Raw genomic sequence first — 56938 nt, forward strand, 5'->3', positions numbered from 1 at the left:
CTACGCCGAGACGGTCGTCGTCTACGGCAAGGACGATCAGAAGCAGGACGCTCAGGAGATCGTCGACCTGCTGGGCAAGGGCCGCATCGTCAAGAACAACAACGAGTACATCTACAGCAGCGACTTCCTGGTGGTCATCGGGAAGGATTGGGTGCAGTAAGGCCGGCGCCCGCCTCCCGGCGGGGTGTGCGTTAAGACGATAGACGGAGGGGGCGCCACGGCGCCCCCTCTTCGCGGAAGGAGCCCTGATGAGGATAACTGTCGTGGCGGTGGGCAAGCTGAAGGAGCGCTTCTGGGCCGACGCCTGCGCCGAGTACCTCAAGCGCCTCAAGGCCTACGCCCGCGTGACGGTAACGGAGGTGGCCGACGTCGATCCCGGTCGGGCTGGCGGCGTGGCGGCGGCCCGCGCGAAGGAGGGCGAGGCCATCCTGGCCGCCCTGCCTGAGGCGGCGCACGTGGTGCTCATGGCCATCGAGGGAAAGCAGCGTTCGAGCGAGGGGCTCTCCCGGCGCTTGGACGAGCTGGCGCTCTCCGGTCGCAGCGACATCGCCTTCGTTATCGGCGGCAGCGACGGGGTGAGCCGTGCCGTCTACGACCGGGCCGATGAGACGCTCTCGTTCGGGCCCGTCACGCTGCCCCACAACCTGGCGCGTGTAGTCCTGCTCGAGCAGGTCTATCGCGCCTTCAAGATATCCCGCGGCGAGCCCTACCATAAGTAGGTTCGCAAGCGGTGGAGGCGATGGAGGAGGGTGTCGTCCCCGAAAAGGCGAGCCGCGATTGCAAATTCGAACGGTTTTGCACCGAGGAGGGACGCAAACCGGATCGAATGACCGCCGCAAGCGGGCAAAACCCCAGGTGGGCGCTTGCCGCCAAACGGCTTTGGCGCGAAAACGGCCTCCGAAGGAGTGCAAAACCGTTCGAATTTGCATCGTGACGCTCGTTTGGGAAGTTCGGGGCCGCTGCAGGAGGCCGGCCGGCCCTCTGGTACGCTTAGGGCGAGCAAGCAGAAAGGAGCTGCCATGCGCCTCATATCGTGGAACGTCAACGGCCTGCGGGCTGCGCTGAAGAAGGACTTCAGGGAGTCCTTTGACCTGCTGGACGCCGACGTGTTCGCCCTGCAGGAGACCAAGCTGCAGCCGGGTCAGGTCGATCTCGAGCTGCCGGGCTACTGCCAGTTCTGGAGCTACGCGCAGAAGAAGGGCTACTCCGGTACCGCCGTGTTCTGCAAGGCGCGTCCGCGCCAGGTGCTTCACGGCCTGGGCGACGGATACCTGGACGCCGAGGGTCGCATCGTGGCCGTGGAGTTCGAGCAGTTCTGGTTCGTGGACGTCTACACGCCCAACGCCCAGGATCAGCTGGCGCGCATCGACCACCGCATGCAGTGGGATGACGCCTTCCGCGATTTCTGCAAGGGACTTGAGGAAGGGGTGCTGCCGGCGGGCGTGCCGGTGGAGCGCGACGGCGACGAGGGCTTCGGCGTGGGGCATGCCGCCGAGGACCTGCCGCTCACCCAGCCCGGCGAGGCGGCCGACCCCAAGCCGGTGGTGATGTGCGGTGACTTCAACGTGGCGCACGAGGAGATAGACCTGAAGAACCCAGGCCCCAACCGGGGCAACGCCGGATTCTCGGACGAGGAGCGCGGCAAGTTCACCGAGCTGGTGGAAGCCGGGTTCATCGACACGTTCCGCCTGCTGCACCCCGATCTGCCGGGCGCGTACTCCTGGTGGAGCTACCGCTTCAAGGCACGTCAGAACAACGCAGGGTGGCGCATCGACTACTTCCTGGTGAGCGATGCGCTGCGTGGCGCGGTGACGGGCGCTTCCATCTACAGCGAGGTGATGGGCAGCGACCACTGCCCTGTAGGCCTCGAGCTCGACTTGGATTAGAAAGGAATGTTGACGTTGGATACCCAGAAGATCGAAGAGGGCGTGCGCCTCATACTCGAGGGCGTGGGAGAAGATCCTGACCGCGAGGGGCTGCTGGAGACTCCGGCTCGCGTGGCGCGCATGTACGAGGAGATTTTCGCCGGCCTGACCGAAGATCCGGCGCGCCACTTCGAGACCACCTTCGACGAGCACCATGACGGCATGGTGCTCGTGCGTGACATCCCCTTCTACTCCCTGTGCGAGCACCACCTGGTGCCCTTCTTCGGGAAGGCGCACGTGGCCTACATCCCCGGCCCCGACGGGCGCGTGTGCGGGTTGTCCAAGCTGGCGCGCCTGGTGGACGCCTACGCCAAGCGCCCGCAGGTGCAGGAGCGGCTGACCACCCAGGTGGCCGACACGCTCGTGGCCGAGCTGAACCCGCAGGGCGTCATCGTGGTGATCGAGGCCGAGCACATGTGCATGTCGATGCGCGGGGTGCGCAAGCCGGGCGCTAAGACCACCACGAGCGTCATGCGCGGCGTGTTCGAGAACGCCGCCACGCGCGCCGAGGCGATGTCCCTCATCCTGCGGGGGTAGCGCCGACGTGGCGCGCGCTCGGCTCCGGCGGCCGCGTTAGCTGTGGGGCTGGGACGCGTGGGCCTCGTAGTAGGCGCGGAAGCGGGCGACGTCGCGCTCATAGGTGACCAGGTCGGCCTGGGGCTCCTCTAGGTAGAAGGGCACGCCAGCGAGCGCGGGGTGCACGGTCAGGGCTGCTAGCGCCTCGAAGCCGATTTGGCCCTCGCCGATGGGTGCGTGTCGGTCGGCATGGGCGCCTCGGCCTTCGCGGATGTCGTTGAGGTGAACGGCCTTGAGGCGGTTCAAACCGATGACCTGGTCGAACGCGTTCAGCACGCCGTCCAGGTCGTTCTTGAGGTCGTATCCGGCGGCGAAGGCAGCCGACGCGTCCAGGAGCACGCCGACGGGCGCGTCCGCGCCGATTCCGTCGAGGATGGCGGCCAGCTCTTCGAAGGTCGCCCCGATCTGCGAGCCCTCGGCGGGCATGTTCGCCAGCAGCAGCGGCACGTCGCTGTGCGCGTCTAGTACCTGGTGCAGCGTGGCCGCGGCATTGGCCAGTCCCTCTTCTACGGGAATGCTGCCGATGGAGCCGGGGCGCACGAGGTAGCGCGAGCCGGGCATGAGCTCCAGCCGCTCCAGATCCTCCGTCATCACCAGGTGCGCGAAGTCTTGCTTGGCCTGGTCGGCTTCGCCGGGGGCCAGGTCGTAGGGCGCGTATCCCATGAAGTCGTGCAGCCCGTGATCGGCTGCGTAGGCGTTGAACGCGTCGACGTCCTTGCGGTCGAGGGCGCGCCGGGCGCCGCCGCGGGGATTGCGGGTGAAGTACTGGAAGGTGGCGGCGCCGATAGAGACGGACTCCTCGGCCATGCGGAGGTACCCGTAGCGTGTGGAGAGATGGCTGCCGATGGTGAGCATGATGGCTCCTTCGATTTGGGTGCGGGCGTCGCGCGGGCCGCGCGGGCGGCAGGCAGGGTGCGGGCGGTGGCGAGCGTCCGCCTTGGTTGCACCGCGAGGCCGAGCCCGGGGCAGCGAGCCCGGCCTGCGGACGAAACCATCCTAGGCACGCCGGAAAGCGCCATCCGGGGCACGCGCCCATCTGTGGCCGATCCGTTGAGCTAGAATTACCCTCGTAACCGACCGATGCCCGACGGCGCCCGGCGCGCAAGGCCCGCGGCGGCGCGGAGACCCAAGGAGAGCCCCATGAAGTGCGTTATCTCGGTACTCGGCAAGGATCGCAGCGGCATCGTGGCCGCCGTCGCCACCACCTTGGCGGAGTGCAGCGCCAACATCGATGACATCAGCCAGACCATCCTCGGCCAGGGCGAGATCTTCTCGATGACCATGCTCACCACGCTGGCCCCCGAGGCCTGCGACTTCAACACCGTCCAGGAGAAGCTGGAGAAGGTGGGCGAGGACCTCGGTGTCCAGATCATCATCCAGCGTGAGGACGTCTTTCAGTTCATGTACAAGATTTAGCGTGACGCTGCTGTCGACGTAGCGATGACGAAGCGCCCGGCCAAGGCTGAGCGCTTCTGTTTCGTGGACTCCCGTTGCCGGGCGCCTTGGGCGTCGTGTGCGCGAGATGCGGAGGGGCGACCGGGGTCTTCGGGACGCCAAAATGGTGCGGGATTCCGGAAAGGTGGCCAAAAGCTATGCGCTTTACGCACGCGGAGCGCCGTTTTTCATCCCTTGGACATTTGCGACCTGGGGAAACGCGCGGGCGGTTGCGTTGGTAATGCCGGGATTGGCGTAAATCGCGCTGTTTTTGGCCAAATTTTCGGAATCCCGCGTGAAGGGTCGCGGAATCGGGTGCCGGCGAGTTTTGGGCCGTGTGCCGCCGGGGCGCGGGGCTGTGGGCCGTGTGCCGCCGGGGCGCGGGGCTGCAGGTTGAGGGTCGCGGGCCGCGGGGCTGCAGAACGGCGGGTCGCGGGACTGCGGGGCTGCAGGCCGCGGGGCGGTTCCTCCCATCCGCGAGACCGTTTGGAAACTTCTGGAAAACGTGCCACAGGCTGCCCATATGTTGTGCTAGTATGTGCAAACCTCAACAAGATGTGGTGTCATTTGTGGGAATCCGCAGATGGCGCGCTGGGAGATAGGAGCCATCTATGGACAACATGACGACCGTCGACGGCGTGAAGGTGCAGGTCAACTACGCTCATGAGAGCGACGCGCCTATGACCGAGCCTGAGGTGCAGGCCTACATCCAGCGCGCCTACGAGAAGTATCCCCATGGCAAGCTGGAGTCGCTCGTCCTGGACGTGGACGGCGAGGACGTGGGCATCCACTACGGCCTGGCTCCCGAGAAGTTCGACCGCATCCGCCGCATCACCGGCTATCTGGTGGGCACGCTCGACCGCTTCAACGACGCCAAGCGCGCCGAGGAGCACGACCGCGTGAAGCACCAGGTGGGCTGCTGCTAGTCCACGTTGGCCAAAACAAGCAGCGGGGCCTTCTCACGACGAGAAGGCCCCGTTTTTTTGTGCGAGCGTGGCCGGGAGGGGCGACGGTGGGTCGCGGCGCGTTTCTGCACAGTTTCGTCGACTTTGTGACAGGCTCACTGGCGCGTGCGATCGTCTGCTTGGCGTTTCCCCAGGTCGCGTGCTTTATAGCGCGGCGAACCACCGCGAGGAGCGCGATTTTGCGCGTCCGATCCGGGGTTTCTGTCACAAAGTCGAAGAAACTGTGCAGAAACGGACGGGTCTGGTGAATGCGCGACCGCCGGCGGGGCGGCGGGGCGGCGGGCGCGCGACTCCCTGCCGGGAGAGAGCGTAGGGCAGGGGCGCGCGGGGAGGATGAGCGCGTGGTCTTCCGGCGGCGAATGCGAGACCGGCGGCGGGGGGCTGCCTGCCGACAAGCATGCAGCAGGGCGCCCATCAGCAGGCGCGACGAGCGTGTGGCGGCTCGCCGGCAGGCCTGCCGATGGGCGAGCCGCCACACGCTCGTGTATCCGGCGAACGTGCGGTCGCCGGCGGGGCGGCTACGCGACCGGGGTGCAGGTGGGCTCGGCGGGAGCGGGGAGCTCGGCGGCGCAGTGGGGGCAGCGCGTGGCGCCCGGGCGCACCTCCTCCAGGCAGTAGGGGCACTCCGGGGCCTTTTCCTCCACGCACTCGCCGTTCTTCTTGCACACGCGGGAGCCGGCGTCCTTCATCTTGTTGAACGCCTTCACGATGAGGAACACCACCCACGCCACGATGAGGAAGTTGATGACGGCGCTGATGAACGCGCCGAAGTCGATGCCGTTCTCGGTGCCGGCGACGGGGATGGTGAGCCCGGCCACCTCGGTGCCGTTGCCGCCGGTGATGAGCTTGATGAACGGATTGATGATGTCGCTGGTCAGCGATGTGACGATGGCGGTGAAGGCGGCTCCGATGATGACGCCGACGGCCATGTCCATCACGTTGCCGCGGTTGATAAACTCGCGGAACTCGCTGATGAGGTTCTTCATGGGCGCTCCTTGGGTGCTTCGGTCGGGGACGGCGGGCCGCGGGGGCCGCTGGTACGAAAAGCAGTATAGGGCCGTGCTAGAATGCACGACGAGCAGTGCCGCATTTGATGATTATCCGATTACTTCGAGTTCCCCGAGGGTGCCATGACCAAGATATATTCGTTCACCGTCCCTGTGGAGGCGGACATCGTCGACGCGTTCTGCCTGATGCAGAAGGGGTTCACCGATCAGTTCGCATACTACGCGAAGGAACGGCCGGTTCGCTGCCTGGGGCTGGGCCGCTGCGTGGCGCTGCCGTCGCTTGAGGATGCGGAATGCGCCTACGAGGGACCCGTGCGCGAGGCGGCGGTGTTCTTCTCGTTCAACCGCTTCGACGCGGAGAACCCGGCGCCGGCTGACGAGCTGTTCAGCTCGTTTCCCCAGCTGCGCTTCATGCTGCCCGAAATTGTGCTGCTTGAGAATGAGCGCGGCCGGTTTCTGCAGGTCAACTCGCTGGGTCCGGTGTACCCCGGGCGGGTGGAGCGATTCTTGCGGCTGTGCGCCGATGCGCCGGCCCGCACGCGCGTGACGGTGCCCTACCGACTGGAGGACGACTCGCGCGAGGAGTGGCGTCGTGCCATGGCGAGCGCGTCGGCGGCCATCGAGGCCGGGCGCGTGCAGAAGGTGGTGCTCTCGCGGCGTAAGCGCCTGGTGGCGGAGCATCCGTTCTCGTCGAAGGATCTGCTTGTGAACCTCATCGACGGCGATGCGCGGGGGACGGTGATCCTCTACCGCTACGCCGACGTGTTCTTCTGCGGCTGCACGCCTGAGCTGCTCGTGCGCAAGCGCGGCCAGCAGGTTGAGAGCATGTGCCTGGCGGGAACGTGTCCGGCCGGCGCTGACGAGGCCGAGCGCGCGGAGCTGGCGGCGGCGCTCATGGCCGACCCCAAGAACCGCGCTGAGCATGACTACGTGGTGCGGTTCGTGCGCGAGGTGTTCAACCGCGTGTGCTATGACGTGGACGTGCCCGACGAGCCGCAGATCATGAGCCTTGAGCACGTGCAGCACCTGCACACGCCGGCCGTGGCCCATGTGCTCGAGGGCGTGAACCTGTGGGATCTGGTGGGCGACCTTCATCCCACGCCGGCAACGGCCGGCCTGCCTGTTGGCGAGGCGATGATGCTTCTGCGCTCCATCGAGGCCTACAACCGCGGTTTCTACGTGGGCGCGGCGGGGTTCGTGGACGCGGAAGGCGACGGCGAGTTCTCCGTGGCGCTGCGTACCGGCGTGTTCGACGGCGAGGTCGGCTGGGTGTACGCCGGCTGCGGCATCGTGGGCGCAAGCGACGCCGACGCGGAGTTCGACGAGATAGACCTCAAGCTCAAGACCGTGCTCTCCGCCTTTGAGGGGGAGTAGGCTCGGGCGGTCGCGCGCAGGCTCGGGTCGCGGAGCCGTGCGCGTGCGGCTGCTGGCGCGGTCTCCCCGCTGCGGCTGGGAGCGAGGCGCCGGCGGTCGGGAGGGGCGGGTCCGTCGCGTTGCGGGCTTCGAAAACGTGAGGTCGGGTGCTGCCCGCGGCACGTGGCGTAGGATGTCGGAGAATCTAAGACTGGCTATCCGCGGCGCTGCGAACCACAATAGGAGGTAGCCTGCGGGTGCGCGAGGCGCGGAAGATGGTGCGGGCTGGCGTGCGACGTGGGCAGGCGCTCAGGACGCTCGGGGACTTGCGGCGGGCGATGCGGGCGCGCATGGCGCCGGCGAGCGGGTAGAGCGCGAGGACTGCGCCGGAATGTTTCACGTGAAACACCGTGTGCTTCGAGGCGGAGTGGGGGCCGGGAGAGCTACGCCCGACGGCGTGTAATGTTTCACGTGAAACATTCCGGCGTGGTGAGTCTCGCAGCGCTTCGCGAGGCGGCAGATAGGTCGCGCGGGCGATACGATGCGCTGAAGGGCGCTTTGGCGGGCGGCGACCTGCGTCGTGGACACGGTGCGGGCGCATGGCGAATGCGCGGGCTGTGCGGGAAGCCGCGGGCTTGGTGATTGGCAGATGGTTTGGAAAGGATGGGATCATGGCGGAGCTGACTCATGCGCAGAAGACGGCGCGCTACCTGGGGGCGTTCTTCGACGAGCTGGTGCGCTGCGGCGTGCATGACGTGGTGGTGAGCCCGGGATCGCGCTCCACCGGCCTGGCCATGACCGCCTTCGAACTGAGCTGCCGCCGTCCTGGCGACCTGCGCGTGCACGTGGACGTGGACGAGCGCGGGGCATCGTTCGTGGCGCTCGGCCTGGCCAAGGCGACGGGGCGGCCCGCGGCGCTCGTGTGCACGTCGGGCACGGCGCCGGCGAACTACTTTCCGGCGGTGATGGAGGCGCAGACCTCGCGCATTCCGCTGCTCGTGCTCTCAAGCGACCGGCCGGAGATGCTGCTGGGCCTGGGTGCTCCGCAGACCGCCGACCAGGTGAAGCTGTTCGGTGATACCGTGCGGCTGTTCCGCCAGATGCCGGAGCCCGACGGCGCGCCCAAGGCGGTGGCCTTCGCGCGGCAGGCGGCTCGCGAGGCGTGCATCGCCGCCCTTGGCCGCGGCCGCGCGGCGGATGCGGACGCGACGCTTGCGGCTGTGGGAAGCTCCGCTGGCTGCGCGACGGGCGCCTCGGATGCGTCGTCCGCCGCTGGTGGCGTGACGGGGGCGTTTCCCGTGGCGTCGCGGGGGAGTGCGCAGGGATGCGCGCCGGTGCACCTCAACTTCCCCCTGGACGAGCCGCTCAAGCCGGACTTCTCGGTGGAGGGGCTCTTCGACGACGGCGCGAGCTCGCTGGATGAGGCGCTCGGCGCGGCGGTCGGGCCGCTGACGGGCGCGCGGGCGGTGCCCGACGCAGCGGCGCTGCGCGCGGTGGAGTTGCTCATCGCCCAGGGCGGCGTGGCCGTGCTGGCAGGCGAGGGCACCTGCGAGACGCTCGCCGAGGCGCGCGAGGTGGCAGCGTGGGCCGCACGCTGGGAGCTGCCGCTGCTGGCCGATCCGCTTTCGGGACTGCGCGCGGTGGACGCGCCCTGCGTCATCGATAGCTATGACAACCTCTTCGCGCGAGACGACTGTCCGCTGCCGCGCGCCATCATCCGCTTCGGGCGCTGGCCGCTCTCGAAGCGCGCGTTCAACGGGCTGGCGGCCGCGCGTCCCCTCCAGGTGGTGGTGGACGCCTGCGAGACGCGCGACTTCAACCTGATGACGGATCTCTACGTGCCCTGCACGCCGCTCGACCTCGTGCGCGCCCTGCCCGCCCCTGTGGCTGCGGGGGCGCCCGCGTCGGAGGACGGCGCGGCTGCGGCCCCCGCGACTGCGACTGCGGCTGCGCCCGGGGCCCCCGTCGATCCCGCCCCTGCGGCTGCGGCCCCCGCGGCTTTCGCCCCCGCCCCCGAGCCCCCCGCCCCCGTCGGCGCCCAGTGCGCGTATCTGGCGCGCTGGGTGGCGCTCAACGACGCGGAGCGCGCCCGCATCACCGCGGCGCGCGAGGCGGGCGACGGGTTTGAGGGCGCCTACCTGAGCGCGCTGCTCGCGCGCGTGCCTGAAGGCTCGCTCCTGTTCTCGGCCAACTCGCTTTCCGTCCGCGCGCTCGACACGTTCTTGCTCAAGCCGGAGGCGGGCGCGGGCGACCGCCCGTTGGCGGTGCTCGCTAACCGTGGGCAGAACGGCATCGACGGCGTCACGTCGACGGCCATCGGGGCGGCGTGGGCCTTTCCGCAGGCGACGTTCGTGACGGGTGATCTGACGTTTCTGCATGATCTGAACGCGCTGCACCTCCAGCGCGAGCTGCTGCATGCGGCGCCGCGCCCGGATGGCACGGTGCCCTCGCTCACCATCGTGCTGCTCAACAACAACGGCGGGGGGCTGTTCGACATGCTGCCGCAGCAGTCGGAGGAACCGTACTTCGAGCGGCTGTTCCTCGTGCCGCATGATGCCCGCTTCGGCCACGCAGCCGACGCCTTCGCAGTGCCCTATCGGGCCGTGAGCCGCGTGGCGGACATGGTGGCCGCCTACGACGAGCTGTCCGGCACCCCGGGCCTCAGCCTCATCGAGGTGACCGTCCCGCTGGCGGGCGTGAAGTCCCGCTACGCCCCCTACCAGGGGTAATCAAGGAGGGGCGATGGCGGGTTGGGCTGAGAGCGCGGCGCGTGGCGTCGGTGAGGCGCGTGGCGGCTCATGCGGTGCGTCGGGACGTGCGGGTACGGCGCCCGATGCGGGCGAGGGCACGCAGCGCGACGTGATCCTGCTGCATGGGTTCGGGCAGAGCGCGCAGACGTGGGACGAGGTCGTGGCGCTGCTGGGGGGCCTCGGCGTGACGGCGCGCGCCCTGGACTGGCCTGGGTTCGGCATGCGTCGCGGGTGCCGCGACGCGCGGGCGCTCTCGCTTGAGGGGATGGTCGCGCTGCTGGCCGACGAGGTGAGGGCGTCTGCTGAGCACAGGGGTGCGGCGCCGGTGGTCGTCGGGTATTCGATGGGCGGCCGCGTCGCGCTGGAGGCGCTCGTACGCAGGCTGATCGCGCCGGCGTGGCGTGCGGGCGGGGAGCGCGGCCTCTCTGATGAGGCCGTGGGCTCAGGCGCGTCGGGGCCTGCAGGCGTTGCGGGGCTGGTGCTTGAGAGCGCGGGGCTCGGGCCGGCGGATGCCTCCGCGCGCGAGGCGCTGGCCAGGCGTAACGCCGCGTGGGCCGCTGACGTGCGGGCGCGCGGCACCGCGGCCTTCATGGAGGACTGGGCGCGCCTGCCGCTGTTCGCCAGCCAGCGTGCTCTGCCTCCCGACGTACGCGCCCGGCTGGCAGAGGGGCGCGCGGCCAATGACGCCGAGACGCTCGCTCTGTCGCTGGAGGCCGCCGGGGCGCATCGGCAGGCCGACGAGGCGTGCTCGCTCGCCGCGCTGGCGACCGCCATCGAGGCCGGGCTGCCGGTGCTCTACGTGGCAGGGGAGCTGGACGCCAAGTACGCGGCCGTCGCCGCCCGCGCCGCCGCGGCGGGGTGCGCGACGCGTGTCGTCCCCGGCGCGGGGCACAGCGTCCACCTGGAGCGTCCGACCGCCTTTGCGGACGCGGTGGCCGCCACCGCATAGGCGAAAATCGCGACCCCGCCGGCTTTTGGGCCTCGCAGGATCCCGGCCTCTCCTCAGTGCTTAAGTGCCCCTCGCCAATGCCGTGTGCTCCTAGGAGGGGGGGGTGGCGGAGGTGCTGGCGGGGTCATTGCTTCTCGTCCTCGCCGGAATGCGAGATTGCGGGCCCCTGCGCGCTTGCTCGGGCGCAGGGTAGGCGCAGACGCAGGCATGAGCACAGGCGTGGGCAGCAAAGCGACCCGTTTGTGGCGAGCAAATGCGGGTCTGCAACATCGTGGCCGTGGCCTTAAAGGACATCGCTGGCATTTCCCCAGGCCAGACGAAGCTGCCTGCGCACGCCGCTCTTCCGCAGCCTTCTCTGGGGCCCCAAAGCGGTCGTGAAATGTTGCATACCCGCATTTGCTCGCCAGAAATCGCCCGATCTGCCGCCCGAGCCTCATGCGTCCCGCCCTCCGCGCCCCGCCCGCGCCGAGCCCCCCGCGTCCCGCCCCGCGCGCCGAGCCCCGTGCCCCCGTGCCCGCCCCGCGCGCCGAGCTCCACGCCCCTCCCACCTCCGCGTCCGCCTCGCGCTCCCGCGTCCCGCGAGCCACGTCCCACCTCCCGCCCTCCGCGCCCCGCCCGCGCCGACCCCCCCCCCACCACCGCCCCCTCCCGCCCGCGCGCCCGCGCGCCCGCGCACCCGCATTCGCGTAGACTCCAAGAAAAAGCCGCGAAAATGGCCCTCTGCCGGGGTCTCGTGACGAAAAGCGCGTTACTATAGTGCAACCAACACAACCAGTAGTATTTCGCCCGTGCGTGGACCACAATCTGTCGGTCGCGAAACGGCATCATGCGGCGTCGTCCGCGGAAGGGGACACATGGAGGACATCGTCTGGCAGCCGGGCAAGCCGTACCGGGAAATCATCTACGAGACCTGCGGCGGCGTGGCCAAGATCACCATCAACCGGCCGGAGCGGCGCAACGCCTTCACCCCTCTCACCGTCAACGAGATGTACGACGCCTTCACCGAGGCTCGCGACGACGCCTCCATCGGCGTGATCATCCTCACCGGCGCCAATCACGGTGGCCGCCACGAGGACGAGGCCTTCTGCTCCGGCGGCGACCAGAAGATCCGCGGCAACGGCGGCTACGTAGGTGAGGACTCCATTCCGCGCCTCAACGTGCTCGACCTGCAGCGTCTTATCCGCGTGGTGCCCAAGCCCGTCATCGCCATGGTCAACGGCTATGCCATCGGCGGCGGGCACGTGCTCCACATCCTGTGCGACCTCTCCATCGCCGCGGAGACGGCGAAGTTCGGCCAGACGGGGCCGCGCGTGGGCAGCTTCGACGCGGGCTACGGCGCGGGCTACCTGGCTGCCATGGTGGGCCAGAAGAAGGCGCGCGAGATCTGGTACCTCTGCCGCCAGTACACCGCTGCGGAGGCGGAGGCCATGGGCATGGTGAACAAGGTGGTGCCGTTCGAGCAGCTGGAGGCCGAGTGCATGGCCTGGGCGCGCGAGATGCTGGCCATGAGCCCCACCGCCCTGCGCTTCATGAAGGCGTCCTTCAACGCCGCCACCGACGGGCTGGCGGGCATCCAGCAGCTGGCCGGCGATGCGACGCTGCTCTACTACACCACCGACGAGGCCAAGGAGGGACGCGACGCGTTCAAGGAGAAGCGCTCGCCCGACTTCGACCAGTTCCCGAAGTTCCCCTGATAGCCCTCGCCGATGATCGACGTCTTCGAAAGCACCGCGAGAACCTTCCCCGATAAGGTGTTCCTCTCCTTCGTCGACGAAGACGGGGGCGAGGTCAGCTACACCTATCGCCAGGCGCGGCTGCTCTCGGCGGCGGTGGCGCGGCGCCTTGCCGACAAGGGCGTGCGTCGCGGCGACTACGTGTCAGTCGACCTGCCGAATTGCCCCGAGTACGTGTTTCTGGCCCTGGCGGCGGCCTACGGATCGTTCTCGCTCGTGTGCCTGAACCACCGGCTGACGGCGACGGAGAAGCTCACGCGTCTGCTCGAGCTCGAGCGCGAGGGCCTTCGCGTGGCCTGCCGCGTGGACGCGGCGCGGGCGACGCGGCTCATGGACTATGCCGGCGCACTGCTGGCGGTGGGCGAGGAGCATGCCGAGGCCGTGGCCGATGACGGGCTGGGCCCGGCCGCGGGCGGGCGCCGCCGCGGGCGCGGATCGGTCATCATGGGCGCGCGCCAGGACGCTATCGAAGACACCGTCCACTTCGCCGAGCGCGAGGCCCACCTGTTCGACGAGGCGCAGAAGGCGCTCGTCATGTTCACGTCGGGCACCACGGGCAAGCCCAAGGCCGTCGCCCTCACCTGGCGCCAGCTGGTGGGCGCGTCCAACGCGTCCAACCGCGTGCTCAGCCAGCGCGGATCGGGACTCTGGCAGGGCGTGCTGCCCCTGTTCCACATCGGTGGCTTCCAGGTGCTCGTGCGCAGCGTGCTCAACCGCACGCCCCTGCGCCTCTACGCACGCTTCGACGCGGCCCGCGTGCTGCGCGACGCCGAGAGCCGCCGGGTCACGCACCTGTCGGTGGTGGACAAGATGCTCCAGGATCTGCTGGCCGCCGACACGCGCGGCGCGTTGGCGGGGTACCGCTGCATCCTGCTGGGCGGCGGCCCGCTCAACAGCCGCACCGTTGGGCGCGCGCTGGCTGCCGGCGCGCGGGTCTATGCCAGCTACGGCATGACCGAGACGTCGAGCCAGATAGCGAACACCCTGGTCACGGATGACTTCACGGGCGGCCTCAAGCTGCTGCCCGGCTACTCGGCGCGCATCGTCGACGCGGACGAGGCAGGGTTCGGGCGGCTGGCCGTGCGTGGCCCGGGCGTGTTCTCGGGCTACCTCAACGCCCACGGCGCCTTCACGGTGGACGGCTACTTCCTCACCGGTGATACGGCAGCCCTCTACCAGGGGGCCATCTACGTGCGCGAGCGCACCGACGACATGTTCGTCTCGGGCGGGGAGAACGTCTACCCGGTGGAGATAGCCGACGCCTTGCGTGCGCTGCCCGAGGTGGGCGACGCCTATGTGTTCGGCGTGTCCGACGCCACCTGGGGCCGCCGTCCTGTGGCGCTCGTGGAGCGCGGCGCGGGAGGGGCGGGCGCCGCTGCGCCTGCTGCCAGCCGCCTCACGGGCACCCGCCTCCCCGCCCCCTCCGGGGGAGCGCCGGTCGCGGATCTGGGCGCCGCTGCGCAGGCCGTCGAGGGCTCGGCCGCCGGGCTTCGTCGAGCGCTGTCGGGGCGGCTTTCGCGCATCTACCAGCCCAAGCACCTGTGCGTGGTGGACGAGCTGCCACGGACTCAGCTGGGCAAGATCGACCGGGCTGCTGCCGAGGCGCTCTACGAGCGGCGGCTGGAGGTGAGCCGCGTGGTGCTCTACCACGTGCGCCTGCCCTTCAAGACGCCCTTCCGCACGGCGAAGGCCACGCTCACCCATCGCGACCTGCTCATCGTGGAGGCCATCGACCACGCCGGCCGCACCGGCCTGGGCGAGTGCACCGCCTTCTCCACGGATTGGTATCTGCCCGAGACCCTGGGGGAGGACGCCCGCGTCCTGCAGCGCTCGCTCATCCCCATCGTGCTGGCGGAGGCGTTCCTGCACCCACGCGACGCGGCCGACGCCTTCTCCGTGCTGCCCGAGGGCGCTGCGCACCCCATGGCCTGCTCGGCGCTGGAGATGGCCCTGTGGGACCTCTACGGCAAGATCGAGGGACGGCCGCTTTGGCAGCTCATCGGCGCGGAACGCGAGCGCCTAACCGGCGGCGAGGCGCATGGGCCTAGCACCGCGCTCAAGTCCGACGTCATGGCGCAGGTGCCCGCCGGCGCTGTGGTGGGCCTGGGCACGCCGGCCGAGACGGTGGAGGCGGTGCGCTCCTGCGTGGACGCCGGCTACTGCCGCGTGAAGATCAAGGTGTCTCCCGGCCAGGGGCTGGCCTGCGTGCGTGCCGTGCGCGAGGCCTTCCCGAGCCTCATCATCACGCTCGACGCCAACCAGAGCTTCGGCGCCTGCGACGTGGACGAGCTGCGCGCCTACGATGGGCTCGGCATCGGGTGGATCGAGGAGCCGCTCGCCATCGACCGCGCCATCGGTGGCTGCGACCGCGCGTTCCGCCGTCTGGCCAGCCTCCAGCGCACCCTGGCCACGCCCATCTGCCTCGACGAGTCCTTCGTCAACGGCGAAGAGGCCCTGCGTGCGCTCGCCTGCCCCGAGCTGCGCTGCATCACCGTGAAGATCGGGAAGTTCGGCGGCATCCAGCGCGCGCTCGAGTTCGCCTGCCGCGCCCAGGCCCTCGGGCGTGAGGTGTGGATGGGCGGCATGTACGACACGGGCATCTCCCGGCGCGCCCACGCGGCCTTCCAGACGCTGCCCGGCATCATCATGCCCGGCGACATCGGCGGCACCGGCCGCTACTACCCCGTGGACGTCACGACGCCCGCCTACGGGGTGGACTGCGGGCACATCACCCTGAACGGCGCGGGCCGCCGCATGGGCATCGGCTGCGACCTCAACCGCGAGGCGCTGGCGAAGGTGCTGGTCAAGCGCGTGGTCTACGACGCCTAGCGTCCCGGTGCCGGCGGGGCGGCCGGCAGGGGCGGCCGGCGGGCGCCGCAGGGGCCGACCCCATAGGCGCCGCCTCCCTCGTTTTCATGTCATCAACGCCCCGCTGACAGCTGGCGCTCGGATGGAGCTCATTCGATCATCGTGCCTATCATGGTTCCCGAGTACCCCTCGTTGGCGCGGGGTACGGTCGAAGAGAGGAACTGCCATGAGCATGATCACCGCCTCGCCTTCCGCGCGTTCGTCTGCCCCTGCCTCCGACGCGCCTGCCTCCTCCCTCAGCACCTCTGCCGTCGACAACCCCCAGGGGCTCGGCCTCTTCCGGCTGGTCACCACCGTCATCACCCTCATCGTGGGTGGCGGCGTGTTCACCCTGGCCGGCGACCAGGCGGCCGGCGGCGCGTCGGGCGCGGCCATCCTCACCGCGTGGTCCATCTCCGGCGTGGGCGTGCTCTGCCTGGTCATGACGTTCTACGCGCTCTCGCGGGTGAAGCCGGACATGCGCGGCGGCATCTACTCCTACGCATCAGCCGGGTTCGGCGACTTCCTGGGCTTCAACAGCGCCTGGGGCTACTGGATCAGCGCGCTGCTGTGCACGGTGAGCTTCTCGGCGCTGCTGTTCGGCGCGCTCGCGTACTTCTTCCCCCTCTTCGGGCGCGGGACGGACCTCTACGCCGTCATCGCGGCGTCGGCGCTCATCTGGTTCTACGCGTGGCTCGTCAGCCGCGGGATCAAGGAAGTGTCGGCCATCAACGCCATCATCACCATCTCCAAGATCGTGCCCATCTTCGTGGCCATCGCCGCCATCATCTTCGCCAGCAAGTTCAACCCGGACATCTTCTGGGCCAACCTCCACACCGGCGCCGACCCGGCGCTCACCTTCGGCGACCAGGTGAAGTCAGCCATGATGGTCACCATCTGGGTGTTCGTCGGCGTCGAGGGCGCCGTGGCCATATCCGGCCGCGCGCGCCGGAGCCATGACGTAGGGCGGGCCACCATCATCGCGTTCGTCTGCGTGCTGTCCATCTACCTCATGGTGTCGGTGCTCTCCATGGGCGTCATGCCCCTGGCCGACCTGGCCAGCCTGGAGAACCCCGCGCTTGCCGGCGTCATGGAGCACGCCGTGGGGCCGTGGGGTGCGTTCCTCATCAACTTCGGCGTGGCGCTCTCGCTCATCGGCGCCATGCTGGGCTACACGGTGCTCGCCAGCGAGTCGCCCTACGAGGCAGCCGAGGGCGGCGTGTTCATCCGCCAGTTCGCGAAGGTGAACAAGAACGGCGCGCCGGTGGTGACGCTCGTGGTGACCAACCTGATCATCGAGGCGTTCCTCATCTCCATGCTGTTCTCGGACAGCTCGTACCAGTTCTTCTACACGCTCTCGGCTGGCATGATCCTGCTGCCGTACCTGCTGTCGGCCGCGTACTTCGCGAAGCTCACCTTCACGGAGAAAGAAGCCTTCGCGGGCAAGCTGAACGCGCCCATCTGGCTGTGGCGCGTGCTCGGCATCGTGGGCGTGCTGTACAGCTTCTTCCTGACGTACGCGTCGGGCGCGGTGGGGCTCACGCTGATGAGCCTGCTGTACCTGCCGGGCATCCCCATCTACATCTGGGGGAAGCGCCAGCGCGGCGAGAAGTACCTGGAAAGCGCTGTGGACAAGGTGGTGGTGGCCATCATCGTGGGGGCCTCAGCCGTGTCCATCTGGCTGCTGGCCACCGGCGCGGTGGTGGTGTAGGGGCGCCGCCCCGGCTCCCCTCGCGGCCGTCGCCCGCGTCAGTCCCGCTGCTCGCAGTCCTCGCGCTCGCCTTCGCCGCAGAGAACCACCTCGTCGGGCCGGTGGTCGAGGTAGGCCTGCATCGAGTACTGCGTGATGTCGCTTCGGTTGATGATGCCGACGATGACGTCACCCTCCATGACGGGCACCTTCTTCAGGTGATTCTCGGCCAGCACGCGGCAGACCTCGGGCAACGACGCATGGATGCTCACGCCGATGGAGCGACGCGCGCCGATCTCGCTTACGGGCGCGGCCATCAGCTGCTCGAGGCGCTCGTTGTAGTCGCGGTCGTCGTAGGCGGAGTTCATGATCATCACGATGGGGTCGATCACCGAGCCGCTGCGCGGCGAGAGGCGCTTGAGGATGTCGCCGTCGGAGATGAAGCCCACGGGCCGTCCCTCGCCGTCTACGATGGGCGCGGCGCTGATGCCCTTGTCCACGAACAGGCGCATGGCGTCGGCCACGGTGGCCGTCTGCGCCACGGCGTAGACGTCGGTCTTCATGATGGACTCGAGCAGCGAGCGGCGCTCGCCGGCGCGATCCTCGCTGGCCTCATCGGCCGGCCGATCCTTCACGAGCGCGATGGTGATCGCCGCGCCGATGAGGCAGAGCGCCGCGCACACGGCGAAGGCCACGTCGATGCCGAGCAGCTGCGCGTCGGCCCAGCCCATCGACCCCTGCGCGGCGTTCGTCACGAGCGAGGACACCGAGATGATGACCGCCGTTCCCAGCGAGCCCGCCACCTGGCGCAACGTGTTGTTGACCGACGTCCCGTGGTTCATGAGCTTGTTGTCGAGCGCGTTCATGCCCCACGTGGTGATGGGCATGTTCACGAGCGCCATGGAGAACATGCGCAGCGTATAGAGCGCCGTGATGAACCAGATGGGCGTGACGAAGGTGAGCGTGGCGAAGGCGCAGGTGGTGATGGTGAGCAGCACCATGCCGATGACGCCGAGCTTGCGTGGGCCGTGCTTGTCGAACAGCTTGCCGGCGATGGGGTTCATGACGCCCATGAGGATGGCGCCGGGCATGAGCACCAGGCCGGAGAGCGTGGCCGAGTAACCCATGAGCGTCTGGATGTAGATGGGCATGAGGATGCCCGCGGCCAGCAGCGCGCCTTGCACGAGCATGCCGATGACAGTGGCCACGAGGAAACGCCGATTGCGCAGCACCTCGACACGTAGCATGGGGTGCTCAAGCCGCGTCTGGCGGACGAAGAACCACGCCACGCCCACGATGCCGATCGCCGTGCAGGCGCTGTTGAACGCCGTGAGCCCATGGGTGCCCACGGCGCTGAACCCGTAGAGCATGAGCCCGAAGCCAAGCGTGGAGAGCGTGAGCGACAGCGGGTCAAGCACCGCGTCGCCCTTGTTCGCGGGCGGCCGGTTCTCCATGAGGAACAAGGCGGCCACGATGACCACCACCGCGAAGAATGTGACGATGAAGAACATGATGTGCCAGTCAAGGCGGTCGATGATGATGCCCGCGATGGTGGGGCCGATGGCCGGCGCGAACGCGATGACCAGGCCGAAGAGCCCCATGGCCGATCCGCGCTTGTCCACCGGGAACGACACGAGCAGCACTGTCATGGTCATGGGCATGAGCATGCCGGCGCCGGCCGCCTGGATGAGGCGTCCGCACAGCACGACGGGGAAGCTCGTGGCGCAGCCGGTCATGGCCGAGCCCACGGCGAACAGCGCCATGGACACGAGGAACAGCCGGCGCGTGGGGAACCGATCCTGCAGGTAGGCGGTGATGGGGATCATGATGGCGTTGACCAGCGTAAAGCCCGTAGTGAGCCACTGGGCCGTGGCGGCGTCGACGGACATCTCCGTCATGATGGAGGGGATGGCCGGCGTCACCAGCGTCTGGTTGAGGACGGTGGTGAACGAGCCGGTTACCAAAACGATGAGCATCAGCCATTGCTTGCGCGACAAACCCACGGTGAGACCTTCTTCTTAGGGGTGAGGGGTATGAGTTTTTAGCTTATTTAATACTGAAAATAGCAGAAAGCGCCCCCGATGCGCTATCGCTGTGCCCCGTACGTGGCGAAACTGTCAGGCGAAGCCGCCGTTTGCGGCCGCGGACGGTTCATCGCGTCATGAACGAGGCGGCTACGGAGGGGCAACGCCCGCCCCGACCGCCCGTGGAGCGCCGCGCTGCCTTCCTATACTGGCGGAGGCAGCAGCAGCGTCGTCAGGGCGCCGCGCGCCGTCATTCCCCTACGCCGCGCGAGAATCGAGGACGAAGACCATGGGCTTCCTAGTGGGCAAGACCGCTATCATCACCGGCGCCGGATTCGCCGCTTTGGGAAACGGGCGCCCCGGCTCCATCGGCTACGGCACGGCTGTCGCCTACGCGCGGGAGGGGGCCAACCTCGTCATCACCGGGCGTAACGTCGCCAAGCTTGAGAGAGCGCGTGAGGAGCTGGAGGCATCGTATCCCGTGAAGGTGGTGCCCGTGCGCGCCGACGTATCGGCCCATGGCGATAACGAGGCCATCGTGCAGAACGTGGTGGATCGCGCCCTCAGCGAATTCGGGCGCATCAACGTGCTCATCAACGTGGCCCAGGCGTCAGCCTCCGGCGTGGCGCTGGCCGACCATACGCGCGACCAGTTCGAGCTGGCGCTGTATTCCGGGCTGTTCGCCACCTTCTACTATATGCGCGCCTGCCATCCGCATCTGAAGGAGACGAAGGGCTCGGTCATCAACTTCGGGTCGGGCGCGGCGCTGGCCGGCAGCGTGGGGCAGGCGTCCTATGCCGCGGCCAAGGAGGGCATCCGCGGGCTCTCGCGCGTGGCGGCCGCCGAGTGGGCCGCCGACGGCATCAACGTGAACGTGGTGTGCCCGCTGGCCTGGACGATGCAGCTCGAGCAGTTCCAGAGGGCCCATCCAGATGTTTTTGCCGCCAACGTGCAGGTGCCGCCCGTGGGGCGTTTCGGCGATGCCGAGTCGGACATCGGGCGCGTCTGCGTGGCGCTTGCGAGCCCCGACTTCAAGTTCATGACCGGCGAGACCATCACCGTGGAGGGCGGTTTGGGCCTGCGACCCTAAGAAAATGGTGTCAGGATGCAAATTTTGACGGTTTTGCACTCTCCGGCGATAGCCTGGGCAACCGCCTCCGGCAAAAGTCCCAGGTAGCGGAGGGCAGAAGCGCGGAAATCGAACTCTCAGGGCCGCGCAGGGCGACAAGATGGGTGCAAAACCGTCCGAATTTGCATCACGGGCCCGAGAATTCGCGGCGGATGCGAATAATGTAGCGATTCCGCTGCGGGACGGCGTAATCCGCTAGGATTGCATGTTGGCTTACTTTTGGTTGAGGCGCGCCATCCGGGTGCGCCCGAGTTTGGACATAAAGGGGTAGACGCCTTCATGATGACCGCAGTCAACTTGCTTTTGGTTCTGGTGTTTCTGCTGATGAACGCCTTCTTCGTCGTGGCGGAGTTCGCGCTGGTGCGCGTCCGTCGCAGCCAGGTGGACATGGCTGTGGCCGAGAAGCGCCGCGGTGCCGAGGCGGCTCGCGACGTGACGACCCACATCAACGCCTACCTGTCGGCCTGCCAGCTGGGCATCACACTCGCGTCGCTGGCCATTGGCTGGCTGGGCGAACCGGCGGTGTCCGCCGTGCTGGAGGAACCGCTGCTGGCTCTGGGCCTGCCCCAGGCGGCGGTGCATCCCATCTGCATCGCCGTGGGCTTCTTTATCGTGACCACGCTGCACGTGGTGGTGGGCGAGCTCATCCCCAAGTCGTTCGCCATCTTCTCTACGGAGAAGTACGCGCTGATCACCGCCGCGCCGCTGCGCGTGTTCTACAAGATCACCTACCCGGTGATGGTCATCTTCAACGGCATCACCAACGGCGTGATGCGCCTGTTCGGCCACGATCCGGCCGACGAGCATGAGGTGTACACCGGCGACGAGATCAAGCTGCTCATCGACGAGTCAACCGAGAGCGGCCTCATAGACCCGGAGCAGAACGAGTTCGTGGACAACATCTTCGACCTGGGCGACAAGGACGCCGAGGCCATCATGACGCCGCGTACTGAGCTCATCGTGCTGGACGAGGAGGATTCCCTGGCCGAGAACCTGGAGACTATTCGTCAGTACAAGTACACGCGCTATCCGGTGTGTCGCGGCAGCAAGGACCACATCATCGGCTTCGTGCACGTGAAGGATCTCTATGGCATGCCGGATGACACGCCCATGGAGGAGTGGCCCATCCGCGAGATTCCCGCAGTGCCCGAGACGGCGCCCATCGCGCGCCTGCTCGAGACGCTGCAGGAGAAGCGCACTGAGATCACCGTGGTGGTGGATGAGCACGGCGGCACGGCCGGCATCGTCACCATGAGCGACATCATGGAGCAGATCGTCGGCCGCATCGACGACGAGTACCTGCATCCCTGCGAGGACGAGGTGATCACGCTGCCGGACGGGTCGTTCCTCATCGACGGCTCGCTTGCCATCGGCGAGGTGGAGGAGCTCATCGGCTTCGAGCCGGAGGAGGCCGCCGAGTGCGAGACCGCCGGCGGGCTGCTGCTCTCGCTGTTCGACCGTATTCCCGACGAGGGCGATACCGTGGTGCTCGAGGGACTGAGGACGAAGGTGACGTTCCGCGTGATCGACATGGACCGCCTGCGCATCGACAAGATATCCGTGACGCTGGAGAAGCCGGAGGCGGAAGAGGAGTAGCGCCGGGCGCGCCCGGCGGCGCCGGGCCGGAAGGCGCTGGGCGCGCCCGGCGGCGCGGCGGAGACAGGAAGGCGCCGGGCCGTGGGCTGCGGCCCCGCGATGCGAGGGAGGGGGGCGGCTTGCGTGCTGGCGAGTCGCCCCCCCCCCTCGCGTTTTAGGCCACCGTGAAGCCGAGGAAGCGCTCGGCGTTGCGGTGGAAGAGGCGCTCCTTCTCGGCGTCGGTGAAGGGGAGCGCGTCGTACATCCAGAATTCCTCGGCCGGCGCCCACATGGGGTAATCCGAGCCGAACATGAGGCGGTCGGTGCCGTAGAGCTTGGTGAGCTCGTAAGTGCGGCGCGGCCCGAGGAACGCCTGGGCGCTCGACATGTCGAGGAAGCACCGCTCGTCCTCCAGAAACTCGACCGCCAGGTCATAGACAGACCAGCCGCCGAAGTGCGCGGCGTCCACCACCAGGTCGGGGAACGTGTGGAGGATGCGCTTCAGCCGGCGGGGATGCGAGTAGTCGTAGCGGTAGTCGCCCGTGTGCACGATGAGCGGCAGGCGGCCGGCGATGATCTCGTAGATGGCCATGAGGCGCGGGTCGTCCATGTCCACGCCCTGGGTGTCGGGGTGGAGCTTCAGGCCCTTGAGGCCCAGGCTGATGGCGCGTTCTATCTCGGCGGCTGGGTCGGGGTAGTCCTGGTGCAGGGTGGCGAACCCGATGAACTGCGGGTGCGCGGCGCACTGGGCGGCGATGAAGTCGTTGATGGACTCCACGTTGGAGGGCTTGGTGGCCACTGAGTGCACGATGTGGTGGGTGATGGGCGTGCCCTCGCAGAGCGCGAGGAGCTCCTCGGCGGTGCCTCCCGGGGCATCCATGGCGATGGAGTAGAAGTCGCCGACGCTTTCCACGGCGCGGGCGGCGATCTTCTCAGGGTAGATGTGGCAGTGGCAGTCGATGACGGTCATGGGCGCTCCTGGGGTGTCCGCCGACGTCGTCCCCGATGGCGGCGCGTCCACAGAATGGTCGCGGCTGGAGTGCGGGAAGGGGGCGCCTGCGCAACGATTCGGTTGCCGAGCGGCGCTCTTCCGACACGCGCGGGTGACGCCTAACGGAAGCTCTACTTCATGCTTACGCCTGTGATTGTAGAGGTGCGTCTGCGCGCGCGATGCCTAGAATCGGGGACAGCGCGGAAATCCGAAGCTCGCGGCTGCATCATTTTCGGCGTCGGCCCCTGCTTCGGCCTGGCTCCGCGCTCGCGGCCACTGCGAAGGACGTGGCGTCTACCGAGGTGAGGAGCATTCATGGCTCAGGCAACGAAGGATAAGGCGGGGCACATCACCAGGCTCACGCCGCAGCAGGCTCACGATATGATCGAGGGGCAGCATCCGCGCGTCATCGATGTGCGCCCGGAGGGCATGTACCGGCGCGGGCACCTCGTCGACGCGGTGGACTACCCGCTGCCCGATATCGACGCGGAGTCGGCCGAGGAGGTCATCGGCGCGCTTGACACGCCGGTGGTGGTGTACTGCCAGACCGGCGTGCATTCGTCCCTGGCGGCTCGGGAGCTGGAGAGCCTGGGCTACACCTGCGTCTACGACATGGAGGGCGGCATCAGCGCGTGGCCCTACGAGGTGGCGCAGAACTAGGTCGCCTCGTCCGCCCGCGTCAAGCGTTCCGTTGCGAGCGGGCGCTTGACGCGGGGCCTGGCGGCATGGCGGCCGGGGTAGGCGGGGAGGGGCGGTTCGCTGCCTGGGAGCGTTGCGCGTGCCGCCGAGGGCGGATCGCACGTTCGTCTCTTCCTCACAACTTCGCGACGATTCTCGCATCTTGCGTGGAAAACGCTTACGCTGAGTATCAGCGAATGCATCCGAGGAAAGGGGAAGCGATGCTGTACAAGAGGATCCTCGTGCCCTTCGATGGCTCCGAGCCGTCCCAGAACGCCCTCGAGGTGGCGAAGAAGCTGATCGCTGACGATGCCGCCGCCGTGCTGCACGTGCTGACCGTGGTGCCGGCCGGCGCCGTGGCCGCCGAGCTGGAGGCGCCGGCGGGGCCGGGCTCGGCCACGCCGCTGCTCTTCCCGGACATGGAGTCGTACGAGCGCGTGATCGAGCGCGCCAAGGCGACGGCGATGGACGATCTGAACGAGGCCCTCGGCGAGCGCCTGGACGACGTGGCTTGCGACGTGCAGGTGGGCGCCGTCATCAGCGGCAAGGCGGCCGATGGCATCTGCGACTATGCCGAGGCGAACGACTGCGAGATCATCGTCATGGGCCGCCGAGGCCTGGGCGCCCTGCGCGGTATGCTCGGCAGCGTGAGTTACGCCGTCCTCCACGAGGCCGATGTGCCGGTGCTCACCGTGAAGTAGCCCCCTGCCCGCGCGATGCCCCTAATGTGCAGGAATTGTGCCGTTTGACGGCGCAGCCTCGCTAAAGGTTGCGTTGGCGGGACGAGGCGCGTAATATATCTCCTTGCCCTTAAGGGTGCACATACATTGCGGGGTGGAGCAGTCTGGTAGCTCGCCGGGCTCATAACCCGGAGGCCGTAGGTTCAAATCCTGCCCCCGCGACCAACTTTCTCAGGTCAGCCACGCGCTGGCCTTTTTTTGTGACGAGTGACAAAGGGTCACACCTAATGGCACCCCCCCATGGGGACAACGTGCCATCAGGACAACGTGCCATCAGGTTGCGCCTAATGGCACACCCCCTTCCGCCAGTCAGGCCTGCATGTGGCGGGGGGCAAGCCACAATGTGACAATAGGCCGAACCTAATGGCACACCCCGCCAGCCAGGCTTGCGTGTGGCGGCGGGGCAAGCCGGATGCCTTGCCCTCCTACCTTCCCGCCCATTGGCGCATCATCCGAAGAAGTTACCCAGCACTTGGCACAAGCGAGCCCAGTCGTATGAGTCGGAGCTTGGCGGACGGTATCCTTTCAGCTCGCAGTACTTGAGGAGCGGCTGGATCGTGTCACGGCCTCCGTTGTTGTGGACATAGACGCCGATCTTGCGTTCTTTTGTCGTGATGACTGCTCGATTACTCATTGTTTGCGACCTCCTATGGTTTCGGCGCAGGCCCTATGCCTCCGCCTTTCGGGCGGAGATGCGACGAGGTTCAGCGGACGGCGCAAGGGGGAAAGCGAAAACCCGGAGGGCAACGAGTTTTGCCTGTTCGGGAATCCTCCACTCCAGGGCAAAAGTTTTTCGCGGCCCTTGAGCCGAGGCTGGTTCTCGGCAAGTCTTTCAGCCAGAAGGAGAAGCGGGCTCGCCGCAAGAGGGCGCAAGGCGAATCGAGTGGAAGTAGATTATTAGACCCAAAAACGCTAGAATATGGGTCTATTAGTCTAGGAGGTCAAGTGACCGCATCCGTTGCAGAACATATCGAGAAGCTGGGAGGGGTAGCTTCCTCATCTCAGCTCAAGGAGGCTGGGTATGCGCCCGGTGTGATCGAGTACGCCTTTAGTAGCGGCAAGATCGACAGGCTGACCCGAGGCGTCTACTGCTCGCTCGATGTGCTGGACGACGAGTTCGCGGCGGTGACCATGCGTTGGCCGAAGTGCATACTCTCACATGGAACCGCGCTGTATCTGCTGGGGCTGTCCGATCGCGTGCCCGGGAACCTGAGCGTAAGTGTCCCACGGGACTATAATCCGCGGGAGCTGAGGCGAACCCATCCGGACATGAGGATTCATCGCGAGAGCGACAAGCTCTACGGGCTGGGCAAGACCACGGTGAAGGACCCCATGGGCGTCATCGTGCCCACCTACGATGCGGAGCGCTCCATAGCCGACATCATCCAAGAGAGGGCCAAGGGCACCGTGAACCCGCAGCTCGTGAGGGATGCCATAGTGGGCTATTTCAGGAAGGGCGACCGCGACCTGCCCAAGCTCGCGAAGATGTGCGAGGCGCTGGGCGTTCGAGATGAGCTGCAGACGTACCTGGAGGTGCTTGAATGAACGAAATGAGAAGCGATGCGAGCCTGAGGGGGAAAGTGCGCCACCTTTCCAACGAGTATGGGCTCAAGTCTCAAGAGGTGCTTCAGATGTATCTCTTCGAGCATCTGCTCATGCGCTTGGCCAAGAGCTCCTACGCTGACAAGTTCGTGCTCAAGGGAGGCCTTCTTATCTCGTCGATGACCGGCATCTACTAGCGTACAACCATGGACATGGATGCGACCGTCGTGGGCATGGATATGGATGAGGAGACCATCGCAAATGCCCTACGCGAGATCTGCGCAACCGATGTTGGCGATGGAATGACATACGCGTTCGAGAGGATCGAGCCCATCCGCGAAGATGACGAGTACGCAAACTGGCGCGCTCACCTCAAGGCGAAATACGGAAGGATCGATGCGCCGGTAAAAGTGGACATCACGACTGGTGATGCCATCTATCCATCGCAGGTCAGACACAAGTTCGAGCTGATGTTCGACCAAGGCGCGCTCGATGTTCTGTCCTATCATCCGGCAACCGTTCTGGCCGAAAAGCTTGAGACAGTGCTTAGCCGAGGAGTGGCGAACACGCGCGGCAGGGACTTCTACGATCTGTATGCCATCCCGCGCTACTATTCCGGGGTCATAAATGAGCAAGATCTTCGAGAGGCGCTTCGTCGCACTGCCGAGAAGCGAGGCTCTCAGCACGCTATAGCGGAGTGGAAAGATACGCTCGAAGGCATTCGTGCTTCTGCCATCATGCACCAGGTCTGGTCTTCGTATGTTGCTGATACCCCATATGCGAATGGCGTCTCTTTAGACGATTCGTTAGACTCAATCGAAAAGCTGATGGACTCGTTGAAGCTATAGATGGATTCAAAACGCACAATACAAAAGGGTGAGACAAATTGTCTCACCCTTTTTGTAAGCATGAACTGGCAAGAGAAGTGTTGATCGTTTTAGCTTGACAGAAGACTAATGCAATATATAATTTGCAATGTAAGATATATTTTGCATTTCGAATTGCTGTCTAGGAGTGCCATGGAAGGCGAAAAGAACTTGCGAATGAGAAGCGCTCGCAATGATGCCGGGCTGTCGCAAACAGATTTGGCAGAGCGTGTAGGGGCTACGCGTCAAACCATCGGGTTGATCGAGGCGGGCAAATACAACCCTTCGCTCAAACTCTGCAAGGCAATCTGCCAAACGCTAGGCAAAACACTCAATGACCTGTTCTGGGATTAAGGAGGAAACGATGAACCTGATCAAACGATGGAATGCCTTCATGGGCCCCAAGGACGAGCGACTTGAATCCGAGTCCAACCGCTGCATGCGCGTCGGCTATACCATATTGCTCGCAGGAGCGGGAATCGCTGCCTGGTACGGGATCATGGTCAATCAGGTGGCAGACACGACGGACACCCCGATCTACACCAGCATCGGTCAAGATGTCTTTCCGGTAACAGGCGTTATTGCGGTAGCCATTCTCGTATCCTGTCTTATCACTCTTGGGATGCAGATGAAGGCGGGAATCGTCGACGAGCACGTGTGCATGGCTACCATCGATCACGTGCCTTGGGGATTTTGCGTCCTCATTGGTTTGATTAGTGGCGCGATGTTGGGAGTCATCTCTGCGGCCATGCGCATGCTGGCAGAGATTCAGATCGTTGGCATAGAGAGTGTGACTTGGGCAGGTGATCTGGCTATGGGTGTCGTTTTCTTCGTTATGGCATTTGTCGTGGGTACCTTCGGAACTGCCGCATATATCAAATCCGCAATCGTAGGGCGAGCCAAGCAGGACAGCCTTCTCGAAGATTAGATTCAGATAATTTGTCCGATTTCTTGGTGCTGAGACAAAACGTCCCGGCACCAAGATACTGTTTAGCTTGCCTTTTCAAGAACAGCGAGCATTGCTCTGAGCTCCTCGATGGAGAACGGGATGGATTCTGGCGTGATACTCTCTAACCGCTTTGGATCGAACTCTGTGTTCTGCCCTTCCATTTCAGCTCTACGCTGCTCGACTTCACGTTGGAAAACACTGTAAGTTCATCGAAAGCGCCTTCGATATATTTGACTGCTTGCTGTTTAGCCTCGGGATCCACATCCGCATAAATGTCGAGGGTCATGGAAGGATTCGCGTGACCTAGATAGTCAGCGACGGTGCGAACATCTGCTCCGCTTCCGATCATAAAGGTTGCGAAGGCACGAGTGACAAAGGGTCACACCTAATGGCACCCCCCCCTTCCGCCAGTCAGGCCTGCATGTGGCGGGGGCAAGCCACAATGTGACAATAGGCCGAACCTGATGGCACAAATCAGACGAAGTGGTTGGCTTCTTCGACAAGATGGAACGCGGAGCCGGCCCTCTGCACCGACCCATTCTGCGTTGGCAATGTGCCATTAGGTTGAACCCAATGGCACAACCTGCCCCCGCGACCAACTTTCCCAGGAGACTGGAGGCCTTGAGCCCAAGCGCCCTCTATGCGGCATGCGATGCCGTGGGCTTGCATGCCCCCGAGCCGCTGGCGAGGCAGATCGAGCGATCCCGTCGCGCCATCAAAGACGCGCGACGGGAATACACGACGCTCTTCCTGGGGCCTGCGGTGCTTCCCGCGCCCATGTGGGAGTCGGCTTATGTGACCCGCGAGAACGTCATCTTCACCAAGGAGACGCTTGCCGTGCGCTCGTTCTACCGTGAATGCGGCTTGCTTCCCGCCTTGTACCCCCGCGTGGCCGATGATCACATCGCCTTCGAAATCGGGTTCCTGGCGCTTCTCGCGAAACAGGCTCTCGATGCGCAGGTCGAGGGCGATGCGCGGGGCCTCAAGACGGCATTGCTGAGAAGCGGGCAGTTTGTAGACGAGCATCTCGGCTGCTGGATTGCCGAGTGGTCCCGCGGAATGAACGATAGGTCGGACAGCAGCCTCTATGCCGAGACGGCGGCGTTTGCGGCGGAGTTGGTCGAGCGCGACAGGCTGCTTTTGCAAGAGCTGGGAGGGCAATTATGATAGCGGAGTTTCCCCTGTTCGTCTTCACGATGTTTTCCGGTGCCTCGGCCGGAGCGTATCTGGCCGCGACCCTCTTTCGCGACAGCGAGAGGCTGAGGAAGAGGCCGTGGGCCCTGCAGCTCGCCTGCCTTGTGCTTCTGGGCATCGGCCTTCTGGCCTCGCTTATCCACCTCGGACAGCCGACGCGTTTCCTGAACGCCTTGGCCCATGGGAGCGCGCCCGTCGCCTTGGAGGCGTACTGCTCCATTGGGTGACAAAGGGTCACACCTAATGGCACCTCCCCATGGCATAAATCGCAACGTGGCACTAGCAACGTGCCATTAGGTGTGACCTAATGGCACTATGGCGCCCTCCCATGGTGGCAACGAATATGACATTAGGTGTGACCCTTTGTCACCCCAAGTAGGTGTGACCCTTTGTCACCCCAAGGAAGAGGACCGGGAAGGCCCCGGTCCTCTCAGGTAGCGATTGCGCGCAAGGAGAACCTCGTGCGCGGCGCAAGACGGTCTAAGCGGCTTTTCGGCTTCGAAGGTCTTCCAGGTCGTTCTCGAGCTGCGCCATGGCGTCGGGCTCGTCCTCCACGAAAGCCTGGGTTATCTTGAGGCAGCCGCGATAGAAACGCGTGGACACCAGCTTGGACGCAAGCGCCTTGAAGCGGGGGAACCACGACGCCACGTGCGCGTCGAAAAACGCTTGCTGCTCGCGGACAGACTGCAGTGCCTCGTCGAAGCGCCCGTCCGCAATGAGGCCCGACAGTCCGTCACACTGACGAGCCATGAACTCGAACAGAAACGATAGGTGGTCGTCGGGGAGGTCGAGGCCTTCCCTCACCCTGACGTAGGACTCCCTGAACACGCGATGCACCTCGCCGCTGGCTTCGCCCATCACAAAGCCGCCGCCGTAGCGGTACAGCGACTCGAACGGCTGCGCCGCACGCCCTTTGTAGGTTTGGGTTCCATAGAACGTCGCGGTGTAATCGCTTGCGAGCTCCTGGCGGGTTCCGGTGTTCCGCTTGCGCAGATACCGGTACAGGTCGTTGTAGCCGTCGGCGAACGGGGAGCCGTCCTCCGATGCGATCGCCGCTAGATCGGCCTCTGCCAGCGCATCGATCTGCTCCTGCGTCAGCGGCTTGAAATACAGCTGCGCAAGCATGCGGTACAGAGCCGCGCGATCGCCGAGGGTCTTCCTCACGACTTCGGTTTGCAGGTCTTCGGACATGGCCTTCCCCTTTCTCGCTTCCACTTCCGGCCGTAGATGGTTTTCGAGATACGCCTATAACTAGAGGTTGAGCATAACGCTGGGAACGGTGCAGCTGAACAGGTCGATGAAGCCCGTGGAGCATACCCACATGAGCACCCTGACAGATACGCCGCCCACGAAAGCGCAGGCAAGGCCCACGCCCGCGAGAACCGCTGGCGAGACGGACGCCTTCTTCGTCAGGGCGACGACGGATACCGCAAGCGTGGCAACCGCGCCGATGGCCACGACGCCGCCCCAGAGGATCGCCTCATGGCCGGTCGTGTTGCCGCCCAGGAAGAGGCAGTACGACGCAAGGCCCGCGGCGTTGACGGCGGCGGCAACCGTCACGGCGACATTCAGCTTGCCGCCCAGCTCGTCGCCTTCTCCCTTCAGGGCGCTGATGAGCGCGAACAGGAACGCGCCGCACGCAAGCGAGCTGCCGAGGTAGGCGAGGGGGAGCGTCTCGCTGTTCCACGTGGGCTGGCCCTCGATGACGTAGCCGTGGCCGCAGAAATACCCCAGCATCAGGCCGAGCACGATGCCCAAAACGCTCAGGACGCGCAGCGGAGCGGTTGCCTTGCTGCGCCGTCTCACCAGAAGGTAGGCCACCATGATGGCGAAGTTGGCGCCTAGAAGCATGAGCTCGATGGAAATGCCCGAGAACGAGAGCAGGTTGGTCACGGCGCTTATGGCGTGCAGCGGGGCTGCGAGGTGAAGCACCGAGAGGCAGCCGCCCAGCGCCAGGAGCACGGCGGAGCATGCCGCGCCGGCGTCGCGCGTCTTGTCTGAGCCGCCCAGCAGCTCGGACAGGCCTACGAATGCGAACAGCGATCCGCCCGTTCCGGCCACAAGGGAGAACAGGACCAAGGGCCACTGGATGTCCATTTAGATCAGCTCCTTCCAGCTTGCAACGTTGGGCGAGAGAATGTAGCGCGTCACCGGCTGGGAGTTACCGGGGTCGGCCAGCGCGTGGATGGCCTCGTCCGGGTACTTCGCCATCTCCTTGCACACGTCGCTCTCAGGATCGTCGTAGTCGCCGAAGAAGCGCGCGCCGCAGTTGCAGTTGTGGACGCATGCGGGAACGCCGGATCCGTTTGCGGTGATCTGCGAGCACAGGGTGCACTTCTGCACGCAGCCCTGCTCCTCGTTGAACTGGCGCACGCCGTAGGGGCAGGCATACAGGCAGTAGTGGCAGCCGATGCACTTCTCCTTGTCGATGAGTACATAGCCGGTCTTCTCGTCGCGATACGACGCGCCCGTGGGGCACACCGTGACGCACTGGGGGTTGCGGCACTGCTGGCACTGGGTGACAAAGGGTCACACCTAATGGCACCGTCCCCCATGATGACAATGAAGCGTGGGTGACAAAGGAAGGGTGACAGAGGAAGGGTGACAGAGGGTCACGCCCAGTGGCACCCTCTCATGGCGACAGCGTGACAATAGGTCAAACCTAATGTCACACCCCCCCCCTCATCGCGCTCTCGCGATAGGTCCCCTCCCGATGCCGGTCAGCCGCTCTATCTGGCGAATCGAGAGACCGAGGGCCTTGAGGGTTCCCAGGGCCCTGTCCCTCTCCTCCTTCGGCATGCTGGGGAGGCTGTCCGCAAAGCCCTCCCCGCAAAGGCGCGAGGCGATTGCGCGTGCGTCGCTGTCGCTCAGGCGGGGCCGGTAACCGTCGACCCTCGCAAACCCGTCGAGCTCGTTTTCCATCGCATGGAACCGGGCGAACTCCTCCCTGCTTCCGAAGAACTCGAGCGCCTTAGAGGCGTCGCATATTCCCTCGCCTTCGAGCGCAGATCCTTCACCGAGGATCTCGCGGTAGCTGCTCCACGGATAGCCTTCCATGTCGGCTATCCGCGCCACCTCGGCGTTTCTGTGGATGTACCTGATGGCGGCCAGCATATGCCCCTCGGTCTCGACGGGCTCGGAGGAGAATCTGTTCTGGAAGACCTTGCCAACGTGCCCATGGCGGCCGTTGAAGTACTGCGCGTAGCTGGTTCCCAGGCGCTGCATCAGCCCGGAAAGCTCCGGCGGCTGCGCCCTTACCAGAAGGTGCACGTGGTTGGGCATGAGCGTCCAGGCCAGGACGGCAACCTCCGAGTTCTCAAGCTTGTCTCGGAGCGTTGCGAGGTAGCGCTTCTTGTCGCGGTTGTCCTCGAAGATGAGCCTTCTCCCAAGGCCCCGCTGGGTCACGTGGACGTATCCAGATAGAAGCTCGCTGCGAAGTCTGCGCATGGAAAACCTCTCCGTTCGGGGCGAATGCGGCAATTATGCCATTTGAAGCGGCCCTTTGGCAGGCCTTTGGTGCCGATTGATGTCGTCGGGTCACGTCTAATGGCACACTCTTGCGCCGATAGTGCCATTAGGTGTGACCCTTTGGCACACAGCGATATATATGCTGTTCCGATGCCGCGGAACGGTATGCTGGGGACGAAGGAGGTGCTCCCCGTTGTCCCGCATACTCATCGCCGAAGACGAGCGGTCTATCTCAAACCTCATCCGCTTGGCGCTCGCCAAGGAGGGGTACGACTGCGTATGCGCAGGTGATGGCGATGAGGTGGTCAGTATCCTGGAAGGTGGCCGCTTCGATCTGGTGCTTCTGGACGTGATGCTCCCCAAGGTGGACGGCTTCGCGCTCATGGACTTCATCCGGCCGCTAGGGGTGCCTGTCATCTTCATCACCGCGCGCGGCGATCTCGCCGACCGGGTTCATGGGCTGCGCGCCGGCGCCGAGGACTATATCGTCAAGCCCTTCGAGGTGGCCGAGCTGCTGGCACGCGTGGATGTGGTGCTGCGCCGCTTCCGCCAGACCGATGGCGTGATGATCGTCGATGGGCTGACCGTGGACACCCTCGGTCGCCGCGTGATGCGCGATGGCCAGGAAATCCCCCTCACCAAGACCGAGTACGAGCTGCTGCTTTTGCTCATGCGCAACCCGGGGCGCGCCCTCACCCGCGAGGCCATGTACGAGCAGGTGTGGGGCCAGCCGTTTCGCTATGGCACCAAGACGGTCGACCTCCACGTCCAGCGCATGCGCAAGAAGGTCAAGTGGGAAGAAAAGATAGTCGCCGTCAACAAGGTCGGCTATCGGTTCGAGGCCTGAGGCGCGAAGAACGACGATGGCCGCCGAGCAAGAAGCCGTTTCGCATTTGGAGGCCGTGGTTGAGCGACAAGCCCGTTTCGTCGGAAGCTACGCCCATGAGATAAGGACGGCCCTCACCGCCATCATCGGCTATGCCGACCTGTTGCGCCTCCAAAAGCTTGATGAGGGGGAGCGCGCCGAAGCAGCCGAGTTCATCCTGGCCGAGGGGCAGCGCCTCGAGCGCCTCTCGCAGCTCATCCTCGACTTGGTCGTGCTGGAGGGCCGCCCGCTGCGCCTGAGCCCGGCCAGCCCCGGCATGCTGGTGCAGGGCCTGGTGAAGCGGCTGGCGCCCCTCTATGCCGCCGACGGCATCAGCCTGACCTGCGCATGTGAGGAGGGCGCGTGCCTGATGGAGCCCGACCTCGTGGCGTCTCTGGTGGAGAACCTGTGCGAGAACGCGCGCAGGGCGCTCGGCGGGCCGGGCGAGGTGCGGGTGACGTGCCAGGCGCTTGCCGACGGCTGCCGCATCAGCGTGTCCGATACCGGGCCGGGCATTCCGCCAGAGGCCCTCGACCGCTTGGCGGAGCCCTTCTACCGCGTGGAAGGCGCGCGCCCATCCGAGGGCGGAGCGGGCCTGGGGCTGACGCTCTGCCACGGCATCGCCACAGCCCACAAGGGAAGCCTTTCCTTCGCGAGCGAGCCGGGGGAGGGGACGACGGTGATCGCCGAGCTGCACGGTGGCGCTGCGTAGAAAGCGGGTAATGCGTTGTTTGCCCGCTGGCGGCGAATCCGATGCGGTTTCGATGCAGGCGCTGGGTACCGTTGGTGTTTCCCATCGTTCCCGTCGCGAAAGGACGACCATGCGCCAGCCTCCTTCTCGTGCCCTCGCCACCGGCTCGCCGGCGTCTGCGAATGCGCGGAAAAACACCTTCTGGGGGGGGGTCTGATGACTGACTCCCTCGACATGCTAGGCCCTGCCATCCGCACGCTGCGCAAGGGGCGCGGCCTCACGCAGGAGCAACTGGCCAAGGCGGTGGGGGCGTCGCGCCAGGCGGTGGGTCGTTGGGAGGACGGTGGCGTGCTGCCGGATCTGCGCCATGCCTGCTATCTGGCCCAGGTGCTGGGCGTGGGATTGGACGAGCTGGTGTTCCAGGGCGAGGGCTGGGCGGCGTCGGGCACCACGCCTGCGCGCGAGGACATCCTGGGGGTGACGGCGGTGGAGGACGACGGCCGCCTGGCGCTCTCGAAGGCGGTGGCGCGCCATATGGACCTGCGCCCCGGGGACAAGCTGGTCATCACGCCCTGGGGCCCTGCGGGTGTGGCGATGCAGGAGCTGGAGGCGTTCCTCCGCGCCAGCGAACAGTAGCCGCGAGGGCATAGGACGCGGCAGGGCGCGTCCGAAAGCAGGCAAGCCGAGGCCCCGCGCTGGAGGGATGAGCGCGGGGCCTCGGCTTAGAGCGCGCATGGCGCGCGGGACGATGCTATTTCCAGGAATCCGGCAGGGTGATGTCACTGTGGCACTTCTGGCAGTACATGGTTGACTTGTCGTGCATGAAGTGACACGAGTAGCAGTCGAGCATGCCCTGATGCGAGTCGTGGGGGTTGCGGGCGGTGCCCTGGTACCTCTCGGTGCTCGCTTGGATGTCCTTCCAGTCCATGCCGTCATCGGGGTCATCGTTGTCGTGGCAGCGGAAGCAGAATTCTGCGGTGCCCAGCCGGCGAACCTTCATAGGGTCGCTGAAGTCCCCTGAAAGCCAGGCCTGTACCTCGCCGACCTGCTGTTCAAGCGAAGCCTCGTGACAGTCGAGGCATTCGTCCCCGTTGGCGCGATGGGCTGTCACTAGCTGCGTGGGGTCGTCGGAGTAGTAGCTCTCCACATAGGGATCCATGGGGCTGTGGCAGATGGCATTGCAAAAAGATGGGCTCTCGTGCCATACCCAGAACCCCGCTCCCGCGACGACGATAACTGCCGCCATCACGCCGAGGGCGATAGGCCAGCGTTTTCCCCGCCGCTTGCCTTCCTTTGCTTCTCCTGTCATTTCTCACCTCTTTGCTCTTGCTTCTGGCTCGTGGCGGCCACGGTCTCGGTGCGGCCGCCACGTTGACTCGCGTGTCTAGGCCTTGGCCAGCTCGGCGATGCGCTCCCCGACGTACATGCCCGAAGCGTAGGCGGGAACCTGGTCGCAGCTATAGTCGAACAGACCCATGATGCCTGCGGCGAACATGTGCGGGACGAGCTCGCCCTTCTCGTCGAGGCACTGACAGTTGATGTCGGTCTTGAGCGCGCCCATGGTCTTGTAGCGGACGGGGCGGTTGCTCATGCAGTAGTAGGGCGGTTTGAGCTCCTGGAGCCACAGCTTGCGTCCGAATTTGGGGTCTTCGCCTGTCGCGCAGATCTGGGCATACTCGTCGAAGGTGGCCTGGAGCTCGGAGAGGGGGACGGCCATGGCCTCGGCAAGCTCCTCGATGGTCTGGCAGGTGTGGATCTCGTCGCCACCCGTGAGGATGCACTCGCGGTTCTGGCTGTTCATGAGCGTGTCGTCCCAGATGGACCACCAGTTGCCGGCGTTGCATGCAAGGCATCCCGTCGCAGCGGCATGCACCGAAGTCTCGTTCATGAAGCGGCGGCCGTTTTGGAGGATGCTCAGCGAGGGGCCGTACTGCTGCGCGACGAAGATGGCCTCGGAGTGCCCGTTGAGGTTCTTGTACAGGGACATGGCCTGCTCGTCCCAGGCGATGCCGACGGTCTTAGCCAGTTTGAAGCCGTCTCCGTTGCCCGAGGTGATGACGCAGCCGAGGTTGGTCCAGTTGGGCAGGTACTTGGCCACCATCTCCTGATCGCTGATGAAGCCTCCGGTGGCGAGAACGATGTAATCGCCCTTGACATCGGTGATCTCGCCGGTGAGTTCGTCGACGCAGCGCACGCCCACCACCTCGTCGTTGGCGTCGGTGATGAGGGACGTCACCCGGTTCTCGAAGAAGAACTCCACGCCAATGCCGTCCAGATTCTCCTTGATGGTGTCGAACAGGGGGCTGTTCTCGCAGAGGCCGCCCTTCGGCAGCCAGGTGCTCTCGTAGTTCTCGATGACCGGATCCCACTCATAGCCGAACTCGTCGGCCAGCAGATCCTGGGCCTTGCCGGTGTACTCGCTGATCTTTTCGGCGAGCTCGGGGAAGTTCTTCTTCTTGTTGAAGGCGTCCATGGACTCCTTCATCTCCTCCCAGTTCTGAAGTCCGCGCTCGCGTTTGCCCACCTCAGACCCGAACCAGTTCTGGACGCCGGCGGAGTATCGTGCGACGCCACCGACCACGTTGTCGCGGTCGATGATGATGGTGGAGAGCCCGGCCTTGGCGGTTTCGTATCCGCAAAGCACGCCCGAGGGGCCCGCGCCCACGATGACCACCTGAGCCTTTTTCGTGAATTCGACGGGTTGGTACCCGACGAGGTGGGCTTCCCCCTCGCCCGCATTGGAAGACGAGTTGCTCTTTCCTGCCGAGCAGCCCGCCATCCCCATGAGGGCTGCGCCTCCGGCCACGACCCCTGCCAGCTTGAAGAATTCCCTTCGCGTTGCCATGATCCCTCCTCTTTTCCCTGGGTTTTTGCTGACGGGATTTGACGATCCCTGTTGGGCAACATATCGGGAAGGTAACGTCCCGGGTATCGTTCGCGGGTGGTAGAAGCTGGTCAGGAGGGGGTATTTTGGTAGTACTCCCCCTCCTTCGGTCGCCTTGTGGGGGACGATTGTCGGACGGCTGTTGCAAAATAGAGGCTATGGGCAAGAGAAGGCACATAGCCATGGAGGGGAGTCAGGCTTCGGGGGATCTGAGCCTTCCCGAGCTTGCGCTGGCATGCGTGGGGTTTGCCTGTTATCTGGTGGTGGGTATTTTCGAGTTCAGCCCCACGCTTTGCCTGCAGCCCTCGGGCGATGCCGTACTGTTTCTTGCCTCGCTCAAGCCGCTGACGAGAGTGGAGAGCATCCTGATTCTCGTTGGAGCAGCTCTGTATGCGTGGCGGCGAGGGCCACTTTGCGGGAAATGGTGGGTTGTCGTCCTTGTTGGCATTCTCTACTCCGGAGGGCTGCTTGTCGTGCTGCTATGTGGGTGGGGCGGGTCATTTTTCCCGGCAGGGTTAGTGCTCGGCGCTACCATGAAGTCATTCGGCGCGTGCTTTCTGATTCTGTGGGGAGAGGTTCTCGTGCGCGCGAATGGCCGCGTCGTGGCTACGGTGATGGCGAGCAGCTACTTCCTCTGCTTTGGCATGACGGGGTACTTCAGCTTGAACGAGAGCATGGCGACCTCGTTGGTGGTGGCCGCGCTCCCGCTGGCCTCCATGGGGGCGCTTGTCTGCCTTTCGGCCGAATTCGGCCGTCCCCGCGAGGAGCCTGTCGGCGGCCTCGTGGGCCCGCTCTGGCGATCCCTGCCTCTGAAGCAGCTTTTCGCCGTGGGGATATTCGGTGCGGCACAGCTTCTGGTCAACTCCATATCCGAACAGCGTATCGGCTACTCCGTAGAGGCCAACACGGTCGTTGCCGGAGCTGTCGCCTCAGTTGCGATCTTGGCGCTTGTCCTGTTGATGGGGAGCCGTTTCAGGGTCGTGCTGCTCTCGCGGATGCTGATACCGACCCTCATTATCGCCATGCTGCTTGTCCTCATGGCCGAGCCGGGCTTCCAGCGCTACGAGAGCTATGCGCTGGGGGCTGGCTATGCGGTGTTCCGCATCTTCGCCTTCTGCCTCTGGTGCTATTTTGGGAAGAACTCCTCCTGGGGCGCCTCTGTCATCGTCGCCCTGGGGCAGGCGGTGTCGATTCTGTGCAATGGCCTTGAGAACCCCTTGGAAGCTGTCCTTCTCCAGGGCGGCGTAGTGGAAAGTGCCGTTGTTGCCGCAGTTATCGTGGTGGTTCTGGTTGCCGCGCTGTTCATGCTGAGCGAAAGCGACTTCTCCGCGGAGTCGGAGGGAGGCGAGGCGGCTGTCCTTCCGGAAGCGCAGGGAAGCTGCGAAGGGTGCGTCGAGTCGGCTGGACGCGCTCTGGGGCTTACGCAGCGCGAGTGCGACATCTGCCTCTTGCTCATGCAGGGCCAGGCCACCGATGAGGTGTGCGAAGCCCTCTTCATATCCCAGGCAACCTTTAAGACACACATGCGCAACATCTATCGCAAGGCGGGAGTTCACAGCCGCTCGGAGTTACTCGGCCTGATTCGCGAGGGCGGCGTGCGGGCGTAGGGTGCGGCGCTCAGATATGCGAGCGGCACACAGGCTGGGCGCGCTATGCGGACGCGTCCTCGGCGAGCACCTGGGGGTTCACGCAGTTCTCGGGGCGCCGGCCGAGTACCACGTCGATGGCGTTCTGGGCGCAGCGGGCGCGCAGCTCGACGGCCGACTCCTCGGACCAGTAGGCCGCATGGGCCGTGAGCACGGTGTGCGGCGCGCGGCAGATGGGTGCGTCGGGCGCCACGGGCTCCTCCTCGAACACGTCGATGCCGGCGCCCCAAAGCCGCCCCTCCGCGAGGGCTGCGGCCAGGGCGTCGGTATCTACCACCGCCCCGCGCGAGGTGTTCACCACCACGGCGTCGAGCTTCATGGTGGCGATGCGCTCGGCGCTCAGCAGGTGGTGCGTCTCGGGGGTGAGCGCCGTGTGGAAGCTCACCACGTCGCTCACCGCCAGCAGCTCGTCGAGGGTCGCGTAGGGAAAACCCTCCGGTGTCGCGCGTCCTGCGATGCCGCGACGATCCCACACGATCACGCGGAACCCCAGCCCACGGGCCTTGCGGGCCGTCGCGCGGCCGATGTTGCCGTAGCCCACCACGCCGAACGTGCGGCCGCTCACCTGCCCGAGGGGCTGGCGCCGGTGAAAGTCCCAGATGCCGTCGCGCAGGTCGGCGTCAAGTTCGTTCACGCGACGCAGCACGCAGAGCGCCAGCGTTATGGCATGGTCAGACACCACCTCGGTGCCGTAACCCGGCACGTTGCAGACGGCCGTGCCGTTGGCGGTGGCGGCGTCGACGGCGATGTTGTCCACGCCGGTGCCCGTCTTGCTGACCACCTTCAACCCGGGTAGCGCCGCGAAGACGTCCGGCGTGAAGTCGCCGTAGGAGGTGATGGCGCCGTCGGCTCCACGCAGGTGCTCGATGATCTCCTCGGGCATGCGGGAGCGTTCGCCGTCATAGGCGGCGAACTCGATGCCTGCCGCCTCGACCATCTGGCGCTCGAAGGCGGTGTCTCCAAAGTCGGTGTCGGTGGCGACGATCTTGGGCATGGCGGGTTCCTTGGGACTTGACGGGCGATGGGGCGGGTGCGGGCGGCAGCGAGCGGGGCACGGCCTGGGGCGTGCGGGGCTCGCAGAGCCGCTGTCCCAGTATACGGCGCAGCGGCTCGCCAGGCTGGTGCTGCGAGGCGAAGGGCCGGAAGTGTTGCGAATCCGTTCGGTCGGGTGCGGCGGGTCGGATGCGGCGGGTGGGCCGGGTGGGCCGGGTCGGCCGGGTGCGGCGGCCGCCTGCGCGGGTGTTGCCGCTGCGTCGCGCTTCGCAAGGGGGCGTCACCGCCACTTCTTCGCCGCAAAGTGGCAGTAATTGGCGTTTTGGTACGGTCTCGGTCGCTTCCGGCGTTGGCGTGCGCTCAGTCGACCTGGGCTTTTGCCGTCTGCCGGCCCTCCGGCGGCTCAGAATCGAGCCGAAAGTCGCCTCCTTACCGTACCAAAACGCCAATTACTGCCACTGCGGGCCGAAAATGTGGCGGTGACGCCCCAAACCGGCGTGTCGGGCCGCCCCCGCGCCCGCCCTCCCGCGAGCGGCGGGCGCGATTCGCGGGCCTCCCCACGTATCGAGCCCTCGCGCCGAGCCCGGCCCGCCGGGCGCTACGCCAGCAGCGCGTCGAGCGCGGCGAAGAGCTTGTCGACCTCGATGGGCTTGGGCAGGTGGCCGTCCATGCCGGCGTCGAGGGCCTTCTGCCGGTCGGTGTCGAAGGCGTCGGCGGTGATGGCCAGGATGGGCACGGTTGCGGCGGGGCCCTTAAGCGCGCGGATGGCGCGGGCCGCCTCGTAGCCGTTCATCACCGGCATCTGGATGTCCATCAGCACCAGCTCGAAGCGGTCGGCGTCGGGCTCGGCCATCATGTCGACGGCCATCTGCCCATCGACGGCGCATTCCACCTCGAAGCCCGCGTCCTCAAGCAGCGTGAGGGCGATCTCGCGATTGAGCAGGTTGTCGTCCACCAACAGCACGTGGCAGCCCTTGAGGGCGTCCGACGGCACGACGCGCGTCGGCGCCGTGGGCGCAAGATCGCCGGACGTGTCGGCCTCGCGCAGGGTGAGCATGACGGTGAAGCGGCTTCCCACGCCCTCGGTGCTGGCCACCTCGATGGTACCGCCCATCATGTCCACCAGGCTCTTCGTGATGGCCATGCCCAGGCCCGTGCCCTGGATGCCGCTGATGGTAGAGGTGCGCTCGCGCTCGAAGGGGTCGAAGATGTGCTTGAGGAACTCGGGGCTCATGCCGATGCCGGTGTCCTCCACCACCATGCGGTAGCGACGGCAGCCGGCGGGTGCGCCGGGAGCCTCGGCCACCGTGGCGGAGACGACGCCCTCGGGGGCGGTGAACTTGAGGGAGTTGCCCAGCAGGTTCAGGAATATCTGGTTGATCTTCAGCTTGTCGCAGATGATGGGCACCTCGGCCTCGGGCCCTGCGTCCACCTTCAGCGTGATTCCGCGCTCGTCGGCCTCGGGCTGGAGGATGGTATGCAGGTTCTCCATGATCTCGTGGATGCTGGAGCGCTGCTCGTCGAGCGATGCCTTGCCGCTCTCGATGCGGCTCATGTCCAGGATGTCGTTGATGAGGCTCAGCAGGTGATGGCTGGACGCCTGGATCTTGGCCAGGTACTCCTCCACGCGATCCTTCTGGTCGATGTGGTTGGTGGCCAGGGTGGTGAAGCCGACGATGGCATTCATGGGCGTGCGGATGTCGTGCGACATGTTGGTGAGGAAGGCGCTCTTGGCCTCGCTGGCCTTGTTGGCGCGCACGAGGGCCTCCTCCAGCAGCTCCTTCTGCTGGAGCTCCTCGCGGATCTGCCGATCGACGTTGCGCAGGCCCATGACGATGCGGTGCCCGTCGTCCCATGATCCGGCGCGCACGATGGTGACCTGGCAGAACTGGGCCTCGTCGCCTTGTCCGGTGCGATACAGGGCGTCCAGGCGATCGTCGGTCTCCAGATGCTCGAGGATGCGCGCGGGCGAGAGCACGTCGGCCATCTTGGCGCGGTCGGATTCGTGGACGCGCTCGCTGATGTAGCGGCCGCCGCTCTCCTCGAGCGTCAGGCCCTCGCCGAACACGTTGGCCAGCCCCAGCACGGGATCGGTGGACACGCGCACCGGCTCGCTCACGTCGGTGTCCAGGTCGTAGGCGCATACCACCAGGTAGTCCTCGCTGAGCGCCTTCAGCAGATCGCGCTGGTGGCGCTCCTTGCGCTCCTCCTCGAGCTTCTGCTCGGTGATGTCCAGCAGGAAGCGCTGGAAGTAGCGCTCGCCGTCCTTCTCCGTGAGCTTGATGTTGCCCATGACGTGCAGGATCTCTCCGGTGGAGCGGCGCACGCGGTACTCGGTGCTCACGCTGTCGCCGATATGGGTGAGGGTGGCGATGCGCTCGCGCAGCATGGCCTGGTCCTCTTCCACCACCGTGGGGGCTATCATGTCGAAGCCCTGGTCCATCAGCTCGGCTTCTGACTCGTAGCCCAGGATGTTGAGCGCGGCCTGGTTGATGCCTAGGATGCGCGAGCCGTCGATGCTGTGGGTGAGCACGCCGCACTCCATGGTGGTGAAGATGGTCTCCAGCGTGCGCGTCTTCTCTACGAGGCTGGCCTCGTAGGCGCGTTCCTGGGTGATGTCGATGCCCACGCCCACGGTGCCCATGACGGTGCCGTCGGGGTTGTAGAGCGGCGACTTGTAGGTGGTGAGCAGACGGGTGTCGCTGCCCGTCTGGACGCATTCCTCCGAGACGCAGGTGCGCTCGGTCTCCATGACGATGCGCTCGGACTCGATGCAGGCGGGGTCGTCCTCCTCCACGTCCCAGATGTAGGCGTGGCGCTGGCCCTGCACCTGCTCCTTGGTCTTGCCGACCGTCTCGCAGAAGCTGTCGTTGACCTTCTCGTGCACGCCATCGGCGGTTTTATACCAGATGAGGCACGGGATGGAATTGATGGTGGCCTCCAGGTACTGGGCCGTCTCCCAGGCGTCGGCGGCGTCCTTGCGGGCGCGCTGCCAGCGCGCGAAGTGGAAAGCGAGCGTGGCGGGGGAGAGGGGATCCGCCCACAGGTCGGTTAGCTGGCCGAGAAACGGCTCCGCGGCGGCGGCCAGGTCGTTCGGCGCGATGAGCACCAGGTCGGCGCCGGGCTTGCGGGCGGCCAGCAGGGACTCGACGGCGGCCAGGCCGTCTGCATCGGCCACGCGCAGGAACAGGCCGTCCGCCTGCGAGACGGCGGGGTCGTCCGCAGGCGCCGCGCCCAGCGCGGGAGAGACGGTGACCTGGCGGGTGAACGACGTCGGCGGGGCGGTCTTCTCGACAACGTCGGCCATATCGGCGTCGAAGCCGATCAGGTGAATGCGAAGCAGGCTGTGATACATGGGACGCCCCTCAGATGCCAGGTGACCGTGTCACCTCATTATAGCCGTAAGTAACTGTAACCCTGATGTTACGGTATGGTGCGTTCGGCTATTATAATGCTTCGTTCGTTACGATAACGGGAGAGCCTCTCGCAGATTGCGCCGCTTGTAGACGATGCCGACGATGAGGGCGCAGGCGATGGCCGCCGCGGCGAACAGCGCGTAGCTTACCGCATAGCTGCCCGTGGCGTTGGCCAGGGCGCCGGGCATCAGGTTAAAGGCGAAGCCGCCGAAAGCGTAGGCGACCTGGAAGTCGCGCACCATCCCCAGCCGGTCGCGCGGAGCCGAGAGCTCGAGCGTCCACACGGAGACGCCGGTGGTGGCCAGCGCCACGCCCACCCCGAAGAACACGGCGGCGAAGAACCCGTCGGCCGCGCCGCCCGGCCCTGCCAGTGAGCAGAGCAGCAGCCCCACGATGAGCACGGTGAAGAACGCGAGCGATCCCCTCCGCGCGCCCGCCAGGTCGAACACCCAGCCGCAGGCGAGCTTGCTCAACGTGAGGGAGGTGCCGAGCACGGCGGTGAGCAGGGCCGCCGTCTCCAGCCCGATGCCCGATGACGTGAGCAGCACCGAGAAGTACCCGTTGCCCACGATGGCCACCGCGCCCAGCAGCACCATGGCCGCCAGCATGAGGCGCTTGTCCGCCCGCGGCAGCGTGGCGGCGCCTACATGCACCTTGCCGGGATGGCGGGCGGGGGCGGCGGGGGCGCTGGGCTCGGGGGCGGTTCGGGTCGGGGCAGCCGCCGCGGGGACGGCGCCTGGCGCGGGCGCTGCGGGGCTGGTGCCTGCCGCGGGCGTCGCGGGTGGGGCCGCTGGCGCGGGCTCCTCCACAGGGCGCAGGCCCACGTCCTGGGGCTTGGAGCGCAAAAGCGCCACCACTACGGTGCCCAGCCCGAGAGCCAGCAGCGCCTCCATGAGAAACGCGTGCGAGAGGTCGCTGCGGGCGATGACGGCCGCCACCGCCAGGGGCATCACCATGGACGCGACGCCGCTTCCCATCCCCACGGCGCCCGCCACGGTGCCGATGTGCCCTCGGTACCAGTTGCCGATGAGCATGGTGGTGGCCACCACGCCGCCGAACCCGTAGCCGATGCCCGTCAGCACGCTTCCCAGGCACAGAAGCGCCAGGTCACGGGCGAGCGAGTAGGCCAGAAACCCAGCCGCCGTGAACGCGGTGGCCGCAGCCACGCCCACGCGCAGGCTGAACCGGCGGTAGAAGGCGCTCACGAAGAAGATGGCCACGAGCGAGACGAACGAGCGCACCGTGAGCACGAGCGACCCGCCCAAGTCGCCCACGCCCGGCATGGCCACCAGGTAGGACTGGAACACGTTGAAGGACGTGGCGGGCAGCCCCTGGTTGATGAACAGGATGCAGAAGCAGCAGGCGACGATGACTATGCGATAGTGTTGGCGCATAGCGCCAGTCTACTCCTTCGGGACGTCCAGGGCGCGCACCGACTTAAACAGGTACATCACAGAACCGAGCGCCAGGCACGCCAGGCCGTCTATCACGAAGAACGCTGCGACGCCCGTGACCTCGGCCAGCGCGCCGCCGAGGGCCACGCCCACCGGCGTGGCAAGCCCCATGGACGCGGTGAGCAAGCCCATGGCGCGGCCCATCTTCTCGTCTGGTACATTGCGCTGCACGAGCGTGATGAGCGGCCCGTTGAACCACGCGCAGGCCACGGCCATGACGGCCATGAGCGCCGCGTAGGCCGCGAACCCGCTCGGCGGCAGCAGGCCGCAGACCGCGGTGGTCGCGCCCACGATGACGGCCGCCACGGCGATGAGCCCGGCCAGCCGGCGCCCGCCACCCCAGGCCATGAGGATCATCGAGCCGGCCAGCATGCCCACGCCGAAGGCCGCCTCGGCGATGGAGGCCGTGTAGCCGTCGCCGCCGAAGTGATCGAGCACCATGAGCGGGCAGAGTGCCGAGAGCGGTCCGAAGGTGACCATCCCCAGCATCACGCCGCCGATGAGCAGCACGAGCCCGCGGTTGGCGGACACGGCGCGCCAGCCGTCGCGCAGGTTGGCCATCGTGCGCTGGCTCTCGGCGTCGGCGTCGATGACGGTGGGGATCTTCGCCAGCATGAGCCCGGCCACGGCCACCACGGCGCCGGCGAAGTCGAGGAACATCACCGCCGAGAACCCGAACGTGGTGTACAGGAAGATGCCGAAGGCCGGTGCGCCGATGCCCGCCACCGAGGCAAGCAGCTGGTCGAGGGTGTTGATGCGCAGCAGGTGCTTCTCGGGCACGAGCAGGGGCATGGCGGCCATCATGGCCGGCCCGTGGAACGCCTGCCCCACGGCGCGTGCCACGCATACGATGAGGAGCAGCGGGATGGACACGTCGCCGGCCAGGATGAGCAGGCCGGCGATGAGCGACACCACGCCGACGGCGCCGTCGGCCGCGATCATGATGAGCTTGCGGTTGTGGCGGTCGGCCGCCACGCCGCCGAAGGGCGATACGAGCCCGATGGGCAGCATGGCGCAAATGGTGAGCGCGGAGAGCACGAGCGCGCTGCCCGTGCTCTCGGTGACGTACCAGACGACGGCGTAGCCGGCCGCGTAGCTGGTGATCAGGGAGACGGCCTGGCCGCTCCAGATGAACGCGATGACGGCGAGCCAGTTGCGCGCGAGCGGCAGCCCGGCCGCGCTGAGCGGGGGCGCGGGCTCGTCGGGCGCCGGGCCGGGCGCGGGCGTAGTGGCGGGGTTGGCGCCAGGCGCGGCGGTCGCGGCGGCGGGGTTGGCGCCGGCGGGCGCGTCAGGCGCGGCGGCGGGGGTTGCGGGAGACGCGGGGGTTGCGGGGGCCGTGTCAGGCGACGTGGCGGCGGGGGTAGCGCCGGTGGGCGCGTCAGGCGTGGCGGCGGGGGCCGTGGGCGACGCGGGGGCCGCCGGCGCAACGGACGCGCTCGGCGTGCCGGTGGAGGTTGTGCCTGATGTGGGGATCGCGCCTGCCGACGCGCCAGCAGGCGACGCGGCGCTGGGCGACGCCGGGGCTGCGGAGGCGAGGGGCGCGGAGGCCGCATTCGGTGACGTAGCGGTGGGATTCGTAGGCGACGCGGCGCTGATAGGCGCAGTGTTGGCGGGCGCAGATTCGCCGCGCGGGGCAGATTCGGCCATGGGGGCTCCTTGGAATAACGAGGCGGACGTCACCCTCCCAGAGGGGGGGGGTGACGTCTAGCATGCGGTTGCGGAAACGGTTGCGCCACCGCCTTCAGCTTGCGACACGCGAAAGAATAGGTTGCGCGCCGACCGGCAATGCCGGTTGCGGTGGGGCGAGGGGGCGTGTTAGAGGGCTAAGATGCCGGACATGAGATCACCGTGCCTTGACTGATTCCAAGTTCGCCCCAGTGTATCCACTTGATCGGGCGCGGTCAACAAGGCGCGCTGCACTCGTATCACGCGGCGAGCGCGCTGCCGGGCGTCGTGGTCAGCCGCGGTTGCCGGGAAGCGCCTCGGGGCAGTAGGGCTCGCGGGGGCGCTTTCCGCCTGTGGCCGCCAGCGCGAGGGCGTCCTCGGCCAGCAGCGCCTTAAGCTCCTCCACCGTGGCGGGGAAGCAGATGCGCTCCAGCTCGTAGTCGTCCAGGAAGCCCTGGCCCGCCATGGCGTGCAGCAGCTGGGCCAGCGGGTCGTAGAAGCCGCCCAGGTTGAGCAGGTGACAGCGCGCAGGCCCCATGCGCAGGCGGATCTGCGACATGATCTCGGATATCTCCTCAAGGGTGCCCACGCCTCCCGGCAGCGCTACGAAGGCGTCGCCCAGCTCGATCATCAGCGCCTTGCGCTGCCCCATCGTCTCGACCACGTGAAGCCTCGTCAGATCGTGCTGCGCCACGCCGGCGTCGATGAAGAAGCGCGGCTCGACGCCTTCCACGCGCCCACCCGCTGCGAGCGCCGCGCGCGACACCGCGCCCATGAGCCCCACGGAGCTTCCGCCGTAGACCAGGCAGTGTCCCCCCGCCGCGATCCACGCGCCCAGCTGTTCCGCCGCCTCGCAGAAGCGCGGGTCGGCCCCGGGGTTTGAGCCGCAGTACACCGTGATGTTCATGTTCTGACCTTTCGTATCCGCGCAGCCCCTCCGGATGCCGGCGCCCCGCGTCTTGCGTCTACTGCCCCCCGGCGGAGCGCTCCCTCAAGCTTTCCAACGATCCTTCCGCCGCCATGCCCCCCGCCTCCAAGCGCGTCGACGCCGACGGCCCCAGCGATCCTTCCGCTGCCACGTCCTCCGGCGGGACCTTGTCCCCTGCCACGTTTCCCCGGCGGGGCCTTGCTCCCTCCCTGCCGCCATGCCCTTGAATACGGGGCTTTTTGCCCCCCCGCCGCTGTGCTCTCGGGAGCGGGACGTTCGCCCTCTGTCGCTCCTTCAAGCACTTCGACGCCTCTGGCCCCCGGCGGCCTCTTTGTCGCCACGTTCCTGGGCCGAGCCCCAAGCGCATCGGCGCCGACGGCCCCAGTGGCCCTTCCACCGCCATGCCCCCCGCGCCTCCAAGCGCGCCGGCGCCGACGGCCGCAGCGATCCTTCCGCTGCCACGTCCCCCGGCGGGGCCTTGTCCCCTGCCACGTTTCCCCGGCGGGCCTTGTCCTTCCGCTGCCGCCTCGCCCCTGGCGGGACGCTCGTCCTCCGCGAGCACGATGTTTCACGTGAAACACTACACGCGTCCGGGCGTATCCTCTCCATTCGGGCACCCGCTTCTGCCGAAAGACCCAGCCGGCGGGCTCTCCGTGCTAATAGCCCATCTCGTAGAGGCGATCATCGTCGATGCCGAAGTAATGGCCTATCTCATGGATGACGGTCTTGCCGATCTCCTCGACCACCTCCTCGCGGCTGTCGAAGCAGCGCTCGTGCGGGCCCTTGAAGATGGTGATGACGTCGGGCAGGTCGTCGTCGTAGCCGTCGGCTCGCTCGACGATGGACAGGCCGTCGAAGAGCCCCAGCAGCTCGTCGTCGCAGTAGGATCCCTCGGGGTAGAACGGTTCTTCGGGCGTGCCCAGGTGATACTCGTTGGGCTCGTCCTCCATGACGATGGCCACGTTCTGCAGCGCCTGGATGAACTGGTCGGGGATGCCATCGAGCGCCTCCTCGACGGCGCGCTCGAACTCCTCGTCGCTCATCTGGAACATGGCGATCCCCTCCTCGCAGGCGGCGCCTCGCGTCCGGCACATCGCCGCCAATTCTACCATGCCCCAGCGCGACGCGCCTGTCCCTGCGCGATTGCGGGCGGCGCCCTGTCGCTGGGCGCGCAAGCCGGTCGCATGCTCTGCTATCCACCCCGCCTGCCTCGCTCGCGCCCCCCCGGTAGCGCCCCCCGGTAGCGCCCCCCGGTAGTGCCCCCGGTAGTGCCCCCGGTAGCGCCCCCCGGTAGCGCCCCCCGGTAGCGCCCCCCGGTAGTGCCCCCGGTAGTGCCCCCGGTAGTGCCCCCGGTAGTGCCCCCGGTAGTGCCCCCGGTAGTGCCCCCGGTAGTGCCCCCGGTAGTGCCCCCGGTAGTGCCCCCGGTAGTGCCCCCGGTAGTGCCCCCGGTAGTGCCCCCGGTAGTGCCCCCCGTCTATCCAATGCCCGTGCCCTCGCGCCCGTCTCGTCTGCGTCCTCGCGACACTGTGTCCGCCCCCGCCTGCCTCACCCCCCCGCGGTAGCGCGCCTGTCGTCTGCCCAATGCCCGCGCCCTCGTGCCCGTCTCGCCTGCATCCTCGCAACGCTGCGTCCACCCCCCCCCTTGCCCCTCCGATGCCACGTTTCGGCGGCAAGATGGCACAGAAGGCGAGTTTGGTACGGTGAGCGAGGCGATTTTCGCTCGTGAGGGGAGCGTTCGCGAAGGCGCGGCGCGCAAAACCCCAGGTCGGGTTCTGCCCCTTTGTCGGTCGTGGCGTGTGAGAGCGTACCAAACTCGCCTTTTGTGCCACGAATTGGCGAAAACGTGGCAGCGAGGTTCTTTTCGGCAGCGAGGCGCGTGGTCGACGGCTTGCCCGACAAGGGCGCTTCGTGTGAGACGGCTGCCGAGGGCCGGCGCCGGGGCACGGCCTGCTCGGCGAGGGCGTTTCGCGTTAGGCGGCTGCCCCCCCGGCGCCGGGGCGCGGCCTATAATGGGGCGACCATCGGGGAAGGAGCGCGACGTGACGGGCAAGGCGGGGGAGAAGGCAGGGCTGCGGGCGCGGCTGCTCGCGGAGCGTGCAGCGCTCGCAGTGGATGCGCGGGAGCGGGCGGACGCGGGCATCGCGGCGCGCGTGGCGGGGTTGCCGGAGTTCGCGGCGGCCGACACGGTGCTGACCTACCTCTCGTTCGGGCCCGAGGTAGACACGCGCGCGATCATCCGTCAGGCGTGGGCCGCCGGAAAGCGTGTGGCGCTCCCGTGCTGCGTGCCAGGGACGCGCGCCATGGAGTGGTACGTCGTGGATACCCTGGATGGCCTGGTCAGATGTCGCTTCGGAATGGAGGAGCCCGCGCCTGACCCTGCGCGCGCGGTGGCGCCGGACGCCGTCGGGCCGCACGCCCTCGCCCTTGTGCCGGGGCTGGCGTTCGATCGGCGCGGGTTTCGCATCGGGTACGGCGGTGGCTTCTACGATCGCTTTCTGGCTGAGTTCGCCGGCGTGTCCGCGGGGCTTGTCCGCGATGCCGTGCTGCTGCCGGCGCTTCCCGCGCTCGAGGAGCACGACGCGCCGGTGGACGTCGTCGTTACCGAATCGCGGGCCATCCGGCTGCGTTAACGCCTTATAGTGGGCGCTAATGTGTCGCCGGCGCGCATCGCGCGGAGACCCGTCGCCCGGCGAGGCCGCGCACGGTGGCGGCGCCCTTTGCGCCAGCATCCTGCCTGCACCGCGAGCTGCGTCTGCCCGACCCGTCGTCCGAAGGAGACCTCCTATGACCATCGAGCCCGCCGACCTGCAACCACTCAAGCCCGACGCCCTGGCGCCTGCGGCCATCGAGGCCAAGGCCGAGGATCTGGCCGTCGGCAAGACCCAGCTGCCGGCGGCCAAGTGCTTCGTGCTCGCCGTGATGGCCGGCGCCTTCATCGCCTTCGGCGGCATGTTCTTCTGCACGTTCCTCGGCGACGCGACGCTGCCCTTCGGCGTTCAGCGTGTGGTGGGCGGCGTCTGCTTCTGTGTGGGCCTGGTGCTGATACTCTGCTGCGGTGCCGAGCTGTTCACGGGCAACGCGCTCATGGTGACGGCGCTGAGCAGCCGTCGCATCAAGCTGGGCGGCATGCTCAAGAACTGGGGTATCGTCTGGCTGGGGAACCTGGTCGGCTCGCTGGTGGTGGTGTTCATCGTGTTCATGGCGCAGGTGGCGGATATGAACGGCGGCAACGTGGGGGCGGTCATGATTTCGACGGCGGTGTCGAAAGTGTCCCTTAATTGGGACACCTTGTTCTTCAAGGCCATCCTGTGCAACATCCTTGTGTGCCTGGCGGTGTGGATTGGCTTTGGGGCGCGTTCCACGACGGACAAGGTGGTTGGCATTCTGCTTCCCATCACCGCTTTCGTGGCGTGCGGGTTCGAGCACTGCGTGGCCAACATGTTCTTCCTGCCCATGGGCGTGGTGCTGAATGCCGCCGGCTACGCCACCACCGTGTCGGTTGACGCGCTCACCATCCAAGGCGTGCTATACAACCTCTCAACGGTAACGGTGGGCAATGCGGTCGGCGGTGCGCTCGTGGGCCTGGCCTACTGGTTCGTCTACCACAAGAAGGCGGCGTAGCGCCCGCGCCGGACGCGGCTTGGCGCGCAAGGGCGGCTCGGCTGCGGGCGCGGGCGCTACGCGGGTCAGGCCGCGGCGCCCGGGCGCTACGCCGCCCGCCGCGCGGCCCGTTGCGGTGCGCGGCCATGAGAAAAGCGCCCCGCAGGGCGCTTTTCTCATGCGTGCGGCCTATTCCTCGCCGGTCCAGCAGTAGGTGCAGACCTTCTCGGGGTCGATGCCGATGGCGTCGAGCATGCCCTGCAGCGACTGGTAGCGCAGCGAGTCGAAGCCCATGTCCTCGCAGATCTTGCGCAGCAGGCACTGGCCGCGCTCGGTGGACGAGTCGGCGTACTCGCGCAGGTGCTGCACGCCTTCCTCGCCTTCCAGCTCGTGCACGACGCGGCGGCCGATGAGCTCCATGTCCGACTTGCTCGACGAGAAGCTCAGGTACTTGCAGCTGAACATGATGGGCGGGCAGGCGCTGCGCATGTGCACCTCGCGCGCGCCGGATTCGTACAGGAAGTCCACCGTCTCGCGGAGCTGGGTGCCGCGCACGATGGAGTCGTCCACGAACAGCAGGCGCTTGTCGCGGATCAGCTCGGGCACGGGGACCTGCTTCATCTTGGCCACACGGTTGCGCACGTCCTGGTTGCTCGGCATGAACGAGCGCGGCCACGTGGGCGTGTACTTGATGAACGGACGGCCGAAGGGCATGCCGCTCTCGGTGGCGTAGCCGATGGCGTGCGGCACGCCGGAATCGGGCACGCCGGCCACGTAGTCCACCTCGGGCATACAGCCCTGGGCGCGTTCGTCGCGGGCCATGACCTCGCCGTTTCGGTAGCGCATGACCTCGACGTTCATACCCTCGTAGTTGGAGTTCGGGTAACCGTAGTACACCCACAGAAACGCGCAGATCTTCATCTTGTCACGCGGCGCGGAGAGCGTCTCGATGGAGTCGGCGGTGATGCGCGCGATCTCGCCCGGGCCCAGCTCGTAGGCGTCCTCGTAGCCCAGCTTGTGGTAGGCGAACGACTCGAAGGCGATGCAGTGGCCCTCGCCGTCGCGCCCGACGAGTACCGGCAGGCGGCCCATCTTGTCGCGCGCGGCGATGATCTGCCTCTCGGAGGTCATGATGAGCAGCGTGCACGAGCCCTCGATCAGCTCCTGTGCGTGGAGGATGCCGTCGACGAAGTTGTCCTTCTGGTTGATGAGCGCGGCCACCAGCTCGGTCTGGTTCACCTTCCCCGAGCTCATGGCCATGAACTGCTTGCCCTGGTTGACGAAGTGGGACTCCACCAGCTCCTCGTCGTTGTTGATGGCGCCGACGGTGGTGAGGGCGAAGGTGCCCAGGTGGCTGCGGACGAGCAGCGGCTGAGGATCGGTGTCGCTGATGCAGCCGATGCCCGTGGTACCGCGGAACTTGGGCAGGTCGTCCTCGAAGCGCGTGCGGAAGGGGGTGTTCTCGATGGAGTGAATCTGGCGCTGGAAGCTCGACCCCTCCTCGTGGAAGATCATGCCTGCGCGTCGTGTGCCCAGGTGAGAGTGGTAGTCGACGCCGAAGAAGACGTCCAGAACCACGTCGCGATGCGAAACTGCGCCAAAGAAGCCGCCCACTGTCTTACCTCCACGGTTTAGGGGGCCCGCCCGTGTCGCTCGGGGCGCTCGGGCTGCCGCCGATTGCCTTACGCAAGGAGTATAGGCGTTGCCGCGGGCCTGCCGGCCATATTTTCAGTTTGTGCCAAATAAATCGACGGACATTCCCTACACTATTGGTAGACAAACTGCTGGGGTCGTCGTGCCGCGGGCCACGCCTCGCGCCGTACGTGCCGGGCGCTCGCCGCCCGTCGTTCGCCGCCTGTGCCGGCTGTCGCGCCCGGCGCCCACCACGAAGGAGGACACCCATGTTCGGAGACAACCTCGAGCGCATCGTCGCCGGAATCGAGAAGAACTACGAGGCCGACGAGATCTTCTTCACTAAGCCCGGCCGTCACTTCCCCAGCCGCTCGGCCATCAAGATGCTGCTGAAGGAGACGCGCCGCGTGCTGTTCCCCGGCTACTTCGGCGAGGAGATGCTCTCGCCGTACACGAGCCCGCGCTACTTCATCGGCGACACGCTCATGCAGGTGGAGCGCGTGCTGCGCGCCCAGGTCATCACGGCGCTCAAGTACACCGACGACGGCGCGAGCACTCCCGAGCAGATCGAGCAGCGCACCAACGAGATCTGCACCGCCTTCTTCGACGAGCTGCCGCAGGTTCAGCGCGTGCTGCTGACCGACGTGCAGGCGCTCTACGACGGCGACCCGGCCGCAGGCTCGAAGGAGGAGGTCATCTTCACCTACCCGGGGCTGTACGCCATCTATGTGTACCGTATCGCCCATGTGCTGTTTGAGCTGGGTGTTCCCATCATCCCGCGCGTTATGACCGAGCTGGCGCACAGCGGCACGGGCATCGACATCGGCGCCGGCGCGACCATCGGCGAGTACTTCTTCATCGACCACGGCACGGGCGTCGTCATCGGCGAGACCACCGAGATCGGCGACCATGTGAAGATCTACCAGGGCGTCACGCTGGGCGCGCTCTCGACGCGCGGCGGGCAGCGCCTGGCCGGCGTGAAGCGCCATCCCACCATCGAGGATGACGTGACCATCTACTCGAACGCCAGCGTGCTCGGCGGCGAGACCGTGGTGGGGAGGGGGTCTGTTATCGCGGGCTCCACGTTCGTGACGAGCTCGGTGCCGCCGCATTCCCGCGTGTCGGTGAAGGCGCAGGAGATCACCATGCGCCAGCCGGGCGAGAAGGACTAGCGCGGTTCTGCGGGCGACGCGCGGCGCGCGAATGCGGGCGACACGCGGGTTGCGTGGGCGCTGGCAGGCTGGGGAGGCGGTGTCGGCTGGGGGCAGGGCCGGGTCGCGCGATGCCGGGGCGCCGGGCGCGTTCCTCGAGCGCGTGGGCGGGCGTCGGGATGCGTCCGTCGTCGGTCGGCGTGATGACGGGGTTGGGCGGTGCCGGATGCCCCGCGGACGCGTGGGGGGCGGGTGCCGGAGGCCAGGCGCGGCATAGGTCGCGCGCCCCGTGGCGTCGAGTGGCCGCACGCGAGCGTCGAGCGCAGGGTGTCGGATGGCGCCGCGCGCCCCGCAGGTGTGTGGAGGCGGGCGCCCGGGTGCCCACAGCCACGTTTTGGCGCTGGAATGGCAGAAAATGGCAGTTTGGTACGCTTCGCCATCTTTGTTTGCGTGCAAACTTTTGCAAAACCCCAGGTCAGCGAAATTGCTTGGTGAGGCGTGCGGCGAAAATGGCGTTCTTTTGATTGAAAAGGCTCCGGCAAGCGTACCAAACTGCCATTTTCTGCCACTATGGGGCGAAAAAGTGGCAGTGAGCGAGAGGAGCGGGTCGTGCGTGCGACGGAAGAGCAGGTAGGGGCCGAGCTGCGGGCCATTCTGGGCGACGACGGGTTGCGCGAGAACGAGCCCCTGGCGGCGCACACGACGTTTCGCATCGGAGGCCCGGCGCGCTGGCTCGCACTGCCGTCGAGCGAGGAAGAGGTGCGCGCCGTGGTGCTGGCCTGCCGTCGCCTTGGCTGGCCCTGGCGCGTCCTGGGCCTGGGTTCGAACATCCTCGCTGCTGACGAGGGCCTCGACGAGGTGATCATTAAGCTCGCCGACCGCTTTGCCGCCATAGAGATGGCCCCGGAGGCTTCCTCGGAGGGAGCGGAGCGCACGGAAGAGGCGGATGCCGCGAAAGACGTCGCGCACGCTGGGGAGGGCTGTGCAGAGAGGGGTCGTGTTGCGAGTGCCTCGGCGTATGCGGCGAGCGCCGCATACGTGGTAAGCCTAGCGAGCGCGGAAGGCGTGAAGGGCGCGGCGGAGCCTGCGGCCGCAGCGGGCGCGACGGAGAGCGTGGAGGCCGCAGACACGGTGGAGCCTGCGGAAGGCGCGGCGGGCGCGGTGGGAGCTGCGGAGCCTGCGGGGACTGCGGAAGGCGCGGCGAGGGCGGCGAGCGTGACGGATGCGGTGGACGCGGAGCCTGCGGAAGGCGCGGCGGGCGCTGCGGAGCCTGCGGGGGCTGCGAGCCTGGTGGATGCGGGTGCGGGCGCAGTGGGCGTGATGAGGCACGTAGGGATCGCGGACATGGCGGATGCGGCAGCTGCGGCGGACGTGGCGAGCGTGACGGATGCGGCAGATGCGGCGGGGGTCGTGATCGCAGCAGGCGCGGCGAGCATGGCGGGAACCGCGGACGCGGCGCGGGTTGCGGGAAACGCGCAGGATGCGGTGCGGCCCGTGGGAGCTGCGGATGCGGCGAAGATCGCGGACGCGCTTGCTGGCGTGGTGGAGCGCGGCTCGCGCGGTGCGGCTGCGGCCGCCGTCGTCGCGGGGGTCGCGGCGCTCAAGGCGGCTCTCGGCGGAGCGTCCGTTCTGCCCGGTGGCGTCCCGAGTGTTTCACGTGAAACATCCGGGGCGGGCGCTCCCGCGGGGGACGCGACGGACGCGCGACCCGATGACGAGGCCGCCCGCACGAGGCTGGTGTTCGCGCAGGCGGGAGCCACGAACGCAGAAGTGGCAGAGGCTGCTTGCGCGGCAGGACTGGCGGGATACGAGTTCGCCAGCGGCATTCCCGGCACCGTCGGGGGCGCGGCGGTGATGAATGCGGGCGCCTACGGTGGCGAGTTCGCGGACGTGGCCGTCTCTGTGCGTTGCCTGACGCCCGAGGGCGCCGTGGTGGACGTGCCCGCCGCCGACGCGGCCTGGGGCTATCGGTCGAGCCTCATGATGGAGCGCGGCTACGTGGTGCTGGGGGCGATTCTGCGCCTGACCTGCGACGATCCCGCCGTCATCCGCGCGCGCATGGACGACCTGGCGCAGCGGCGGGACGAGAAGCAGCCCCTGGACATGCCGTCGGCGGGCTCCACCTTCAAGCGACCAGAGGGCCACTTTGCCGGCAAGCTCATTCAGGACGCAGGGCTCCAGGGGTTCGCTGTGGGAGGCGCCCAGGTGTCGACGAAGCACGCCGGCTTCGTCGTGAATACCGGAGACGCCACGGCCGCCGACGTGAGGATCCTCATCGCGCAGATTCAGGAGCGCGTAGAGGAGCGCTCCAGCGTCAGGCTGGAACCTGAGGTGCGCCTCTGGGAACCATCGATATAGATGACCCTATTTAGGTACTTCGAAATCTGATAGTACCAAAACAAGTACAACAAAACTGAATGCGAGAACCCTGCTGCTAGGAGGGGTCTCTGTGTGCGCCCTCGGTCTCGTCGCACCGTTGGGGTGAAGGACGCGCGTGAAGTGAAGTGTTTCACGTGAAACATCAGTACGCTTTCTGAAAACCGATCCCCATTGTTTCACGTGAAACATTCGTACGCAGAAACGCCCCCGCAAACCCGAAGGCAGTAAGAGCGCGCCTAATCGAGGCGAGGTTGGGGAGGGCGATAGGAGGGGCGGCGACGAGGGGGTCGGGGAAGGGAGATGGGGAACGGAGAGGGGGAGCTGGGAAGGGGAATAGGGAGGGGGGGGGAGGGGAGGAGGAGGGGAATGGGGAAGAGAAGGAGGAAGAGGGGAAGGGGAGGAGGATGGGGGAGGGGGCAGACGGGTGAGGCAAAAACGCAGTGAAGGAGAAGGGTCGAGAGAAGGGAGGGTGGGAAGAGGGAGGGGGTAGGAGGGCGGGAGAGCAAAGGAGAGGAGTAGGGAGGGTGGGAGGACAAGGGGAGGGAAGGGGCATGAAGAAAAGAGGGGGCGGACGAAGAGAGAGCGAGTGGGGCAAAAGCGAAGGTGAGATAGGGGGTGAGTAGGCGGTACGGGGTGCTGGTGCGGACGATACAGCGCGTCGATGCATTCGTGGATGCGATGGGGGCGATAGGGGCACATGCGGCAAAGCCGGCGGGAGGCGCAAGGTAGTGCGAGTGACGGCGGAAAGGGTGAGGCAGTGCGAGAGATGGCGCAAAGGCAAAGCAGTCGAGAGATGATGGGGAGGGTAAGGAAATATGAGAGACAACGGGTTTCGGTGGGATGTTTTTGGGATAGTGGCGAATTGTCAATGGGATTGATTTGGGACATTTGAGAATCAGGGAGATAGGAGCGGGTGGCGGGGCGGACGCGCCATGCAAGGACGGTGGGCGTACGGGGGGGGTGCGTGCCGTTGGGCGGCGCAGGGATGCAGCATGGGATGCGCGTCGCGAGCGACATGGGATGCACAGGGGGGGGGTGAGTTTCCGGCGCGAGGCGTACTGTGGGCTGTGCGGGGATGCAGGAGCTTGGCGCCACGATGGGGGGGGGCTCGGGGATGCACGCAGCGGCGGAGAGGCGGGCGCCCGACATGGGGCGCGCTGCGGGCTGCGCGGGGACGCGAGTGTGCGGCGCCACGACGCGAGGCTTGGGGGGGCGACCGCGGGGTGTGCGGGGGTGCGCGACCGCGGAG

47 protein-coding genes, 1 tRNA gene and 2 pseudogenes (1 of these 50 cut by a window edge) are annotated in these 56938 nt (G+C 66.7%); 32 read left to right on the forward strand and 18 right to left on the reverse strand.

Annotated elements, in window-relative coordinates; translation table 11 throughout:
* The 4 genes from AC6I0Y_RS00925 to folE form a co-directional block, all read left to right on the forward strand.
* Positions 1 to 160 carry the 3' portion of an LCP family protein gene (locus AC6I0Y_RS00925; RefSeq protein WP_497732325.1) on the forward strand. It extends 1412 nt beyond the left edge of the window, so the window shows 160 of its 1572 coding nt (coding positions 1413–1572); the start codon falls outside the window, past its left edge; its stop codon occupies positions 158 to 160.
* A gap of 88 nt (positions 161 to 248) precedes the next feature.
* The gene (gene rlmH, locus AC6I0Y_RS00930; RefSeq protein ID WP_497732328.1) at positions 249 to 719 is read left to right on the forward strand and encodes a 23S rRNA (pseudouridine(1915)-N(3))-methyltransferase RlmH; all 471 of its coding nucleotides are present in this window, start codon (positions 249 to 251) and stop codon (positions 717 to 719) included.
* A 300-nt stretch (positions 720 to 1019) separates the two neighbouring features.
* The gene (locus AC6I0Y_RS00935; RefSeq protein ID WP_497732330.1) at positions 1020 to 1886 is read left to right on the forward strand and encodes an exodeoxyribonuclease III; all 867 of its coding nucleotides are present in this window, start codon (positions 1020 to 1022) and stop codon (positions 1884 to 1886) included.
* A gap of 15 nt (positions 1887 to 1901) precedes the next feature.
* Positions 1902 to 2462 carry a GTP cyclohydrolase I FolE gene (gene folE, locus AC6I0Y_RS00940; RefSeq protein ID WP_160710081.1) on the forward strand — a complete coding sequence of 187 codons (561 nt, stop codon included), beginning with the start codon at positions 1902 to 1904 and terminating at the stop codon, positions 2460 to 2462.
* 36 nt (positions 2463 to 2498) lie between these two features.
* On the opposite strand, the gene AC6I0Y_RS00945 is transcribed toward folE, so the two are convergent.
* On the reverse strand, positions 2499 to 3356 hold the full coding sequence (locus tag AC6I0Y_RS00945; RefSeq protein ID WP_497732337.1) for a deoxyribonuclease IV: 858 nt from the start codon (positions 3354 to 3356) through the stop codon (positions 2499 to 2501).
* A 285-nt stretch (positions 3357 to 3641) separates the two neighbouring features.
* Between AC6I0Y_RS00945 and AC6I0Y_RS00950 the strand changes: the two genes are divergently transcribed.
* Positions 3642 to 3917 carry an ACT domain-containing protein gene (locus AC6I0Y_RS00950; protein WP_160710079.1) on the forward strand — a complete coding sequence of 92 codons (276 nt, stop codon included), beginning with the start codon at positions 3642 to 3644 and terminating at the stop codon, positions 3915 to 3917.
* A gap of 629 nt (positions 3918 to 4546) precedes the next feature.
* The gene (gene nrdD / locus AC6I0Y_RS00955) at positions 4547 to 4861 is read left to right on the forward strand and encodes an anaerobic ribonucleoside-triphosphate reductase (RefSeq protein WP_201751028.1); all 315 of its coding nucleotides are present in this window, start codon (positions 4547 to 4549) and stop codon (positions 4859 to 4861) included.
* A gap of 557 nt (positions 4862 to 5418) precedes the next feature.
* Here the strand turns inward: nrdD and mscL are convergent.
* The gene (gene mscL, locus AC6I0Y_RS00960) at positions 5419 to 5886 is read right to left on the reverse strand and encodes a large conductance mechanosensitive channel protein MscL (protein WP_160710078.1); all 468 of its coding nucleotides are present in this window, start codon (positions 5884 to 5886) and stop codon (positions 5419 to 5421) included.
* Positions 5887 to 6030: 144 nt separating this feature from the next.
* Here mscL and AC6I0Y_RS00965 point away from each other — a divergent pair, with 144 nt between their 5' ends.
* From AC6I0Y_RS00965 to AC6I0Y_RS00990, 6 genes are all read left to right on the forward strand, one after another.
* Entirely contained in the window at positions 6031 to 7281 is a 1251-nt protein-coding gene (locus AC6I0Y_RS00965) for an isochorismate synthase (protein ID WP_497732342.1), read from the forward strand.
* A gap of 650 nt (positions 7282 to 7931) precedes the next feature.
* On the forward strand, positions 7932 to 9989 hold the full coding sequence (menD, locus tag AC6I0Y_RS00970) for a 2-succinyl-5-enolpyruvyl-6-hydroxy-3-cyclohexene-1-carboxylate synthase (RefSeq protein WP_497732344.1): 2058 nt from the start codon (positions 7932 to 7934) through the stop codon (positions 9987 to 9989).
* A gap of 13 nt (positions 9990 to 10002) precedes the next feature.
* Complete coding sequence (locus tag AC6I0Y_RS00975; protein WP_497732347.1) at positions 10003 to 10959, forward strand: alpha/beta fold hydrolase; 957 nt, start codon at positions 10003 to 10005, stop codon at positions 10957 to 10959.
* A gap of 854 nt (positions 10960 to 11813) precedes the next feature.
* Positions 11814 to 12653: a 1,4-dihydroxy-2-naphthoyl-CoA synthase gene (gene menB / locus AC6I0Y_RS00980; RefSeq protein ID WP_160708756.1), complete on the forward strand. Its 840-nt coding sequence runs from the start codon at positions 11814 to 11816 to the stop codon at positions 12651 to 12653.
* A 12-nt stretch (positions 12654 to 12665) separates the two neighbouring features.
* A complete protein-coding gene (locus AC6I0Y_RS00985) occupies positions 12666 to 15521 on the forward strand; it encodes an AMP-binding protein (protein ID WP_497732350.1) in 2856 nt (951 codons plus the stop codon).
* Between the two features lie 205 nt (positions 15522 to 15726).
* Complete coding sequence (locus tag AC6I0Y_RS00990; protein WP_236643355.1) at positions 15727 to 17250, forward strand: basic amino acid/polyamine antiporter; 1524 nt, start codon at positions 15727 to 15729, stop codon at positions 17248 to 17250.
* Positions 17251 to 17288: 38 nt separating this feature from the next.
* On the opposite strand, the gene AC6I0Y_RS00995 is transcribed toward AC6I0Y_RS00990, so the two are convergent.
* The gene (locus AC6I0Y_RS00995; protein ID WP_201750948.1) at positions 17289 to 19205 is read right to left on the reverse strand and encodes an MDR family MFS transporter; all 1917 of its coding nucleotides are present in this window, start codon (positions 19203 to 19205) and stop codon (positions 17289 to 17291) included.
* Between the two features lie 337 nt (positions 19206 to 19542).
* On the opposite strand from AC6I0Y_RS00995, the gene AC6I0Y_RS01000 reads away from it, so the two are divergent.
* Together AC6I0Y_RS01000 and AC6I0Y_RS01005 are read left to right on the forward strand one after the other, a co-directional pair.
* The gene (locus AC6I0Y_RS01000) at positions 19543 to 20343 is read left to right on the forward strand and encodes an SDR family NAD(P)-dependent oxidoreductase (protein ID WP_497732355.1); all 801 of its coding nucleotides are present in this window, start codon (positions 19543 to 19545) and stop codon (positions 20341 to 20343) included.
* A 318-nt stretch (positions 20344 to 20661) separates the two neighbouring features.
* A complete protein-coding gene (locus tag AC6I0Y_RS01005) occupies positions 20662 to 21978 on the forward strand; it encodes a hemolysin family protein (RefSeq protein ID WP_160708748.1) in 1317 nt (438 codons plus the stop codon).
* Between the two features lie 154 nt (positions 21979 to 22132).
* Here AC6I0Y_RS01005 and AC6I0Y_RS01010 read toward each other — a convergent pair whose 3' ends face one another.
* Complete coding sequence (locus tag AC6I0Y_RS01010) at positions 22133 to 22927, reverse strand: amidohydrolase family protein (protein WP_497732357.1); 795 nt, start codon at positions 22925 to 22927, stop codon at positions 22133 to 22135.
* A gap of 336 nt (positions 22928 to 23263) precedes the next feature.
* Between AC6I0Y_RS01010 and AC6I0Y_RS01015 the strand changes: the two genes are divergently transcribed.
* From AC6I0Y_RS01015 to AC6I0Y_RS01050, 8 genes are all read left to right on the forward strand, one after another.
* Entirely contained in the window at positions 23264 to 23608 is a 345-nt protein-coding gene (locus AC6I0Y_RS01015) for a rhodanese-like domain-containing protein (protein WP_160708744.1), read from the forward strand.
* A gap of 239 nt (positions 23609 to 23847) precedes the next feature.
* On the forward strand, positions 23848 to 24327 hold the full coding sequence (locus tag AC6I0Y_RS01020; RefSeq protein ID WP_497732359.1) for a universal stress protein: 480 nt from the start codon (positions 23848 to 23850) through the stop codon (positions 24325 to 24327).
* Positions 24328 to 24454: 127 nt separating this feature from the next.
* Positions 24455 to 24531: transfer RNA gene (locus AC6I0Y_RS01025), tRNA-Met, on the forward strand.
* Between the two features lie 780 nt (positions 24532 to 25311).
* Positions 25312 to 25911, forward strand: coding sequence for a type IV toxin-antitoxin system AbiEi family antitoxin domain-containing protein (locus AC6I0Y_RS01030; RefSeq protein ID WP_160708740.1), 600 nt, complete (start codon positions 25312 to 25314; stop codon positions 25909 to 25911).
* The gene (locus AC6I0Y_RS01035; RefSeq protein ID WP_201750947.1) at positions 25908 to 26105 is read left to right on the forward strand and encodes a hypothetical protein; all 198 of its coding nucleotides are present in this window, start codon (positions 25908 to 25910) and stop codon (positions 26103 to 26105) included. Before AC6I0Y_RS01030 ends, AC6I0Y_RS01035 begins: the two co-directional genes overlap by 4 nt.
* 9 nt (positions 26106 to 26114) lie before the next feature.
* Positions 26115 to 26756, forward strand: a complete 642-nt coding sequence (locus tag AC6I0Y_RS01040) for a nucleotidyl transferase AbiEii/AbiGii toxin family protein (RefSeq protein WP_497732361.1) — start codon at positions 26115 to 26117, stop codon at positions 26754 to 26756.
* Between the two features lie 171 nt (positions 26757 to 26927).
* Positions 26928 to 27128 (forward strand): helix-turn-helix transcriptional regulator, encoded by a 201-nt coding sequence (locus AC6I0Y_RS01045; protein ID WP_160708738.1) that lies wholly within the window; start codon positions 26928 to 26930, stop codon positions 27126 to 27128.
* 10 nt (positions 27129 to 27138) lie between these two features.
* Entirely contained in the window at positions 27139 to 27702 is a 564-nt protein-coding gene (locus AC6I0Y_RS01050; protein ID WP_497732363.1) for a hypothetical protein, read from the forward strand.
* Positions 27703 to 27844: 142 nt separating this feature from the next.
* Here the strand turns inward: AC6I0Y_RS01050 and AC6I0Y_RS01055 are convergent.
* Positions 27845 to 28078: pseudogene (locus AC6I0Y_RS01055) on the reverse strand (hypothetical protein); the annotation flags it as partial.
* A gap of 218 nt (positions 28079 to 28296) precedes the next feature.
* On the opposite strand from AC6I0Y_RS01055, the gene AC6I0Y_RS01060 reads away from it, so the two are divergent.
* Both AC6I0Y_RS01060 and AC6I0Y_RS01065 read left to right on the forward strand, forming a co-directional pair.
* On the forward strand, positions 28297 to 28890 hold the full coding sequence (locus AC6I0Y_RS01060) for a TorD/DmsD family molecular chaperone (protein ID WP_497732365.1): 594 nt from the start codon (positions 28297 to 28299) through the stop codon (positions 28888 to 28890).
* A complete protein-coding gene (locus AC6I0Y_RS01065) occupies positions 28887 to 29144 on the forward strand; it encodes a DmsC/YnfH family molybdoenzyme membrane anchor subunit (protein ID WP_497732370.1) in 258 nt (85 codons plus the stop codon). The genes AC6I0Y_RS01060 and AC6I0Y_RS01065 overlap by 4 nt, the downstream gene beginning before the upstream one ends.
* A 253-nt stretch (positions 29145 to 29397) precedes the next feature.
* Here the strand turns inward: AC6I0Y_RS01065 and AC6I0Y_RS01070 are convergent, their stop codons facing one another.
* The 4 genes and pseudogenes from AC6I0Y_RS01070 to AC6I0Y_RS01085 form a co-directional block, all read right to left on the reverse strand.
* Entirely contained in the window at positions 29398 to 30108 is a 711-nt protein-coding gene (locus tag AC6I0Y_RS01070; RefSeq protein ID WP_497732371.1) for a TorD/DmsD family molecular chaperone, read from the reverse strand.
* 60 nt (positions 30109 to 30168) lie between these two features.
* Positions 30169 to 31014, reverse strand: a complete 846-nt coding sequence (locus AC6I0Y_RS01075) for a dimethyl sulfoxide reductase anchor subunit family protein (protein ID WP_497732376.1) — start codon at positions 31012 to 31014, stop codon at positions 30169 to 30171.
* Positions 31015 to 31425: pseudogene (locus AC6I0Y_RS01080) on the reverse strand (4Fe-4S dicluster domain-containing protein); the annotation flags it as partial.
* Positions 31426 to 31599: 174 nt separating this feature from the next.
* Positions 31600 to 32364: a transposase gene (locus tag AC6I0Y_RS01085; protein WP_497732379.1), complete on the reverse strand. Its 765-nt coding sequence runs from the start codon at positions 32362 to 32364 to the stop codon at positions 31600 to 31602.
* A gap of 214 nt (positions 32365 to 32578) precedes the next feature.
* Between AC6I0Y_RS01085 and AC6I0Y_RS01090 the strand changes: the two genes are divergently transcribed.
* The 3 genes from AC6I0Y_RS01090 (at position 32579) to AC6I0Y_RS01100 (ending at position 34577) form a co-directional block, all read left to right on the forward strand.
* Complete coding sequence (locus AC6I0Y_RS01090; protein ID WP_497732381.1) at positions 32579 to 33232, forward strand: response regulator transcription factor; 654 nt, start codon at positions 32579 to 32581, stop codon at positions 33230 to 33232.
* Positions 33233 to 33248: 16 nt separating this feature from the next.
* Entirely contained in the window at positions 33249 to 33962 is a 714-nt protein-coding gene (locus tag AC6I0Y_RS01095) for a sensor histidine kinase (protein WP_497732384.1), read from the forward strand.
* 195 nt (positions 33963 to 34157) lie between these two features.
* Positions 34158 to 34577, forward strand: coding sequence for a helix-turn-helix transcriptional regulator (locus tag AC6I0Y_RS01100; RefSeq protein ID WP_497732387.1), 420 nt, complete (start codon positions 34158 to 34160; stop codon positions 34575 to 34577).
* A 115-nt stretch (positions 34578 to 34692) separates the two neighbouring features.
* Here the strand turns inward: AC6I0Y_RS01100 and AC6I0Y_RS01105 are convergent, their stop codons facing one another.
* On the reverse strand, positions 34693 to 35250 hold the full coding sequence (locus AC6I0Y_RS01105) for a cytochrome c3 family protein (RefSeq protein ID WP_497732390.1): 558 nt from the start codon (positions 35248 to 35250) through the stop codon (positions 34693 to 34695).
* Between the two features lie 75 nt (positions 35251 to 35325).
* Positions 35326 to 36786: an FAD-dependent oxidoreductase gene (locus AC6I0Y_RS01110; RefSeq protein WP_497732392.1), complete on the reverse strand. Its 1461-nt coding sequence runs from the start codon at positions 36784 to 36786 to the stop codon at positions 35326 to 35328.
* Between the two features lie 221 nt (positions 36787 to 37007).
* Between AC6I0Y_RS01110 and AC6I0Y_RS01115 the strand changes: the two genes are divergently transcribed.
* On the forward strand, positions 37008 to 38432 hold the full coding sequence (locus AC6I0Y_RS01115) for a helix-turn-helix domain-containing protein (RefSeq protein ID WP_497732395.1): 1425 nt from the start codon (positions 37008 to 37010) through the stop codon (positions 38430 to 38432).
* Between the two features lie 43 nt (positions 38433 to 38475).
* On the opposite strand, the gene AC6I0Y_RS01120 is transcribed toward AC6I0Y_RS01115, so the two are convergent.
* The 6 genes from AC6I0Y_RS01120 to AC6I0Y_RS01145 all read right to left on the reverse strand — a co-directional run bounded on the left by AC6I0Y_RS01120 (position 38476) and on the right by AC6I0Y_RS01145 (position 47979).
* Positions 38476 to 39465 carry a C-terminal binding protein gene (locus AC6I0Y_RS01120; RefSeq protein ID WP_497732397.1) on the reverse strand — a complete coding sequence of 330 codons (990 nt, stop codon included), beginning with the start codon at positions 39463 to 39465 and terminating at the stop codon, positions 38476 to 38478.
* Positions 39466 to 40062: 597 nt separating this feature from the next.
* Entirely contained in the window at positions 40063 to 42819 is a 2757-nt protein-coding gene (locus tag AC6I0Y_RS01125; protein WP_497732399.1) for a PAS domain-containing hybrid sensor histidine kinase/response regulator, read from the reverse strand.
* Between the two features lie 108 nt (positions 42820 to 42927).
* Positions 42928 to 44274, reverse strand: coding sequence for an MFS transporter (locus AC6I0Y_RS01130; protein WP_497732404.1), 1347 nt, complete (start codon positions 44272 to 44274; stop codon positions 42928 to 42930).
* Positions 44275 to 44283: 9 nt separating this feature from the next.
* Positions 44284 to 45981: an MFS transporter gene (locus tag AC6I0Y_RS01135; protein WP_497732407.1), complete on the reverse strand. Its 1698-nt coding sequence runs from the start codon at positions 45979 to 45981 to the stop codon at positions 44284 to 44286.
* A 310-nt stretch (positions 45982 to 46291) separates the two neighbouring features.
* A complete protein-coding gene (locus AC6I0Y_RS01140) occupies positions 46292 to 46906 on the reverse strand; it encodes an LOG family protein (protein WP_497732410.1) in 615 nt (204 codons plus the stop codon).
* Between the two features lie 677 nt (positions 46907 to 47583).
* Positions 47584 to 47979, reverse strand: a complete 396-nt coding sequence (locus AC6I0Y_RS01145; RefSeq protein ID WP_160710566.1) for a metallopeptidase family protein — start codon at positions 47977 to 47979, stop codon at positions 47584 to 47586.
* A 987-nt stretch (positions 47980 to 48966) separates the two neighbouring features.
* Between AC6I0Y_RS01145 and AC6I0Y_RS01150 the strand changes: the two genes are divergently transcribed.
* Both AC6I0Y_RS01150 and AC6I0Y_RS01155 read left to right on the forward strand, forming a co-directional pair.
* Positions 48967 to 49557, forward strand: a complete 591-nt coding sequence (locus tag AC6I0Y_RS01150; RefSeq protein WP_497732419.1) for a 5-formyltetrahydrofolate cyclo-ligase — start codon at positions 48967 to 48969, stop codon at positions 49555 to 49557.
* Positions 49558 to 49711: 154 nt separating this feature from the next.
* Positions 49712 to 50548 (forward strand): formate/nitrite transporter family protein, encoded by an 837-nt coding sequence (locus tag AC6I0Y_RS01155; RefSeq protein ID WP_201751098.1) that lies wholly within the window; start codon positions 49712 to 49714, stop codon positions 50546 to 50548.
* A gap of 168 nt (positions 50549 to 50716) precedes the next feature.
* Here the strand turns inward: AC6I0Y_RS01155 and AC6I0Y_RS01160 are convergent, their stop codons facing one another.
* On the reverse strand, positions 50717 to 52141 hold the full coding sequence (locus tag AC6I0Y_RS01160) for an amidophosphoribosyltransferase (RefSeq protein ID WP_497732423.1): 1425 nt from the start codon (positions 52139 to 52141) through the stop codon (positions 50717 to 50719).
* Between the two features lie 287 nt (positions 52142 to 52428).
* On the opposite strand from AC6I0Y_RS01160, the gene AC6I0Y_RS01165 reads away from it, so the two are divergent.
* Positions 52429 to 53331, forward strand: coding sequence for a serine O-acetyltransferase (locus tag AC6I0Y_RS01165; protein WP_160710392.1), 903 nt, complete (start codon positions 52429 to 52431; stop codon positions 53329 to 53331).
* A gap of 588 nt (positions 53332 to 53919) precedes the next feature.
* Positions 53920 to 55668, forward strand: coding sequence for a UDP-N-acetylmuramate dehydrogenase (gene murB, locus AC6I0Y_RS01170; RefSeq protein WP_497732427.1), 1749 nt, complete (start codon positions 53920 to 53922; stop codon positions 55666 to 55668).
* Positions 55669 to 56938: the final 1270 nt, after the last annotated feature.

This window comes from Adlercreutzia sp. St.1H8 (genome assembly GCF_059728655.1).

Coding starts and splice junctions, on each gene's coding strand:
- AC6I0Y_RS01060 (WP_497732365.1), top strand. CDS start 28,297: ATGGCACAACCTGCCCCCGCGACCAACTTTCCCAGGAGACTGGAGGCC.
- AC6I0Y_RS01155 (WP_201751098.1), top strand. CDS start 49,712: ATGACCATCGAGCCCGCCGACCTGCAACCACTCAAGCCCGACGCCCTG.
- AC6I0Y_RS01010 (WP_497732357.1), bottom strand. CDS start 22,927: ATGACCGTCATCGACTGCCACTGCCACATCTACCCTGAGAAGATCGCC.
- AC6I0Y_RS01015 (WP_160708744.1), top strand. CDS start 23,264: ATGGCTCAGGCAACGAAGGATAAGGCGGGGCACATCACCAGGCTCACG.
- AC6I0Y_RS01140 (WP_497732410.1), bottom strand. CDS start 46,906: ATGAACATCACGGTGTACTGCGGCTCAAACCCCGGGGCCGACCCGCGC.
- AC6I0Y_RS01135 (WP_497732407.1), bottom strand. CDS start 45,981: ATGGCCGAATCTGCCCCGCGCGGCGAATCTGCGCCCGCCAACACTGCG.
- AC6I0Y_RS01115 (WP_497732395.1), top strand. CDS start 37,008: ATGGAGGGGAGTCAGGCTTCGGGGGATCTGAGCCTTCCCGAGCTTGCG.
- menD (WP_497732344.1), top strand. CDS start 7,932: ATGGCGGAGCTGACTCATGCGCAGAAGACGGCGCGCTACCTGGGGGCG.
- AC6I0Y_RS01065 (WP_497732370.1), top strand. CDS start 28,887: ATGATAGCGGAGTTTCCCCTGTTCGTCTTCACGATGTTTTCCGGTGCC.
- AC6I0Y_RS00995 (WP_201750948.1), bottom strand. CDS start 19,205: ATGCTCATCGTTTTGGTAACCGGCTCGTTCACCACCGTCCTCAACCAG.
- rlmH (WP_497732328.1), top strand. CDS start 249: ATGAGGATAACTGTCGTGGCGGTGGGCAAGCTGAAGGAGCGCTTCTGG.
- AC6I0Y_RS01125 (WP_497732399.1), bottom strand. CDS start 42,819: ATGTATCACAGCCTGCTTCGCATTCACCTGATCGGCTTCGACGCCGAT.
- AC6I0Y_RS01050 (WP_497732363.1), top strand. CDS start 27,139: ATGAACCTGATCAAACGATGGAATGCCTTCATGGGCCCCAAGGACGAG.
- mscL (WP_160710078.1), bottom strand. CDS start 5,886: ATGAAGAACCTCATCAGCGAGTTCCGCGAGTTTATCAACCGCGGCAAC.
- AC6I0Y_RS00950 (WP_160710079.1), top strand. CDS start 3,642: ATGAAGTGCGTTATCTCGGTACTCGGCAAGGATCGCAGCGGCATCGTG.
- AC6I0Y_RS00965 (WP_497732342.1), top strand. CDS start 6,031: ATGACCAAGATATATTCGTTCACCGTCCCTGTGGAGGCGGACATCGTC.
- AC6I0Y_RS00985 (WP_497732350.1), top strand. CDS start 12,666: ATGATCGACGTCTTCGAAAGCACCGCGAGAACCTTCCCCGATAAGGTG.
- AC6I0Y_RS01035 (WP_201750947.1), top strand. CDS start 25,908: ATGAACGAAATGAGAAGCGATGCGAGCCTGAGGGGGAAAGTGCGCCAC.
- AC6I0Y_RS00990 (WP_236643355.1), top strand. CDS start 15,727: ATGAGCATGATCACCGCCTCGCCTTCCGCGCGTTCGTCTGCCCCTGCC.
- AC6I0Y_RS01165 (WP_160710392.1), top strand. CDS start 52,429: ATGTTCGGAGACAACCTCGAGCGCATCGTCGCCGGAATCGAGAAGAAC.
- nrdD (WP_201751028.1), top strand. CDS start 4,547: ATGGACAACATGACGACCGTCGACGGCGTGAAGGTGCAGGTCAACTAC.
- AC6I0Y_RS01040 (WP_497732361.1), top strand. CDS start 26,115: ATGGACATGGATGCGACCGTCGTGGGCATGGATATGGATGAGGAGACC.
- AC6I0Y_RS01095 (WP_497732384.1), top strand. CDS start 33,249: ATGGCCGCCGAGCAAGAAGCCGTTTCGCATTTGGAGGCCGTGGTTGAG.
- AC6I0Y_RS01145 (WP_160710566.1), bottom strand. CDS start 47,979: ATGTTCCAGATGAGCGACGAGGAGTTCGAGCGCGCCGTCGAGGAGGCG.
- AC6I0Y_RS01130 (WP_497732404.1), bottom strand. CDS start 44,274: ATGCGCCAACACTATCGCATAGTCATCGTCGCCTGCTGCTTCTGCATC.
- AC6I0Y_RS01085 (WP_497732379.1), bottom strand. CDS start 32,364: ATGCGCAGACTTCGCAGCGAGCTTCTATCTGGATACGTCCACGTGACC.
- menB (WP_160708756.1), top strand. CDS start 11,814: ATGGAGGACATCGTCTGGCAGCCGGGCAAGCCGTACCGGGAAATCATC.
- AC6I0Y_RS01120 (WP_497732397.1), bottom strand. CDS start 39,465: ATGCCCAAGATCGTCGCCACCGACACCGACTTTGGAGACACCGCCTTC.
- AC6I0Y_RS01045 (WP_160708738.1), top strand. CDS start 26,928: ATGGAAGGCGAAAAGAACTTGCGAATGAGAAGCGCTCGCAATGATGCC.
- AC6I0Y_RS01005 (WP_160708748.1), top strand. CDS start 20,662: ATGATGACCGCAGTCAACTTGCTTTTGGTTCTGGTGTTTCTGCTGATG.
- AC6I0Y_RS01100 (WP_497732387.1), top strand. CDS start 34,158: ATGACTGACTCCCTCGACATGCTAGGCCCTGCCATCCGCACGCTGCGC.
- AC6I0Y_RS01110 (WP_497732392.1), bottom strand. CDS start 36,786: ATGGCAACGCGAAGGGAATTCTTCAAGCTGGCAGGGGTCGTGGCCGGA.
- AC6I0Y_RS00945 (WP_497732337.1), bottom strand. CDS start 3,356: ATGCTCACCATCGGCAGCCATCTCTCCACACGCTACGGGTACCTCCGC.
- AC6I0Y_RS01070 (WP_497732371.1), bottom strand. CDS start 30,108: ATGTCCGAAGACCTGCAAACCGAAGTCGTGAGGAAGACCCTCGGCGAT.
- AC6I0Y_RS01020 (WP_497732359.1), top strand. CDS start 23,848: ATGCTGTACAAGAGGATCCTCGTGCCCTTCGATGGCTCCGAGCCGTCC.
- AC6I0Y_RS01000 (WP_497732355.1), top strand. CDS start 19,543: ATGGGCTTCCTAGTGGGCAAGACCGCTATCATCACCGGCGCCGGATTC.
- AC6I0Y_RS00935 (WP_497732330.1), top strand. CDS start 1,020: ATGCGCCTCATATCGTGGAACGTCAACGGCCTGCGGGCTGCGCTGAAG.
- AC6I0Y_RS01075 (WP_497732376.1), bottom strand. CDS start 31,014: ATGGACATCCAGTGGCCCTTGGTCCTGTTCTCCCTTGTGGCCGGAACG.
- AC6I0Y_RS01105 (WP_497732390.1), bottom strand. CDS start 35,250: ATGACAGGAGAAGCAAAGGAAGGCAAGCGGCGGGGAAAACGCTGGCCT.
- AC6I0Y_RS00975 (WP_497732347.1), top strand. CDS start 10,003: ATGGCGGGTTGGGCTGAGAGCGCGGCGCGTGGCGTCGGTGAGGCGCGT.